Source organism: Granulicella mallensis (genome assembly GCF_014203225.1).
In the GTDB taxonomy this organism is placed as follows: domain Bacteria; phylum Acidobacteriota; class Terriglobia; order Terriglobales; family Acidobacteriaceae; genus Granulicella; species Granulicella mallensis_A.
The window spans coordinates 57,135-100,794 of record NZ_JACHIO010000024.1; the positions used below are offsets into that span (position 1 = coordinate 57,135).

The following is a 43,660-nucleotide window of genomic DNA, read 5'->3' on the forward strand; positions in this document are numbered from 1 at the left end:
CGTTAGTTAGGCGCTGCCCAACGTGATTGTCCATCTTGCGCTGTGGGACATTGCGGACAGGGTTCACCTTCACCCTTGAGCGTTGCAGCGCGCGGCGATAGACGCCTGAGAACGTGGACTTGATACGGTTGACCGTACCAGGGGCAAGATCTCGTTTGCGCTGAATATCAATAAGCCAATCGTCTATCTGGGCCGTTTGCAATGTTGACGCGGGATGTGAACCAAACGCTGCGATGATCTCTCTGATGACACGCGGAGGATTGATCTGATCTTTGAACTCAGTCGGGTTGGCCTTGACGTGTGTCAGATAGTCATCAGCCAACTCTTCTACGGTGACGCCAGCCGCATGACGATCCTCTTCAGCGAAGGTGAGGACCGGCTTCTTTGCGGTGACAGGCAACACGCCTTCACCTGTCCGCAGGATCATCCGAGCTTTATCGATGTAGGCCACGGCGGCATCACGATCAGTACCGAAAGACTTCCGCACCCAATTCGGCTTCCCTGTCGCTGTTGTGCCATTGAGGTAGCGGGCGCACCACTTCCCACTTCCTAGCGGCCTCTCGTATACACCGGGCATCTTCTTGGGTTTGCGGCCTCTTGGCATCGTGATTGCCTCCGAGGTCAGTATCCCATCTTGTGCTACTTTTGTGCTACTTTTTCCCGGTAATTCGTGCCGCTCGGTGCGGTCCGTGCAGCCGGATGCAAGCTCAAAACCATCGTTTATCTTATTTATTTTGTTATGTTTATGCGTTTACGTGCAGTTCAGTTCAGCGAGATTCAGGAACATGGAGAATCGCACTCCTAACGCGAAGGTCGCAGGTTGGACTCCTGCCCGGGCCACCACATATCCTCAATATCCATGCGTGTTTTACGACACTCCCCAAAAGCTATCAAAGCCTCCAAAACCAGCTTGTGCTACTTTTGCACCCTGTACTTTGCTGCACACAATACCATCCATAAACAGAAAAGCCCACCCTGCTGTCAGGATGGGGCGCGTGTTGAATGAGCATGATTGATTCAGCTTGTATGAGAGCGAGCCGGATAAGGATGATGTGAGTTCAATGCTTCAGCTTTGCGTATTGCTCACCGGTCTGTTCGAGCTTGACGCCGCCTTCGCCATTCTGAAGAGCAGAATCTAGAGCCTGCCGTGCAGCGAGATCTAAACGAGTGGGAGTACGGGAGATCATGTCCCGAATTGTGTCGGCATGATCGAACCTTCTCTTCCGGCCAACCATCATCCAGTTGGGGTCAAGGAACTCAACATACCAATCACCGTGTTCATATTTGAACCTGAGCCAAACGGATTTAGGCCGGGCACATCTGGAACATTGCCGCTCACCACCGGGCCAGTCTCCGAGCGCAATCAAACTCATGCAAGAGGAGCACATTCGGCCTGACTCCCGCAGCGATGTCGTCGATGCCTGTTCGGCGCTCATTGCGGAATTCTACACGAAGAAAAAGCGAAGAGCGTGATAGCCTGAACAGTGGAGCCTTGGTACCGGGGAGGATGGGCGGCATGGCAAATGTTTACGACGCAGGCAGGTTACGGCTGACGGTCAAGGAGAAACTCGCCCTAATTATTAGCATTGCATTTGCACTCGGGTCGTTCGACTCACATGATGCGGTGCTTGTTGTTCCGTCGCTTTCTGTCGCGGCTATTGCTTTTGTCCTTCTGTGTATCTGGCATAAGGGAAATCCTTGGAATCGTTTGGCAACGGCCATCTTTTTTCTTGTAATTTTGGTTTTCGCCGGACGGAGGAGCCTACGGCATACCTCCCTGCCCGCACCAGCTATCAATACAGCCGCTCCTGCACCGCAACCTTTGTCAATCAATCAGAATGCAAACAACAGTGACTGCTCAAACATTGTGGCTGGCGGAGATGTTAATAATTGCACTTCTTCGGAGAGGGCTCATGTCAAAAATAAGCACTAGCATCATTCTCTTGCTCATTTGCATCTCTGGCTACGGCCAAACTCCACAGACATCCATTCAGCAAAAGTCCACGAATAGCTCATGCGCCGCTATCAATGCGGGCCGCGACGTATATTGTGTGTCACAAAAACCTCCAGAAACCATGAGTAGTCTTCGCAAGAAGACTGCCGCACTAGCTACGCAAATTTTGGCATTCTCTTACGCGCGAGAGGGTCAGCCTGGCGACGTGGACAATCAAGCACTGGCCCAGGGTATTTTGGTCAGCATAAATCGCAATCCTGCTTCCGGGCAGGCATTCATATCTAACGTTAATCATTGGAACGCTGAAACCAGAGACATGTTTCTAAAAGACTATTGGCCCCAGGTCACAGCACTGACGGGAGAATTGGCTGCGGCGGGTTTCGACGTAACACCTGTGTCGCGCGGAGCAGCAGCGAATGATCCTCGCACAATAGGCTTGATGCTAAGTGTAGTTTCCGCTCGTATTGGCAAGAAACCTCCTTATTCGAGAACCTTGACGAAGGACGAAGCCAACGCCATCCTGCGAGGGTTAGGCAAAGGCGCGAATATAGAAATCTATGCAAAGAAGGACGATCCTAACTCTTTGCTAATCGCTGGGACTCTCGCAGCAGAAGCAAACCACCTAGGACTGCTACATGACATTACAGTACGCCCCCTTGAGGACAAGCAGCCCGCGTTGACCGGGATTCAGTTGGTAGTTCCATCTGCTGATCTGGAGTTCAACTTTCAGAGCGTTTATCTGACGCTCAAAGAATGTGAACTGGAAACCACCATCACTACACGAGAGACAAAACCTTACCGAGTATTCCTTGCGATTGAAGTGTGGCCAGCAACTCAAGCAGAGATTCCTCAAGATGGTATGCCATCGATGATTGTGAATACCGGTCCGCAGGTCACATCGCAATAAGCTCGCGGCTAGATCGTGACCCCACGAGTTGCTATGACACAGCAAAAGGGCAGCACTCCTCCATATCGGTTCGGAACAGTCTCCTTAAACGGAAAACGCCCGGTCCTCATGAGAGGTTGCCGGGCATTCTTGCTTGTGTCGCGGTTGGTGATGGATTAATCAAAGCTGGCTAGGTGCCCTATAGACGTAAGCCTCACCTGGCTTCACGACCTCTTCCTTCGTTGGAGCCTGTTCATCGGTGGACTTCTCTTCTGTGGGCTTCTCTGCGGTGGGTTCCTTTGCAATTTCCTCGGAAATAACTGTCGGCATATCATTTCTCCTTATAGGTTGAGAGATTGATGACTTTCTGTGCTTGTTGAAAATGTGCCGCAGACACAGAGGCAGGAAAGCGAATTCAACTGCACTGATATTCAGGTGTGGTGTTCGGAAAGATGGCCCGGAGGGATACACGGGAATCATGCACCCAAATTTTGTACCACATCCGGCTTTCAGGCGTCCAAGAGAACAGAACAAAAGGCCAGCCTGTTATGGACTGGCCTCTATTTAGCTTTAGAAATCAGAATTAGATCGCGACTCCACGCATCGCCATTATTTAGTAGACCAGTCATACAAATTAGCTCCTGCACCCGTCACAGGCTGTTTTGCATAAGCGTAATGCTGTGCGAAACGTGCCCATAGAGGACCTTCCACATACATGCCGCCCCAGATGGTTGGGTGGGTTCCGTCAATTGTGTAGGTCTGTTGGGTGTTCACATTACCAACTGAAACACCCGCAGGTAATGTCGCCATGAAGGGGCTGAACTGCCCGGTAGCATGTTCATTCAGCACAGGCACACCGTAGTCATTTGCAACCTGGGCTTCCAACGCATTCCAAGCGTTCATGATGACCAAATCCTATACCTCGCACGCATGAACCAAAGTTGATTCTTCCCTATTCGCTGCTTCGACCTCATTCTGGCATAGGCTCCCAAATCTATCTATGAGAGGCAGAGATCATGAATTTCCATGAGTTCGCAAAAAAGGCTCCTGCAAAGAAAGCAGCAAAGAAAGCAGTGAAGAAGACTCCAGCAAAGAAGGCCGCTACGAAGAAAGCTCCCGCGAAGACGGCTGCGAAGAAGACCGTCAAGAAAGCTCCAGCAAAGAAGAGCGCTGCAAAGAAGTCCCCTGCAAAATCACGCATGTACATCGGCTCCTACGCTGCCAAGCCCGCAAAAAAAGCCGCAGCAAAGAAGAAGACCGTGACAAGAGCGACGGTTACCGGTACTGGCACTCTTACTGGCCCTGTGACTTTGGCAAAGAAGAAGGCCGTCAAGAAAGCACCGACAAAGAAAACGGCAAAGAAGTCTCCCTTTAAGGTGCGCTCTTCAGTTGCTTTGACGGCGTATTAAGCCGTCTCCATTCGCACTACAGGCAAGCAAATGCCCGGCAACCCATCACGAGAGCCGGGCTTTTCTACGTCTTAGGCAGCTTCACTTGTTAGCCAACCTCGAACACAACAAAGGCCAGCACTCCTACATATCAATTAGGAGCAATCTCCGTAAACGGAAAACGCCCGGTCCTCATGTGAGGTTGCCGGGCGCGTGTACCTGTTAGAACTCGCCCACCTGTCCCTCCTTCAAACCCTTGGGCCCGTCTTCGTCAAAAGCACTGCTATGAAGTGCTGGGTTCAACTTCTCGGGAGCCTTTTCCTCAGTGAACTTCTCTGCGTCGGCCACCATGCTCAAAGGTATCGCATGGAAGTCCTCACCTGTCTCTAGTGGCGCTTCCTCTGTGCGAGCCTGTTCATCGGTAGACTTCTCTTCTGTGGGCTTCTCGGCAAAGAATACATTCTCGGATATGACGGTGCTCATATCATTTCTCCTTGTATGTTGTGAAACGGATGACATTCTGTGCCATTGAATTGTGCGGCAGACACAGAGGCAGGAAAGCGAGTTCGACTGCGCTGATATTCAGGTGTGGTGTTCTGAAAGATGGCCCGACAGGGTGCATGGAGCACCTGACTTTTGTAGCACATCCGCGTTTCGGGAGTCCAAGGGGTCACAGCACGAGCTACTTCGCTCATCTCATCCTGCCTGACGACCATTGACGCGCCAGAATAACGAGCGCATGCTGATTGGGCAGTTGCCTTATCGAGCACATGTTCCGCCAATCGCGCTCTAATCATTTCAATAACGACAAGGAGAACATCATGGCAAACGACAGCAGTAACGAATCCGATGGTGCGGCGAAAGTCAATTCAGAAAACCCTTCAGACAAACACAAGGGGCCAGTCATAGACGCCAGATAAACATGTCTCTTCAGACAAACACAAGGGGCCGGTCACAGACCCAGGTAAATATTAAGCTCATGAGCATACCCGAAAACAACAAAAGGCCAGCCCATTACGGGCTGGCCTTTATAACTTTCGTGAGTAGGTTACAGCCACTGCTGAATGAAGTTCGCTTCGGCAGGGGCATATACCTTCTGGAAATTGAAATCATTAAGGTGAATGAAATCTCCTCGCGTGTAGGTCGCATTTGTAAGGGATGAGTTCCCACTCACGTTGAAGAGGTATAGGTAGGTTGCGCATTAGATACGTGACCCTACGTATAACCGTGACCCTTTTCAACTGAATGTTATCTTGAGCACCTTCTCTTCCTATTGAGCCCGGTTATAGTTTAGTTACATATGATTGCCAGAGCCAGGCTACGCTGAATGAGTCATTAATCCAGTCATCGCGTATGGAGCTTATTTTGCAGCCAACGTCGGACTAAAACAATCAAACAGTTCCTCATCGAATAGGTTATGGATGAAATACCTACATAGAGTGATCGCCTAACAGGCGGATGTATTGAAGGAGCTATTTCCCCGGAGGCGCAGGCACCATCACGGCACTGGGATCAATCTTAGGAATGCCAAAATGCCCGCTCAGATGCACGAGATCGAGCGGCCGCAGCGCGCCTGAAACTTCAATCAAATTCATCTCGCGCTGTCCGCGCACCAGCACGGTCACATCGTCGATCTCACCACTGCGAAAGTGCAGCCACAGATCGGTGATCGGCGCATGAGGCGAAGCAGACTCGCGCGGTGGCGCATTCTGGTTGACCAAGTGCTTCCAACCCGCAGCGTTATAAACCGCTACGAGTGCGGACATGCTTTCGGGGAGGTAGAACGCCGGCTCATGGTAGTGGAAGTTCTCCACTGTAATACTGTTCAGCGCGGCGAAGGCGCGTTTCCCCTCTGAGCCATCATCGATGTAGCCCTCTGCGACCTGGAGCATGTTGTGATCGAAGGTAAACGCAGTATGGTTTGCCGGCTGCGAACACAGGCTACGCAGAGCTTCAACCGCCCCTTGCGGCTGCTGGGCATGGGCTCTTGCGCAAAGCGCAGCCAGTAAAAGAAGAGAGGATAAACGCAGTTTCATCGCGACCTCGTTAACCTGATAGACCGGTATTCTCGGCAAAAGGTTTACTTTACGGCATCGAATACACTGCTGGGAACCGCTTAGGGCGTGAGATAAAACCTGGACCGCCAGTCTTCCAGGAGACTGCTATCGCCTATGGAAATCAAAGCCCGATGGAGGTCAGCATCACTGCAACTGCTGTTCTCCAGCGCTGCAGCTCTGCCCTGTCGCCGACCTTCAACTGCTGGGCCGCTTCCGCCAGGGTGATTCTTTTGCTATAGAGCTCGTCCGTGACTCTATCGGCCAGGTCCGGCAGGAAGAGGCTCTTGCCGTTCTGCTGCTGGATGCTCTCATGAACGGGGCTCTTCTCGTAGAGCTCGAACTTCCGCTCTTCACCGAAGTATCCATTCTTGACGACATGGGTCACCCCATCCGGCATCAGCTCCATATACTCTTTCAGCAACTCCAGGCTATCGCGTTGCCGATTGATCACCCACAGTGTCACCAGGGGGCGTCCCAACTCCTTCAGAGAGTCGCGCAGGATCGCTCCATGTGCACGAACACCCATATTGTTGCGCGCGGGCGTATTGACCACGATTGCCTTGAAGGGTTGCGCGTCGCAGATGTTTACGAGCTGGATCCAGCCTTCAACGTCGTCCAGGTCCACACCTTCGCTCTCGACGGTGCTGCCGTAAGAGCTCCATACGTCAGGATTGCTCTTGTCCGACTCAATCAGCTTCAGAAATGTATGCTGCGTGGTGAAGTAGTCGAGCACTGCCATCGAGGTGATGGATTTGCCGACCCCGCCTTTACTGCCGCTGATAAATACGATCGGAGCGTTCATGAGTCTTCCGATTATAGGAAGCCGGAGGAAATCTAAGATGAAGGTTCTGTAAAGCGAGCAACCAAAATCATCCCCACATACTCCGGAGCCTGTCCGATCCCCTTCAGATGCGCCGCGTAGCCCATCGCCCCTGTCGAAAGAGCACCAGGCTGATGAGCACAATGACGGATTGCGCCACGACCACGGAGACGAAGACCCCATTGACGTGCATCCGAGTATGCATCGCCAGCCACCACGCCAGAGGAATCTCGACGATCCAGAAGCCGAAGAGATTGACGTAGGTAGGTGTGACCGTGTCCCCAGCTCCGTTGAATGCCTGCAGAAGCACCATGCCATAGGCATAGGCGATGTTCCCGCAACTGAAGATGCGCAAACTATTAACGGCTACGGCCGCTACCGCTGGGTCGCTCGTGAACAGGCCAATGATAAAGGGAGCAAAGACGATAAAGACGATGCCCACGGAACCGAGAAAGACCATGTTCCACAGGCCCGTTCTCCATACGGCGTTGCGGGCGCGGTCAGGATGTCCTGCACCAAGGTTCTGTCCCACGAGGGTAGCGGCAGCATTGCTCAATCCCCAGGAGGGCAGAATCGCGAAGATGACGATGCGAATGCCGATGGTGTATCCGGCCAGAGCGGGAGCGCCGAAGATACTCACAATGCGAACGAGGCCGATCCAACTGGCCTGGCTGATAAGAAATTGAAGAATGCCGGATAGCGAGACACGCACCAGACGCCAGAGAACGGTGCCCTGTAATCTCATGTGGCGCGAGAGGATCTGCAACCGTTCCGTTCCCTTGCCAAGCCGGTAGAACTGGTAAAGAACGCCGATACTCCGTCCGGTAAAGGTCGCGAGAGCGGCACCAGTAACTCCCATTCGGGGAACGGGCCCAAGGCCAAAGATAAGGCAGGGATCGAGGATCAGGTTGAGAATGTTCGAGACCCAAAGCAGACGCATGGCAATGGCGGCATCGCCCGCGCCACGGAAGATAGCGTTGTTCAGGAACAACATCAGCACGACGCCGGAGCCACCCAGCACGATCCGCGTGTAGTTCACTCCACTGGCGATAATGGCAGGCGACGCTCCCATCAGCCCAAGCAGATGGGGCGCGAAGAAGAAAAGCGGAACGCCAAGCACCAGGGAGGCAATGAACCCCAGGATCATCGCCTGAACCGCAGAGATGGCTGCACCGTCCGCATCCTTCTCACCGATGCGACGCGCGACCATGGCTGTGGTCGACATGCCAAGGCCCATCCCTACAGCAAAGACCAAGGTGAGAACCGACTCCGTCAAACCCACCGTGGCCGTGGCATCCGCACCCAGCCGGCTGACCCAGAAGACATCCACCACGGCAAAAAGCGATTCGAGCACCATCTCCAGCACCATGGGAATGGCGAGCAGAAGAATCGACCGGTTCAGGCTGCCCGTTGTGTAGTCCTGATGGCTGCCGCGTAGAGATTCTTTGACAGATTGCCAGAGGCTCGGAGAGATCTCCGGTTTGCTCGTTGTCTGCAATTGCATGCTGGTTATGATACTGCGGGGCCATGACATCCAATTCGCGGTCGCAGCGAATAGTCAACCTCATTCTGGCCCATAGATCTCGATAAGCCTCCATTCAACATGCCGATCTACTATTCTCATTTCGCATACGCCTCATACAAAGTATTCAGCACCCTCAATATGCAGAAGTTCATCTTAATGATCGCAACAACAATCTGCGACACAGGGAGCAGTTCTCAATGTCAATTCTCGGATTTACTAGCCGTTCCGCTGGCTTTCTTTTAGGAGTAGTCCTGATAGCGCAATCCCACCTTTGCGAAGCGAAGACGATTGCAGAGGGCCTCGTCATTGTGCCCGAGAACAAGTTGCCGCAACAGGCACAGCAACAGGGCCTGGCGATGGACCTTCACCTCGTGAATCCGGCCACGCTCTATCTGTACATCGAGCAAGACAACGGACGGCAGATTGCCATCTTCGATGTTTCAGACCCCGGAAGAATCAAGTTCAAAAAGCTGTCGGAAATTAATGCGCCTGCGGCCTTCGATTTCGTGCAGCCTGCCGGTCAATCGCTGGAGATGATTCGCTATCGCGATGGACGCGGAACGGCAATCATCGATCTGACCAAACCGAAAGAGCCTGTCCTCAAAGCCGTTGGAGCGGCGACAAACTCCTACTACATCGTCCCAGTAGAGGAGAACAAAGCCAACACCCAAAGTCCCTCTGTCCCTCAGGACTATGAAGTGATTGAGCCTTTAGCCTCGCATGCCATCGCGATCGTAAAAGGCGTCGTACAACAGCAGACGGACGAAGGCAACGGCACGACCTACCTGCTCGGAACACAGGGACTAACCGTCATACGAAATATCAGTGCTGAACGGAAGCTGGCAGCTACGGCTCCCCACTGGACAAACACCATCGATGATAAGTAGTGGAGATAGGTTGGGAGATTGAATCAATCTCACAAGATTACAAATCTGATTTTCTGAGCAGATAGATATCCATGATCCAACCGTTACGCTTTCTGGCTTCGGCGCGCGTTGCTTCGATCGTCTCGGCAAGCTCACCAAGCTTCCCGGAGAGCAGGATCTCGTTCTCGGTTCCGAGATAAGCTCCCCAATAAATATGGAGGTCGGGGTCCGTCAGGCTCTTGTAGGAGTTATTACCGTCCAGCATAACGACTACATTTTCAGTATTGTCTGGCAGACCAGTAGCCGCTAACTGACGGCCAGTTGTAACACACACCGATTCTCCAATACCGTTCAAGACGATCTTGTGGCGCGCGGCCAAAGCCTGGACGCTGGTAATTCCCGGGATCACCTCATAGTCAAATTGAACGTTGCCCCGCTTGAGGACTTGATCGATAACCCGCAGCGTACTGTCGTAGAGAGAAGGATCTCCCCATACCAGAATGCCGCCGCAGTCTTCCTCTCCCAGCTCTCGTTCGATCAGCCCTTCATAAATAAGAGCCCTCTCCAGGTGCCACGCCTCAACACGTGCAGAGTAGGGTGTTATCGATGAGTCACGCTCCGGATCTGTAACTTCAATCGCCCTGTACATTCCCTGTTCGATATAGCGATCGCAGATCTCTTTTCTTATACGCAGGAGATCGTCTTTGGCATCTCCTTTATTCAGGAAGAAAAACACGTCGACCAGATTCATCGTTCGGATCGCCTGCATGGTGACCTGTTCCGGATCACCCGCACCAACGCCAATGATGTAAAGCTTTCTCATCCTCAGCACTCCTCCGAATAGTTAGAAGCACCCGAAGCAGCAGGCATAAGACATTCCAGCCTTTCGATAGCCTCTTCGACTGTCCCGACGCACGGAACAGCGGGCTTGAGAGGCCGATTGATCATCACCACCGGAATCTTAAGGGAACGAGCGGCTTCAATCTTGGTGTAAGTTGCCGACCCGCCACTATTTTTCGAAACCAGATAATCGATGGAATACTTGCGCAGCAGATGCAGTTCATCCTCAAGCTCAAAGGGACCACGTTGCAGGATCACTTCGTGATAAGGCGGCAGACCTTCGCCAGGCATCTCAATGGCGCGGATCAGAAACCATGCGTCGCTGCACTCTGAGAACGCACCGACTTCCTGGCGTCCAATCGAAAGAAATACGCGAGCTTTCTTAGCCTCTACAAAGCTGGCCGCACTCTGAAAGTCGTCAACCTCATGCCATAGGTCTCCGTCGATCTTTCCCCAGGGTGGACGACGCAGAGCGATCAACGGTAATCCCGTGCGACTGCACGCGATTGCGGCGTTGTGGCTGATCTTCGCGGCAAAGGGGTGGGTCGCGTCGATCACCGCTTTAATCTCTTCCTTCACGAGATAAGAGGCGAGCGCATCAAGACCGCCGAAACCGCCGACCCTGACGAGACCTTGCGGAAGTTTAGGCTCGCCGACTCGACCGGCAAGCGACGAGATCACAGTGAAGTCTGTTCTCTCTGCAAGTCTGGCAGCAAGCTGCGCACCCTCTCCGGTTCCACCGAGGATCAATACGCGTGGCGGAGCGTCCTTCGACGTAATGTCGTGCAGCGTCTGCATTTCCTTCTCTCTTGAATCCCTACGCTTTTGCTTCCGGTTCCCTGTCTCTGGATGCGGAGTAAAGATAGCTTTCACCGAAGACAGATGGGCCGAGAGACTTGCCGACTAAGATCAGGGCATTCTTGTTGATCCCTGAGGCAGTAACGATCTCTTGAATCGTAGACAACGTCCCTCGCAGAATAGCCTGGTCCGGCCAACTGGCTCGATGCACCACCACGACGGGACAGTCCGCCCCATACAGTGGCAATAACTGCGAGGTCACCATCTCGAGATTCATGATCGAGAGATGGATGGCCATCGTTGCCCCGGTCTTGCCCAGCGTCGTGAGGTCTTCCCCAAGAGGCATGGGAGTAGATCGAGTCGAAGTCCGTGTCAGGATCAGGGTCTGTGCGATCTCGGGTAGTGTCAGTTCCTGACTCAGGGCAGCGGCAGCAGCGGCAAAGGAAGGAACGCCGGGAGTCACATCGTAGGGGATGCCGAGCTGAGTAAGGCGGCGGGTCTGCTCCGCCATCGTGCTCCAGATAGAAAGGTCACCCGAATGAATGCGCGCGACATCAAGACCTTCCTCATGCGCCGCAGCGATTACGGCAATAATCTCGTCAAGGTTCATCTCAGCAGAGTCGATGATGCGCGCGCCTTGCGGTGCATGAGCAAGCACTTCCTTCGGCACCAGAGAACCAGCATAGAGACACACCTGGGACTTCTGAATTAAGTCACGGCCTCGAAGGGTTAGTAGATCCGCCGCTCCTGGGCCAGCACCAATGAAATGCACGCTCATGCGATCACCGCCACGGCGCAGGTGCAGAAGCGTCCTGTCTGACGCGTTACAGTGAGCCGCGCTCTCGGGCCCAGCGCGGCTAAGGCTGCGGCCTCCGCAACACTGGAGGTGCCAACCGTTGCAGAGGCCAGAGAAGAAGGATTCGTGACGCCGGGAACCTGGGCGAGTCTATCTGCGGGAAATAACATAAGTCGTAATCCTAAGTTTGCTGCTACAGCTTCTCCGATCGTTGAACGGCGATCGAGCGTCGCGACAATCGAGTCAGGTGCGATCTCGACCGCACAACTCTTTACGAGTTGGAGAACATCCTCGACAGTCGCGCGAGAGGAGCAGCCAATCCCTATCGAAACATGCTGGCTCATGGTTTCACAACCGCCCACTGCGTAATAGGCATCAGGTGTCGCCAAACAAGAGTGCCACCGATTGGTTCAGCACGCGCGACAAGAATTCGTATCAATTCACCGCCGTGCGTCTTATGCAGGGCTGCAAGGCGCGCTTCACTTTCGATGGTTACGGCATTCGCAACCAATCGTCCACCGGAGACGAGTCTCTCCCAGCACTCTTCAAACAGGCGCTCTGCGGTGAGGCCGCCTCCGATAAAGATGGCATCCGGAGCAGCCAGGCCTTCGAAGCTGTCAGGCGCTGTCCCCATAACAACCTTCAAAGCTGGCACACCCAGACGCTGGACATTTGTCTGGATATTGCGCACTCGATCCTGTCGCGCTTCAAAGGCGATGCACGAGCAGGAAGGATGCGCCCGCATCCATTCAATGCCGATCGTCCCTGAACCTGCGCCAACGTCCCATAGCCGCTGTCCCGGCAAAGGAGCGAGCCGGGCGAGCGTAGCGGCACGAACCTCACGCTTCGTCAGTTGGCCATCGGTTGCGAAGGCCTCTTCGGGCAGGCCAGAGACTGGTGAGAAAGATGTAACTCCGGCATCGGCAACGCAAATAAATGCGATCAGATTTAGATCGTCACACCGCTCTGTCGACCATTCCTTTGCCAACGACTCACGATGATTCTCTGCAGCACCACCCAGGCTCTCAAAGACATTTAAGAAACTCGAACCATAGCCCTCACTCGTAAGCCACTGAGCAACTCTCTTTGGAGTAGCGCCGTCTTCGGAGTAAACCACGAGCCTCTGTCCAGGAGAAAGATGCCTATGAAGCTGCTCCATCGGGCGGCTTACCAGGGAGACAAGGGTCGTCTCCGCAGCCGGCCAACCCATTCGCGCGCAAGCCAGCGAGAACGCAGAGACTTGAGGAATCACGCGAAACTCTGACGGAGACAAGTCACGAGTCAGCGTCACACCAACCCCATAGAGCATCGGATCGCCGCTCGCGAGAACGACAACACTTCCCTGTCCACGATGCGTCGTAAGGATCTCCTGCACCGCAGAGGCCATAGGGGACGGCCATGCAACTCTCGCCGCAGCCCCCTCAGGCACATGCGCCAGATGACGAGCTCCGCCGAAGAGAATATCGGCAGACGCAATGGCCTGCTTCGCCTCTGCGTTAAGACCGTCCCAGCCATCCTCTCCGATGCCAACGATCGTCAGCCAGGGCTGTTTGTCCTCCGTCATCGCAACTCCATCTGCATAGGATTAAACCCCATAGCTCCGCGGAGTGTAGATCAGTTGCCTGCCGTTCGAGAGGGTGAACTGGCGAGTGGTCGACGAGCCAACCAGAACCAGCGTTTGCATATCAACCAATGAGGGATCGAGCCTTCCGAGATCGGTGAAAACAATCTTCTCGTCAGATCTGCCAACGCTGCGGGCAAGCACAACGGGCGTTTCGGGTGCTCTGTATTGTGCGAGGATCGTCTGCGCCTCCGCCAACTGCCATGTGCGCTCGGACGAAATAGGGTTGTAGAGAGCCAGCGCAAAGTCAGCGGAAGCAGCGGCGTGCAGTCGTTTCACAATCACCTCCCAAGGTTTCAGGCGATCGGAGAGCGAAAGCACGCAGAAGTCATGCCCTAAAGGAGCCCCTACCCTCGAAGCCGCGGCCTGCATCGCCGACAGGCCGGGAACAACATGGATATCGAGCGAGCGCCATGCCTCTGGCCCCTGCTCCACGGATTCCAACACAGCCGAAGCCATCGCAAAGATGCCGGGATCACCGGACGAAACCACACACACCCGGCGTCCTGACTCCGCCATCGACAGCGCGTGACGCGCCCGTTCTGCCTCGACCTTATTGTCCGAGCCATAGCGGCGCTGACCAGGCTTTACGGGAACGCGATCGAGATAGGTCTTATAGCCAACAACATCCGTCGCATCGTCCAGTGCCTGCTGAGCCTCCGGAGTGATCCAGCTGGCCGCACCGGGCCCAAGTCCTACTACCGTGATCCGGCCCAGATCATTCGCAGCGATATCCTTCACGCACCCACTTAAATCCGGAATTAAAATCAGCGAGAAGTAAGCAACATTCAACGGATCAACATCGCTCAACTTCAGGATGCGTTCATTGGGCATCGTTGCGCGCTCGATAAAGAGAGCCTTATCGGCAAGCCCTGCCCGGACAAGCGCTCGCTCTACCTTTGCGAAGTTGCGACCTAGTTTAATAATGGCAAAAGAACTAGAGGGATTCAGCCGCGATGCCAACTCATCCTCAGAGAGGGTCGCCGGAAGCACAACCAGCTCGGAGTCTCTCCTCACCAGAGGCGTTCCAAATCTCGCAGCCGCGGCCATGATGGAGGGAACGCCCGGAATGACCTCCGTCACAAAGCGGTGTGCCAGCCTGTCGTGAAGGTACATGTACGACCCATAAAAGAACGGGTCTCCCTCGCAGAGAATCGCCACATCCCGGCCCTGTTCGAGATGGATAGCAATCTCCTTCGCCATCGCGTCGTAAAAGTCAGAGATCGCGCCTTCATAGCCGCCGGGATGATCGGTCAGCTCCGTAGTGATCGGATACAGCATCGGCAGCTCAATCTGCCCGTGTACCAGCTCGTGGCTAACGATGGAGCGAGCATTGCTCTGGCCGTGCTTCGCACTGGGATAGGCAATCACCTGCGCCTGTCTCACAAGCCGCAGAGCCTTGAGCGTTACCAGCTCAGGATCGCCCGGCCCCAGTCCCACACCGAATAATCGTCCTGCTTTCTGCGTCTCGATCATTCGGCCTCACTTGCAAGTGCGTTGACAGCAGCAGCCGCGATGGCGCTGCCACCACGACGTCCCTGAATGGTGATGTAAGGAAGATTCAACGGGCTGGTCATAAGAGCCGCCTTCGACTCCGCCGCGCCGACAAATCCTACCGGAACTCCAATAATCAGCGCCGGGCGGGGTGCGTTCTCCTCCAGCATCTCCAGCAGACGGAACAACGCCGTTGGGGCATTCCCGATCACTACAACCGAACCCTCCAGCTTGTCGCGCCATAGCTCCAGTGCAGCGGCACTGCGCGTGGTCTCAAGCTTCTTCGCCAGCTCCACCGTCTGAGGATCGCCCAACGTACAAAGCACCTCATTGTCCTTTGGCAATCTCGACCGGGTTACGCCATTGGCCACCATGTTCGCGTCGCAGAGGATCGTCGCTCCGGCGCGCAGGGCCTCCATGCCGGCCTCTGTAGCGTCAGGGGAGGCCGCGACATATTGCGGAAGGTCCGTCATGCCGCAGGCGTGGATCATCCGCACCACAACACGAGCAAGGTCTTTCGGAAAGGCAGACAGGTCTGCCTCAGCCCGAATAATGGCGAAAGACTCCCGATAGATTGCACCGGCGTCTTTCGTATAAGTCATCTTCATGAATCAACCTCAGCAGCAAAATCTTTATCTTTGTGGCAGGCAACGATCGCTTCCATCGCAGCAGCAGGAGAAGAGTGCGAAGCAACAGCGACTCCGTGAAGTTTCAGGCTGTAGCCCGACTCGTTGGCTTCCATCTCCGCCGTCGCGCCGTTGCGCATCGCACAACGCTTCTCGCATCCGGAGATGTTCACGGTCCATCCCGGCTTGATCTCGCGGCCCGCGAGTTGACGCGCCAGCGACGCCGCCACAGCTCGCACATCGCCTAAGGAAGCGTCGCAGCCATGAATTCCAGCGCAGGCAGAGAGGCCCCGGTACCCATCTTTTCCATCAAGCGATAGCCCCGCCTCAGCAAGCTGCGCGCTCACCTCACGTACAGCCTGTTCCGGTATCGCACCCAGGACGATGCCGCGCCAGGGGGCAAGTCTCAGACTGCTCTCATAGTCCTTTGAGATCGCGGAGATCAGCCGTGCCTGCCCTGCCTGTAACCGGCCCAGAGGAACCGACGGGATGACGCTGGCCAGCCCGGCATGCCTCGTTTGGCTGATACCAACCGGCGTCTCGACCTCAACTGCAAAATCATGCGGCAGGGTGCAGGGAGTTAAAAATTCAGAAAGACCTTCCATCATGGTTGCAGTAGCACCGGGTACAGCGATGATTCTTCTCCCTCGAACAGGTATCTCGAACTGCCTGGCAATCCGCAGTGAGATTCGTGCAGCCTCAAGCATACAGTCAACCGCCCGGGCAGATGTCACACTCATGTCTGAGGGTTCACCGCCAACCGAAAGCTGAAAAAAGACCTCATCCCCGGCCCTTACTGCACGCAGGGCAAGATCGTCCGTCTCGCGGCTGAACCATCTGCCACCTCCGTCAAAGGCCATGCTGAACTTGGGATGCAATTCCGCAAACGCCGAATCCGCCGTGAGGCGATCATCCAGCTCACGCACCAGCGGCACAGTATCCAGCAACTCCTGGCTGTCCAAACCGGCAAAAGGGCTCGCAATGATATTGCGAACGCGATCATGTTCGCGCGAAGGAAGGAGGTCAACCGCGATGAGGCCCTCTACTACTTTGGCGAGATCCTGGGGTTGAATCGCGCGAAGCTGCAGGTTGGCGCGCGAAGTGATCTCTATTTGGCCGTCCCCCAACGTCGCAGAGAGCTCCGCGATAGCGCCCAGCTGGCCTGGCTGAATCAGCCCACCAGGGACTCGGATGCGCAGGAGCAAACCGTCTTTCGCAGGAACGGCGTGAAGAATTCCCGGGCAAAATTTGTCGCCAACTCGCATCTGCTCTGTCCCTGACCGAAGAGACGCTGAGGGCCGATACAACAGCCACCTCTTCCGCGTCTGATATAGATTGTCTCAGTACGGACCTTGCTCTTCAAAACACCGTATCCATCCATGCCAGCACACAGCCGCATACACATAGGGGAAAACCAGGTGTCGCACTCCACAGAACCGAACCGGCGAGAGTTCCTTCAAGGCTCTCTGGCGCTTGCAGGAACCCTCCTTACTTCTTCCCGGCAAGGCGAAGCGGAGACACCCTCAAAGCCCGCAAAGCAGCCAAACCTCATCTTTTTCTTCGGCGAAGGCCAGCGAGCCGATGCCCTTTCGTTAGCCGGAAACCCGATCCTCAAGACACCCCACCATGACCGCCTTGGACGGGAGGGTATGCGTTTTACCAATGCCTTCTGCACCAATGCCCTCTGCGCTCCCGCACGCGCCGTGGCGATGACCGGCATGTACAGCAAGTCGACAGGAGCCTATGCCAACGAGGATGCGGGAACGCCTCTGCCGGAAGACATCCCCCTGTTTACCGACATCCTGCGCGCCGCCGGATACGAGGTCGGCATCGTCGGCAAAACGCACCTCCGCAATGGCGCGGAAGACCGTTATTGGGACTACTACTTCGGCCACAATGCGCCCTCGAACAACTACTACAACCCCACCTACAAGGAAGGCCGCAAGGGAAAGATAGGCCCGGAGAAGCGATACAAGAATGTCTGGGCTGACGACCTCGCCGTCCAGCGTGGGCTGAAGTGGCTGGACGAGGACCGCGGCGACAAGCCATTCTGCCTGCTGGTCTGGTTCATGGCCCCGCATGCGCCGTTCTATCGACCCAGGCGGTATCTCGATCTATACCGCGATACCGTCATCCCTAAACCTGCAACCTTCGACGATGACCTGAAGGATTATCCCGGCAAGGCCCGTTGCTTTGCAGCCGCGGAAAACAAGATCGGGACCACGGTCATGGTCGATACTCCAAGGTCCCTCGAGGAGATTACCAAGGATTACTATGCGGCTCTTGTGGGCGTGGACGATCTGATCGGTGAAGTCCTCGCCTATCTTGAGCGCCGCAAACTGCTCGACGATACGGCCATCCTGCATGGTTCCGACCATGGCTACTTTCTCGGGGAGTGGCGGCTCTTCGACAAGCGCCTGATGCACGAACCTTCCATCCGCGTGCCCCTGATGATTCGCTACCCCAGGCGCATCAAGGCAGGCACCGTTCGAGATGAGATGGTGCTGGACACCGACCTCGCTCCGACGCTACTCGATCTGGCAGGGATCGAAAAGCCAGCAAACATGCAGGGAAAGAGTGTACTGCCCCTGGCTGAAAAGGCGGACCCAGCCTTCCGCACAGAGTGGTATTACGAATACTTCGAGTGGCCGAACCCCGAAGTCACGCCTCCCTGCCGCGGCGTGCGGACGGAGCGCTACAAGCTCATCCACTACACCAGGGACCCGCAGGAATACGAGATGTACGACCTGCAGAACGACCCGAACGAAGTAAACAACCTCTACGGTCAACCTCAATACCAGGATCTGCAAAAGGAGCTCTGGGAGAGACTCGAACGCCTGAGCGCAGCCGTGCCTGCGAGACGGAAGCACTGATATCCATAACTGGGTTCAACGATTCCGCACAGGTTGCAGCCACGATTCCGGGCATTATCCTACCGGCGCAGGACATGCCTTCGAAGATTCTGAATTGGCCGCTCCATGCCATAGAGGCTTAGGGTGCAAACAAGCAGCGTAGCGACAACGACAAAAGAGGATCTGCAAAAAAACTGTAACCAGTTATAAGAAGGAGGACCCATATAGCGATCGAAAAGATACAGAAAGAAGCCGTGATACATATACAGGCTATAGCTGATAGACCCAAGAAACAGAAGCGGAGCCGAGCGCAACCATCGAAACAACCGTGTCCCAGGGTGATAAAGAATATAGCGAATCACACGGTAAACAAGATAGTTTGTTGTTAGAAGAATGAATGCAGTCTTCTTCCCTCCGCCATCGCCTGCAAGAATGTAGATTTCGTAGATCAGCGCAAGCGCTAAGCACGATCTGGAATGAAATACCTTCAAAAAACGACATACAAAGGGAGTAAGGCCTTCCCCCTCTGTCATCCACTCGCACGCGAGTAAGGCCCCCATCGCCAGGCCGTCAAATCTGTACCAGGTAACCCTGAGCATGGCATGGCCGGCAATGAACAGCATGTATGTTCTCAGACCTGCCGAAAGCACCATGAGAGCGATACAGCTTCGGTAGATATTGGGGATGGCGAATCGGCGAATGACCTGTGGCCAAAGAAGATAGAATTGCTCCTCAATCGATAAGGTCCAGGCGGGGCCGGTATTGGCAACATGAAACTTTTCATCGAAGTTCACAATGAACGCAAGAGCAAGAATGACATAGCCGTGGCTGCCTGGAATCAACAACCACATCACGAGCAGGTGAACGAGATACACCGGCTGAATTCTAAGCACACGTTTCCAGTAGAAATTCCAGAAGAAGGCAGGCTCTTCTTTATCTTTGAGCAATAACGAGGTAATAAGAAAGCCCGAGAGAACGAAAAAGATATCGACGCCAAAGGTTCCGAGGGATGAAAAGCGCATGGCAATTCTCCACGAAAGAGTCTGCGTTACCGATGCCGCATTCTCCCTTGCCGTGTTAAAGAGATGAAATATAAGGACAATGCTTGCCGCTATGCCGCGCAACCCATCCAGCTCATTGACATGCCCCAGGCTCTTCTTCATCTACACTCCAACACGAGTCGTGCCCCCCAAGCGATATAGCTGTTCCAACTAACATCAACGCACCCGTAGCACGCCTTATTCGCTTGAGCACAAAGAGTGAATACAGGCCTCGATGAGGCCCACGATATGCCCTGCGGTTACGAGAGAGTCACCGGTAATAGTCGGAGAATACAGGAACAGACGCGATCCCGCGTATCGCTGTATCGTGGTCGGGCTGCCCGCTAGTCTAATTTTCGGTGGGCATCTCCACATGATCCACGACGAGAACTTCCACCGGCCCTTTACGCGGCTCCAGCTTTAGCCCGAGTTGCTCCTGAATCGCCGTAAAAATCGACGGTGGAGGATCGGCAATCGGTGCTCCGTTCAACCTGGCGGGCCCTTGGTCCGGGGTCCACTGTAACGTCACATCGAACCGCCCAGGGACACCTGTTTTATCTTCAACGGGCCTCCCTAAAACTTTCGCCAACTCTCGTGCCAGGCCGTCCGTAGTCAGTCCCTGGGCCGTGAATCTGCCATACGAACCGTTGATCAGCAGTCCATTCGACTGCGTTGCCACCAGCTTTACACCGCTCTTCGTCACCACCAGGGCATAGATCGGCAGTTCTCTGGTCTCCTTGTGGCACTTCAGATGGAATCGATCTGCCAGCAAGGCTTGAAGCAACAGCCTCTTTTGCGTCCTTCGCCCCTCTTCATCCAGCAGGTTCAACTGCGTATCGAAAGTGCTATCCACCTTTGCCTCAATGTCGAACATCGCCGAATTGACCGGCTCAGACACGCCGAAGATCTGACTCTCCGGCAAACCATAAGCCTGCTGAAGTAGCGCTTTCATGGGGACATTGGCCGTTCGAAAGTTTCCGCTGGTGGAAGAACTATAAATATGCGACCTGCCGTCGACAGACGCCTTGTTCAGCTTCACCGAGGCCACATCGAAGGTTGGCCCGGTACTGTTTTGGGCTCTCGCAACCGATGCAAGCACCCCGATGGCTATCCCTAGCGCAACGCGGAATAGCAGCCTTCGCCACAACTTTCGCTCCATCTGCATGGGAGTATCTCTCCTGCGACTTCTTACTCTGTGACCTTTGCGTTGTAGGACGCTTGCAGAAGCAGATCAGAAGCAGCAAATCTTTCCAAATCGCCAACCGGAGATCGCTCTTGAACCGGACCTAAGTTCCTCTACTTGAAGGCTTTCCCCAACTTCGGAACTCCTTCATTCCATTACGCAAAATGGTACCCCATTCTCCTCTCCACGCTGCCTGCCCATAGCAAACTGGTAAACTAAAGATCGATTATGCCCGCTATTCACCGTAGAAAAACCGTCACCGTCAATGTAGGCGGCATCCGTGTCGGCTCCGAAGCTCCCGTTGTTGTCCAGTCGATGACCAACACCGACACCGCCGACATCGAGAGCACCGTCCAGCAGGTCGCTGCCCTGGCCCGTGCCGGCTCCGAACTCGTCCGCATCACGGTCAACAACGATGAAGCGGCAAAGGCCGTTCCCTACATCGTCGAAGGCATTCAGAAAAAAGGCTGGAACACGCCCATCGTCGGCGACTTCCACTACAACGGCCACCTGCTGCTGCGGAAGTATCCCGACTGCGCCAAGGCGCTCTCCAAGTACAGAATCAACCCCGGCAACGTCTCCATCGGCCGCAAGGACGACGACAACTTCCGCACCATGGTGGAAGCCGCCGTCGAGTACCAGAAGCCCGTGCGCATCGGCGTCAACTGGGGCTCGCTCGACCAGGCGCTGCTCACCCGCATGATGGACGACAACTCGAAGTCCGTCGAGCCCAGGGACGCACGCGACGTGATGATGGAGGCGATGGTCGTCTCCGCGCTCGACAACGCCGCCGCCGCCGAACGCTACGGCTTGCGTCGCGATCAGATCATCCTTTCAGCCAAGGTCTCCGGCGTGCGCGACCTCGTCGACGTCTACACTGAGCTGGCCTCGCGCTGCGACTACACGCTGCACCTCGGCCTGACCGAAGCGGGCATGGGCATGAAGGGCGTTGTCGCCAGCACCGCCGGCCTCGCTCCCCTGCTGCTTGCAGGCATCGGCGATACCATTCGCGTCTCCCTGACGCCTACACCCGGCGGCGACCGCTCGGAAGAGGTTCGCTGCGCCCAGCAGATCCTGCAGTCGCTTTCGATCCGCAGCTTCATGCCGCAGGTCACCAGCTGCCCCGGCTGCGGCCGCACCACGAGCACCTACTTCCAGGAGCTCGCCGAGCGCATCCAGAACTATCTTGTCGAATCCATGCCCGAGTGGAAGAAGCAGTACCCCGGCGTCGAGGAGCTGAAGCTCGCCGTCATGGGCTGTATCGTCAACGGCCCCGGCGAGTCCAAACACGCGAACATCGGCATCTCACTGCCTGGCACGTTTGAGGAGCCCAAGGCCCCGGTCTACGTCGATGGCAAGCTCTTCACCACGCTCAAGGGCGACCGCATCGTGGAAGAGTTCCAGGTCATCCTCGACGAGTACGTCCAGAAGCGCTACGGACATCAGCTCGTCGAAGTCTAAAGCGAGAAACGAAAGGGGGGACGGCCTAGGCCTTCCCCCCTTTTTATTTGCGGAGAAGTAGTTGCCGCAGCGCGAAGCGCCAACCGTGATGCTTTAGCATCGCGGGACGGAGGGAGCCGTAGCCTTCAGGCTACGGAATCAAAGGCAGGCAAGAATCGGGCTTTAGCCCCGGGCCTTTTGTTCGCAGCCGAAAGAAGGCCCGGGCCTAAAGGCCACATCATTCCTAAGCCTCTATTTCCGTAGCCTAAAGGCTACGGCTCCCTCCGTCGCCCTGATGCTGAAGCATCAGGGAACGCGCTTCGCGCTGTCATAAATAGCCCACAATTTTTCAACGAACAAAAGCTCTCCAACTAGCTCTTACTCCGCCACTGAAATGGGCTATTAAAACGGCGCAGTTCACGCAACGGATAGAGCGTCCCCCTCCAGATAATGCCTCGATTCACCCACGTCAGTACCATCGAGCGCAGCATACCGTACATAAAGATGAGCGCGCCCAACGGATACAGCCACCCATAGCGCGCATCGACATCACTGATCGTGCTCAACTCGCGATACGTCACCGCAACGCAGCCAAGCACCAACAGTGCAGGCAGCAGCGTCACCCACCAGACCAGCCCGGCAATCGGCACCAGGCAGAAGAGAACAATCCACAAGCAGGCAGCCAGCAGCAGAAACGGCCGGAAGTTAAAGGCGGAGAAGAGATTCTTCGTCATGGCGCGCACAATCCCGCCCATGCCCTTCGCCCAGTGCACCAGCACCATTCCCGGAGCGAAGGCGACGCGCTGTGGCAATCCTGCAGCCTTGATACGCCTCCCCAGAATGACATCTTCCAGCACCGTCAACCGCTGAGGCTCCAGCCCGCCAATCGACTCTAAGGCATCACGCCGCACAAGATTGAACGATCCTACCCCGATGATGTCCTTCTGCGCTTTGGGATCGGCAATGCGCCACGGACGCGAGGCCCAGAGGCCGAGCATCTGGATGAACCCTAGCACGATTCCCTCTCCGCGCGAACGCACCTGAGCTGTGGGCATCACCACCAGATGTGCGGCCTGCGACCGCTCGGCATAGGCCAGGGCCCGGCGCAGGATCGATGGCGAAAACAGCACATCTGCATCCGTAAACAGCAGGTACTCGGAGTCGCTGCTCTGCGTCGCCACCTGCATGGCAAAAGTCTTGCCCAACCAGCCCTCCTTCAACGCAGTAATGTGAAGGGCCGTCAACCGGTCCGGGCGCCGAGCGGCATACTCATCCATAATCGTGCCCGTCGCGTCGACCGACCGGTCGTCAACGGCCATAATCCGCAGGTACGGATAGTCCTGTGCCAGCAGCGTATCGAGCGTTGCAGCGATATTGTCTGCCTCGTCGCGCGCCGTAACGACGACAATCAGGCCGGGTGTGCCAGCAGGCGAAACATTCCAGTCGAGCCAGCTCAGGTCCGGCACCAGAGAAAGATTCTGGATTAATGCGGTCGTTCTGATACACCAGGGGAGGGCAATACCCCAGGCGGAAAGTGCGATCACATCCCGCCAGATTCTATCGATCATGCGGCTGCAGGAGCCTCGAGGGTGTGTTTCAATCGCGGCGCAAACTGCGCTCCGATAAAGAAGATAATCGCCGCCAGCACAAAGGTGATCAACGTGACTCCAAGCCCCAGACGCAGGTTCGAGTGGTCGCTGACGATACCGATGATCTTTGGCGAAAACGCATCCCCAAAGACATGGATCGCGAACAATTGCCCCGCCATAGCGGAGGCCCTCAGATTCGCAGGCACGGCATTCAACGTTGCGGCATTGACAGGTCCCGTGCCCAGGAAGACGAGAAAGACAGCCACACCCAGCGCGGGCAGGGTCATGCTCTTCGGCCCGAAGAAGCATAGCACCGCAGGCGGCACCGCGAGCAGCGCACTCAGCGCCGGAACCAGGTACAAGGCCTTATCGCTCTTCTTCGACCACCACTGCGCGAGCACGCCGCCGCAAACCGTACCGCCCAATCCGCAGACCACCGTGATGCCGCCCATGACGGTTCCGGCACGATCCTGCGAGAAGCCGTTGATGCGTTGCAGAAACGACACCATCCACCACGAGATGCCACCCAGCGAGAACGTCACAGCCGCGTACCCCAGGATCGAGCAGAGATACGCCTTGTTCGTCAGCAGCGACAGCACCGAAGCCTTATCCGCAACGGCCTTATCCTGCCCGCTGCCGGTACGCTGGGGCTCTTTCATAAAGAACAGGATCAACAGCGCGATCAGCGCTCCCGGCACGGCAGAGGCGATAAACGCCATACGCCATCCGTGGCTGTGCCCGATCATGCCGCCCGTCAGGAACCCCAACGCCGCTCCCACAGGGATCGCAACGTTGAAGATCGTCAGCACCGTATTTCGTCTGTCTTCGGCATAGAAGTCTGCCAGCAGCGCCGGAGCAAAGATTCCGAAGCTCGCCTCAACGACACCCAGCGCCGCGTGTCGGATATTCAGCGACAGATACCCGTGCACGCTTGCCGTGAAAAAATTCATCGCGCTGATTCCCAGCGCTGCAATCACGATCATCGGCTTGCGCGGAAACCTGTCGCCCAGCCATCCCGTAATCGGCGACGACAGCACATAGGCTACAAAGAACCACAGCGTCAGAGAGCCGATCTGGTCATCGGAGAGACGAAACTCTCCCTTTACCTGCTCCTGCACCGCCGGCAAAATGTAGCGGTCAAGATAGTTGACGAAGTTCATCCCCGTCAGCAGAACAAGCGCTACAGTTGCCCCCGCGATGGCGCTGCGGTTGGACTTCATTCCTGGGGTCGGAGCTGTGGTCATGATGAGGCGAGGATACTACGATCTCTCTTCCGTACGCGGATAGCGTGCCGTCACCACGGTAGAAATCCCGCCACGTGGCCGGAAATCACCCTTGATCTCGCACCATACCGGATCGGTCGCCTTCACTACGTCATCCAGCACCTGGTTGGCGATGTTCTCCTGAAAGATCCCCAGGTTGCGATACGTAAACAGATACTCCTTCAGGCTCTTCAGCTCGAGGCACTTCTCGCGCGGCATGTAGCGGATGGTCAGCACGCCGAAGTCAGGCAGGCCGGTCTTCGGGCAGACCGAGGTGAACTCTGGGTCGTCGATCAGGATCTCGTACGCGCGGAACTGATTGCGCCAGGTTTCGATCTCTGGAAACTTCGTGTCGAGACCCGCCTTGGCGTGGTCGTCGGTGTAGCCGGTAGTGTAGGTCTTCTCGTCCATCTCTCTATTTTCTCCCAAACTTGCCTCTCGCCGCTCGGATCTCATACCTGGACGCAACAAATCCGCGCAACAAACTACGCCACGCCGCCTGCTGTTCCCTGTCTACTGCCCCTAGTTTTTTCGTCCCAGCGTCGGGCGGTCGTCGGTGGAGCTCGTCCCCGTCGGCGTTGCATTGGGGTCGTTGTTGGTCGAGCCGGTGCGACGCAGCGTAGGCTTGTTGCCGCCCTTCTTGTCGTTGATGCCGCGCTTGTTCTGGATGCGCGCCAGCCGCGCCTTCACCTGGTCGAACTCCGAGGTCGTCACAAGATAATCGGGACGTGCAGGCAGGATCGTCGCAATCTCGTTTTCGACGGCGGCTATACGATCCGGCGTCGCAGGATGGTCGCTGAAAGCCTTCGAGAGCGCACCGGGCTTGTGCTTTTCCAACGCATCCAGCTTCTCGAAGATCGACACCATGCCCTGGGGGTCATATCCGGCCTTGTACATGTACTGGATGCCGAGAAAATCGGCCTCCCCCTCAAACTGCCGAGAAAACTGCAGAAAGGTCAGCGGAACGGCAAGTTGCGCAGCCTCGTAGATCCCGTAACCGGTCCAGGTTCCCTGCGTGAAGATCATCAGCGGCACAGAACCTATCTGCATGTAGTTCATCCGGGTCATCTCCCGGGCAGCGTGGTGCGCGGCTACGTGCGAGATCTCATGAGCCATCACCCCGGCAAGCTCATCTTCTGAGTCGCACGCCAGAATCAGCCCCGAGTTCACATAGAAGAAGCCGCCCGGCAGCGCCATCGCATTGATCTCATCGGTATCCAGAACCTTGATCGTGAACGGGACCTTGGAGTCGGAGTTCTTCACCAGGTTCTGCCCTACACGGTTCACATACTCCACCACGACGGGGTCCGTCACCAGGTGCGATGCCTTCTCGATCTCCATCGAAAACTGCTTGCCGTTCGAGATCTCCCAATTCGTCGAGTACCAGTTCCCCATGCCTCGGCCACCGATGTTCCGCGTTCCCACCGCGCTTACGTCCTCTTCAGTTCCCTTGTGGATGTTGGGATCGAGCTGCTCTCCCGGCGAAGGAATGGGATCGGCTTTCTTCGCTGTAGTATCGGCAGGTTTCGCCGCTGTCCCCTTTTCGCCGGACTTGTCCGTAGACTGCGCGGGGGCAGACTGCGTAGATGCAGGAGGATCAGCCTTGGCATCGGCCGGTTTATCGGGCGACTGCGCCGCAGGAGTCTGGCTGGCTGGAGCTGGGGTCTGGCTCTGGGCTGGAGGCGCAGTTGGGGTCGCAGGTGCTGGAGCAGCAGGCTGTTGCGCCAGAACGATTGCCGGTAACACTGCAAGAAGAGCGGCGAAAGTAAGGTTACGCATGAGGAGCTCCAGCGAGCGCCGGTCCTTGCCGTTCAGGCACGGCTCCGCTTTCCCATTAAACGCCGAAAAATGAAGTTATGTACAGACGGGGAGAACTTATCACCAGGTGTTGTAGCTTGTTCCATCGCTGGCCAGCGACTGAGCCCCTGAGTGCACATCGTCCAATCCACCCTGGGTCTCGTTGATATCCGTCAAGGTGTCAGACTGGCCTGTGATCCACGTATCGTTGCGGCCGGTAATAGGGTCGACCGGAACGGATTTCAGGTAACCCGCCTGCACCAGGTCGTCGAGCGCCTGTGGCGCCTTCTCTTTATCGACGGTATAGCTGTCGATTGCCGTCCGCATGGTGTGCAGGTCCTCTTTCAGGACTGCTTCCTTTGCCTTGGTAATCGACTTGAGATAGCTCGGGATCGCGATGGCGGCCAGCAAGCCAATGATCGTCATGACGATCATCAACTCGATGAGCGTAAAGCCTCTCTCGCGGGTAGTCTTACGTGCACGAATTGGGCTGAGCTCTACCATGTGTTGTACTTGGTCCCATCCAGCGCGGTGTCCGTGCTCTTGCTGTGAACATCGAAGACATTCTGTCCGCCGAAACTGTCGGAATCGGCATCGTCCTGGTTCGACCGCATCCCCCAGTCCGCATTCTTTGTCATGGGGTCAATCGGAATCGCCCGCAGGAAGCGCATCTTCTTCGTCTGTACCTCGACCCCATCCACCAGGGTCTGAAGATCGGGGGGATAGTTGATCGAGTCGGCCTTGGTCTGAATCAGGCCTTTATCCGCCACGTCCTTATAACGGTCGATCGCGTCGCGCATCGCCCAGAGATCGCGTCGCAGTTCACGCTCCTTGGCACGCTTGACCTGAAACCTGGCGACAGGAATCGCTGCTGTTGCAAGGATCGCTAACATCGCCACGACGATGATGAGTTCCATCAGCGTCAGCCCGGCTTCACCGGAGCGAAGCGGTTTTCGTCTCAATCCGGTTGCCATCGTTGGACTTCCGAAATCAATTCGAGCCATATTCTTCGCTCCTTTCCTGCTTAACCGCTATTCTCGTCTTACTTCACATGCACGACAGATTGAGAGCCTATCGTCGGAATGGTGTTCTGCTTGCTATCCTTCGCGCCGGTTCTCACCAGGGCCAGCGTCGCATCGCCCGGCGCCAGAGCCTTGAAGGTCAGCGTGCAGAGAGTACCCTGCCCATTGACACCCGTAGCGTTCGGAGGACGTGAAGCCGAAATCGTCACCGCGCCATTGCCCTCATCGCGATGCACCAGGGCAACCGCCTGATGATCGCGGCTCAACAGGTCTCCTGCGTCCACGTCCACCAGGGAGAGCAGATGCGGATCGAACTGCATCTGCAGAGGAACACTGAACAGGTCATGCGCATTGGCAGCCGTCACGCTCACCGTGAAGGTTGATCCCACAGCCTGATTTCCAGCCGGAGAGACGACAGAGAGATTGATCGGGGTCGCCGACGTACTCGCAGCCGCGCCAGCGGCGGTACTCTGATTGATGGTCGGCGGCAAAGGTTTGTTTGCCTGCTCCCTCAGCTGCGCAACCATTGCCTGGGCAGCCTGCGCCGCCGAAGTCGACTGGCCTGAAGCTGTTCCGGCACCGTTCTGAACCGCGGACTGGGCAGCCAACGCTGCTTCAACCTTCGCCGGATCGCGGCGAATCAGATCGATCGACTGCCCTGAACCGGTATAGATCGCACGCGTATTCTCGTCGGTCAGAATGGACTCACGGACGATATGAGGAATGATCAGGAAGACGATCTCATCCGACTGCTGAACCTTGTCCTGGCTGCTGAAAAAATACTTGAAAAACGGGAGCTCTCCCAGCCCGGGAGTTCCATTGATCGTCTTCGTATCTTCCTGCTGCAACAGACCTGCCAGGATCGAAGGTTCGCCGTCCTTCAGCTGAATCACCTGTTCCGCGACGCGCTGGGTAATGATCGGCTCCGTGACACCCGAGATCGTCACATTACCATTCGACGCTGAGATTTCGACCTTCATCTTCAGCGAAACCTCGTGGTCATAATGCACGGTAGGCGTAATGTCGATGTTCACACCGACGTCCAGGTATGTGAACTGCGTCTGCACACCGATATTGGCAAGGCCTGTCGAAACGCCCGAGTTGTACGAACCCGTGGCGACCGGGATCTTTTCACCGATCTTTAGGGTCGAGTGCTGGCCGTCGGTTGCACGGATGCGCGGATTTTGCAGGATTCGAGTATCCAAATCCGATAGCAACGCATTTACCGTTCCGCCGGAGAGCGAAACAGCAAAGTTCGTAGCATTCAAATTGCCCAGGGAATTCAGAGTGAGGCTAGAAGCGGTAGTTGTAGTCGCCGCTCCCGATCCATTCGTCGAGGCAGTGCCGGTGGAACTGGAGTTGTTTGTGATGTTCTGATTAGTAAACTGCGGCGTCAGGCCGAAGCTGGTGGGCAGTGTGATGCCCAGATCGCGTTCCTTCTGCCGGCTCACTTCGAGCACGGCCACGTCGACCACGACCTCCGCACGCGTGCGATCAAGATCGTTAATCAGCTTCTCCGCCAGAATGAGTTCGGAAGGGGTCGCGCGCAGGATCAAGGCGTTCTGGCTGGCGACCAGGTAGATCTTCAGGGCCGGGTCGAGCAGGTTACGCAACGCAACCAGGATTTCGTTGGCATCGTTCTGCTGGGAGACATTGGTCAGATAAAAGGTCTGGACGGCAAGATCATCCAGGTCGGTACGCTTGGTGCGATTGTTCTGCGCAACAAAGATCGTATTGGAGGTGACCGGCTTCCAGAAGGTCCCCGAAAGTGTCCCAACGATACGAAGCGCGTCGTAGAGCGACACGCTGGTAAGGTCCACGGGAATGCTCTTGGAGACGTAGTCAGGGTCGAAGATTACATTCAAGCCGGCAGCCTTGCCGATGGCCTGGTAGATCGCCTTCGTATCCTGCACCATGTGCAAAGTAACGGGGTCATCCGATACAGGCTGCAGGGTTACCGGCTCCCCCAGCGAGGCGATGTCGCGCATCGTCTGTTTCTGGCGCGGAGTCTGCTCCATTCCTACCGGAGGGATCACCTGCCCCTGCGGACCGGTCTTCGGAGCCTCTCCCTTGGATGATTTTTCGGTAAAGTCCAGCTCCTGCGATGCCGCCTGATTGCCTGGGTCGATCTGCAGGGCCCGCGCAAACTCATTGATGGCCCCGCCGAAATCGCCGGACTGACGCAGCACACGGCCACGGTCGACGTGTTCATTCGCCGCCTGGAACCGCAACCGCTCGTAGTGCGTCTTGTAGCGCAGGTCCTGGGGCTTCTTCAGATGCGCCTGCCGGTAGGCTTCGAACGCCGCGTCGTAGTCCTCGCGCGCCTCGGCATTCGCGCCGCGCTTATCCCACGAGCTTGCTGACTGGGCATGTGCCGATGCGGAGAAAACTCCCGCAAAACCACAGACGAGCAACAGCGCAAAGCTGCCGCGAACGATGTGTTGACTGTAGTGAGACATGGCGATGCGCCGACCGATCCTGCGTAACTGCATGCGTGGAACCCGCTCCAGGTGGCCTCGGACGCTGGGCTCGAAGACCTGGGGCAGCAACAGCCTTGAAGCATTGAAAACAGGCTTCGCGGCGAGCTTTGGTGCGGTCTCGAGCGGTTGGTCGGGCTGGTTCGATAATACCATTCGTATCACTGGGTTCTCCGCCATAGGGTACAGTGTTGCGCCTGCCGTCCGCGGGTGGCTCAGGCCTCCTCGCAGCAGCAGAACGTATTGCATGCCATATGCCTGCAAGTTCTTCGACGCAGGAGACGGCAGGAAGTTTAGATCCAAGACCTAAATTAGACATTTAATTACTGTCTAACGCACTTTCATCTGTTTCTAACAAACTCTCAGCCGGCATTCATCTGCTAGCATCGAATATCCAAGGCTCTACAGAAGCCATGAGGCGATCACGGTTCGATCCTGTTCCGGCCGTTTCAGCAGCTCTTATGAAGTCTTGGACGTACCAATGCCCCGTTCGCTATCCAACCCGACCGTTTCTGCCGTGCAAAAACCAGCCGTCAAGCCCAAAGACCGCGATCCGGTTGCCGCGGGCCAGCGCGACGCTGCGTTTAATCGCTCGGCCAGCTTCAATTACTTCCTCTCCGACCGCGTCGAGGCCGGGGTCGCCCTGCGCGGCACCGAGGTCAAGTCCATCCGCGAAGGTAAGGCGAACCTCAAAGACGCTTACGGCCTGCTCAAGGATGGCGAGTGCTTCCTCCTGAACGCGCATATCGGCCCGTTCTCGCACGGCAACAACATGAACCACGAGTCGCTCCGTACCCGAAAACTGCTGCTGCACAAGCGCGAGATCGAAAAGCTCGAAACCGCGACCAAGCAGAAGGGCTACACGCTCATCCCGGTGAAGCTGTACTTCAAGAACGGCCGCGTTAAGTGCGAATTGGCGCTCGCCAAGGGTAAGCAGGACTGGGACAAGCGCGCCACCGAGCGCGCCCGCGAAGGCGACAAGGAAGCCAAAGCCGCCATCGCAAGAAGCCAGCGTCGCTAAATCTCAAGTAGCATTTACCTGTGACCACAAAGCTGCTCTTCCAGGACCCTGCCGCCTTCGCCTCCCCCCTCCTTACCGTCTTCGCCGTGGACACCGCCACCGGCAAGGATGAGCCTGCAGCCCCCGCCTTGCTCACCGCCTCCGAAGCCCTGGCCAAGGCCGCCGCGCCCTGGCTCGCGTCGGGTGAGTTCAAAGCCACGCTCGGCGAAACCCTGCTCCTGCACAGCCCCTCGGGCTTGAAAGCTGAGCGGCTGCTCATCGTCGGCCTCGGCAAGGCGAAGGCTCTCTCCGTTCACGAAGTCCGCAAGGGCGCAGGCGTCGCTGTCCGTTTCGCCAAGCCGCGCGGCCTTCGCGAACTCTCTATCGTGTTCCCCGAAGATAAAGCGCTGCCCGGCAGCCTGACCGCGCGCACCCTGGCTGAGGGCGCCCTGGTCGCCGACTTCGACATCGACATCTACCGCAGCGACCGCAAGGACCAGAGCGTCGACATGGTCACAGTTCTGCACGTCGAGACCAACGAAAGATCTTTGGCAGAGATGCAGACCGGCTTCGCCGAAGGCATCATCCTCGGCGAGTCGCAGAACTTCGCCCGCACGCTGGTCAACGAGCCGGGCAACATCCTCACACCCACCGAACTCGGCAAGCGCACCGCTGCCATGTGCGCGGAGTTCGGCCTGCAGTGTGAGGTCCACTCGATCGACAAGATCCTCGAGCTCAAGATGGGCGCCTTCGCCGCGGTCACGCAGGGCTCGGTCGAGCCTCCCGCCCTGATCGTCATGCGCTACGAGCCCGCAACTCCCCCCGCCGCCGACACCCCTGTGATCGGCCTCGTCGGCAAGGGCATCACCTTCGACACCGGCGGCATCTCCATCAAGCCCGCCGAAAACATGGACAAGATGAAGTACGACATGGCGGGCGCCGCCGCGATGATCGGGGCCATGCGCGCCATCGCACAGCTCATGCCCAACGTTCGAGTGGTCTCCGTCGTCTGCTCCTGCGAGAACATGCCCGACGGCAAGGCCTTCAAACCTGGCGACGTCATCACCGCCATGTCCGGCAAGACCATCGAGATTCTCAACACCGACGCTGAAGGCCGCCTCGTACTCGCCGATGGTCTGCACTACGCGCAGCAGCTTGGCGCGACGCGGCTCATCAACGCCGCAACCCTTACCGGAGCGATCGGAGTCGCGCTCGGCCTGCTCAACGCCGGCCTCTTCTCCAACGACGACGCCACCGTCGAGCAGTTCACCAACGCCCTGCCGATCTCCGGTGAGAAGTTCTGGCGCATGCCCTGCACCGACGACTATCGCGAACAGATCCGGAGCCAGATCGCCGACATCATGAACACCGGCGGCTCCCGCTACGGAGGAGCCACCACCGCTGCCATGTTCCTCAAGGAGTTCGTAGGCGAAACCCCATGGATCCACCTCGACATCGCAGGCACTGCCTGGATCGACGAGGTAAAGCCGTGGCAGTCGAAGGGCCCCAGCGGCGTCGCCGTACGCAGCATCACGGAATGGGTTCGCAGCTACGCGAGTTAACGCACCACTGCCACCTCCTCATAGCTCAATCCCCTCATAGCTCTTAGCTCAACTAGACCCGCTTTTCCCGGCACTGAACTCCAGCCTGGAAAAGCGGTCTCCCAACCCCGCATAAACTAAACCCATGCGCCGAGCCGTCCTGCTCTACAACCCCGCCTCAGGACGCCGCCAAACCAAACATCTCATCAAACACATCGCCAGGGCTCTCCGCAACGAAGGCCTAGACCTCGAAACCATCCCCACGGAAGCTCCCGGCACGGCGGGCCGCCAGGCCTCAGAGGCCTGCACCGCAGGCACAGAGATCGTCTTCGCCTGCGGAGGCGACGGGACCATCCACGAAGTCCTCCAGGGCATGGCTTTCCAGCCACAAGCAGCTATGGGAGTCATCCCGTTAGGCACTGCCAATGCCCTCGCACGGCATCTTCAACTTTCGCTCGATCCCGTGCGAGCGGCCCTCCAACAACTCCATCATGAGCCGCGAGTCATCCCCATCGGACAGATTCGCTATCAGACGCTGCAAGGAGAACGCTCTCGCTACTTCCTTGTGATGGCCGGAGCCGGACCCGACGGCGCGCTGGTCTACAAGATGCTCGCCAGCGGCAAACACAGCCTCGGCCGCCTCAGCTACTACCTGCGCGCGGCACGCCTCTTCGCTGGCACTCGTTTCGGTCCGTTTGCTGTCCATGTCACGCCGCACAACAACGCCGCATCGATCCCCGCTGTCAGCGCTATGGCCGTTCGCGTCGGCGATCTGGGAGGCCTCTTTAGTCCGCTGGCTCGCGGCGCCTCACTCGAAGATCCTCACCTGCGGCTCACCCTTGCAGCGCCGCCTGCAAGCCTGTCCCTGCCGGCGTGGTTTGCCCTGAGCTGGAGCCGCCTGCATCGCTGGAACCCGCATGTCCGCACCCTGGAAGTTGAAAGCTTTGCCTGTGGCTCAGGAGCCCGCCCCGTACAGGTGCAGGCTGATGGCGAGTGGCTGGGGCACACACCGATGACCGTAAGCCTTCTACCGAACGCGCTGCGATTGCTCATGCCGCGAAAACTTTAGCTACGCGGCATACGGTCCAAACCGGGCTTTGACCTTGCCCTCTTCCACCGTATCGTCCAGCACGATCACCTCGTACTGATCGCCGCCGGGCAAAACCCGTACCACCACGTGTCCCTGCTGGCTCAACATCCTGTCCGAAAGGCGCGCGTCCGCCAGGGCTGCTGCGGGAACCATGCCCGTAGCCAGGACATCACGGTCTCCCGGATACAGGATCGGACTATAGAGCCGGTCGAGTACCTGCAGCGCGGGATGCGTGGCATGCCACGTCTGAATCACGTAGATGCGGGACCGCATGGCTCGCACGAACTCCGGGCCGGTCGCATCGTAGTAGCCATGATGATCGACAGCGGCGACGTTGACCGGGCCAGCAACCTTCGCCACGGCACTCTCTGCATCCATCCAGGGCTCGGTACCGAAGAGGGTATCGCAGGTAAGGTCCCCGCCAATGTAATAACTGAACGCTCCATAGCTGAACTTCAGCGCCATGGAACAGGCATTTTCAGTGGGGTACTCCTGAGGCTTGAGCGTGCTCAACGGCGGAAACAAGTGCTTCACGTCCTCGCCCTGACCAGTCCAGACATCTCCGTTTGCAGCCAGATTTCGTATGGCAAACGAGGCGCATTCCGCCGGAGCATGCTGCGATGCGATCTGCTGCAACGATCCCACCTGCAAACGCGCCACCTTGGTTCCGTGTTTCTCAGCGGCACGCGCAAAGCGAATGTAGTTCAACGTGGCGTCGTAGGTTGCGGGCGCGGGATAGTCATAGCTGGGATAGCCCCGATCGATAAGCTGCCGCACAGGAATTAGTTCAGCCACATCGGCAACCCCCGACAGCCGGTAGTCGCCCTTCGACGAGACCGGAGAGTCCGCCGTGATCTCTCCCATGTGGTCACCGTGAAAGTGGGTGAGGACGAAGTAGTCCAGTTCCCTTTTAGGCGCCGTCCGCAGATGATGCAGCGCGTATCGCCCGATCCATTCGCCGGGCCGGCGCGAAGCATCGGGACGCGCAGGCCCCAGGGCATCCGTCGGGCCTTTCGTCGCTCCTGCATCGACCATGATCGACGTCCCGTCCGGACAGATGGCCAGCACCGAATTGCCGCGTCCGGTCGAGATATGGTGGATATCCAGAAAGCCGCGCTGCCACGGCTCCATAGGAACGGCAGGAACGGTGGTACAATGTGCCTGCTGGGAAGCAAGGAGAGCAAAACTTGCTGCGGAACCCCAGAGAAAGTGACGTCTGCTGATGCCTTCTGCCATGATGTGCTCCGCTTAAATTTACCCTTGCTACATGGCCGAAGGAACGGTGATTCCCAGCCAGCCAAGCACGCGCACGAGTTCCCTGCGCGCCACCGCGGCTGTTGCCAGCAGCAGTGTCTTACGGGCCTCATCTGTCTCCGTCAGGATATGGTGACGGTGATAGAAGTTGTTGAACTGCTGCGCAAGCTGGAACGCGTATCGCGCCAGCATCGCCGGTTCGGCAGCGGCAATCGCCTGCTCCAGGACAAGCGACAGGCGAGAGGCCGTAAGCCAGACCTCCCATACGCTTGTTCCTTCGTCTCCTGTGAACATCGCAGCAAGGTCCAGCGATGCAACCTTCGACAGAGCTTCCTCTGCCGACACACCTGCCTTGCGGAAGATGTTTGCCGCGCGCACCGCGGCATACTGGGCGTACGGTCCCGTCTCTCCATCGAAGCTCAGGGCGTCATGGAAGTCGAAGGCGATTACGGTGTTGCGTGTGAAGCGCAAGGTAAAGAAGCGCAGTGCTCCCACGCCGATTGCCTTGGCGATCTCCGCACGCTCTATCTCGTCCAACTCCGGATGACGAGCATCCACTTCGGTCCGCGCTGCGGCGATCATACGGTCGATCAGATCGTCGGCCTTTACGCCGAAGCCCTTGCGTCCGCTTACCTCGATGAACGAGCGCGCCTGGTCTTCCTCGCTCAGCACATAGCCGAGTTCGGCCGCGCAGCGTGGCGTAAGCGCGACCATCGCGTAGTTCAGGTGCGTATAGCGGTCGGATTCAGCTTCATAGCCCATGCCGCGCAGGGCTTCTTTTACCTGTGTCTGCGGATCGTCCTGCCGCGAGTCGATCACGTTATAAATTGCGTCCGCATGGCCGAAGCTGGGGTGCGGCTGCTCGCCGTGCATCGTCGAGATCCAGCAGGTATGCGTGGCGTACTCATGGAACTTCGCGTAGCCGAAGTCCTTGCCCAGCAACCCGAACTTCCAGAGGTGGTAAGCAATATCCTTGCCGACGTAGGTCACGGTCCCATTGGAGCGGATGATGATCTTCGCGTCTAAATCCGGTCCGCTCTGGGCAGCATCAGGCCCCTCTAACGTAGCCTCAACGCCTGCCCGGCGCATCACCCAGCAGCCCTTGTTCTTGCCTTCGGTCTCGAGGTAGAGCACGCCCTTTTCGACCATCAACTGCCGGGCCGTCTCCCAGAACTGCAGGTGCAGAATCTCGCTCTCGCGCGGCAGGAAATCGTATTCGATACCAAGCCGCTCCATCGTCTGCAGATGACGCCGCAAGACTCCGGTCGAGATCAGCTCTGCGATCTCCGCCGTGTCGTTTCCGCCAGCCTCGATCTTATGCAGCGTATCCAGGCGAAGCTGCTTTCGCGCCACGGCCTGCGCCGAATCGGAATCATACCACTGCGACACCGCCGCATAGAGGTCCCAGCACACATAGTCCAGCCGCTGGTTCGTCTCCAGCAGCTCGGTCAACCACTCACGCACGGCGTCGAGCGTCATGCCCTTCACCGCAGTCACCGCAACGACGATGTCCGCAACCTGCACGCCGGTGTTGTCGATGTAGTTCTGCACGCCGATCTCATAGCCCGGCTTGAACTCATCCGGCTTGAGCATGCGCGCAAAGCTGTCGCCGAGGATCGCGTTGCGCAGGTGCCCGACATGCGCCGCCTTGTTCGGATTGATGCTCGTGTGTTCCACCAGGCGAAATCCAGCGCCGCCAACACTGGCGTGCTCATCGGCAGCGATGCGCTGCGCCGTAGCTGCGCGGTCGAGCTTCAGGTTCAGATAGCCCGCGCCTGCGATCTCCACGGAAGCCACCCCCGGAAGCTCCGCCAGCGCCGACTGCAGCTCCTGCGCAATCGCACGCGGAGCCTTCTTCAGACGCTTGGCAAGCTCAAACGCAACCGGCAATGCCATCTCACCAAACTCGATCTTCGGCGGCAGCTCAATAACAAGGTTCGTCAGCTCGACGCCATACTTCTCGGCGAGCAGCGATTGAATGCGAACTTGAATAGCTTGTTGCAGTGTGCGATACATTCTGTTTCCTGTTCTCTGTTTCCTGCTTTTACGGCAGCGATTCCGGAAGTGTTTCTATCTCTTCGAGCAGCGGCTTGTGGCGGCCACTGTGGATGCGATGGGCGAGGAACAGTCCTCCCCCCACCGCGGTAATACTTACCAGCAGCCAGGCATGGATCAGCAGCCCGAAGATACCGGCCGGCGCCAGATTCGCTCCAGCAGGCATGTGCTTGATCAAAGCGTCCTTGCAGGCCCATTCAAACGGACCAATACCGCCGGGCGAACTGGGAATCAAAAAGGAGAGATTCGCCTGCGCCACAGCCTGCCAGGGGCCGGCCCAATCCGTTTGCAGCCCTACCAGTTTAGCGGCTGAAACATATAACAACCCTTCAAAGAACCAGGCGATGAAGCTGTAACCCACCAGTCCCAGGGTGCCAAGCACACCGATCTGGCGGATGCAGTCCAGGGCCAACAGCAGCCAGTGCTCCAACTTCGCCAGCTTCTCATTCTTTGTCCGGGCAAAGAGCCGCTTGACCGGCTGCTCCAGCACCTGGGCGCCAAACACCAGCACCAGGAGCCCCACCGTCGACACGACGATTCCAATCTCCGCCGCTACGAGCAGGTGCTGCGAAACCCCGGCGCCAAAGTGCATGGTGACCACAAACAGGATCGCCAGCGTAAAGATATCCAGCAGCTTTTCGAGAATCACCGTGCTGAGAATGATCGACGGCGTCGCATTCAGGTCGCCCGCATAGGTAAAGATGCGCATGACGTCGCCGATGCGCAGCGGCAGGATGTTATTGGCGGCAAGCGAGGTCATGAAGACACGGGCACAGGCCGAAAAGCGTGCTCCAACGCTGCGCAGCATGCGCCACCAGCGGTAGCAGCGTACCGTGTACCCCGCCACGCTGAACAGAATGACCCCGACGATCCAGACTGGAGCTTCAAGGCGAATGCTCTTGAAGTCCGCCAGCTTAAACCCTTTGAACGTGAACCAGAGGAAAAACGCGCTGATCAGAAGGCCCGGCAATGTCTTCAGCAAATTCAGCCGGCGCTCGCGCGTCACAGTCGCGCTCCATTGAGCCGCGATACCGCGACCCTGTCTCTGCATGGATTTAAATGATTCATAGACACTTCTTCCATTGTAGCGTCCGGGAGATTCGTATCTCCGGGTAATCGCAGGAGCTTAGGAGACCGTCTTATCCAAAATAGACGCTTCTTCTCATCTTTTTTCTGTCATTTCCTAACGATGCCCGCGATAAAACAAGCCACTTCTCATCTCTTCTCGGATACCCTAACGAAGGTGCAAACCATGCGCACGAGGACAGATTGACCGAAGCACGCTCAGGGCCTACATCGAACATCTGGAGTCGACGAACCTGGGCCGCACTGCTCTTCGGATTGTCGCTGCTGACGGTGCTCGTTCACGGCTATCACCCGCTCGCCGAGGACGGCGGCCTCTACGTCGCAGGCGTGGAGTACACGCTCAACCACGCACTCTTTCCGTACTACACCGGCTTCGTTCGCGAACACCTGGGCTACTCGCTCTTCGCGCCCATGGTTGCGGCTATCGTGCAGCTCACGCATCTTTCGCTTGCGTGGGTACTTCTCTTCGTCGATCTTTTTAGCGTGTGGCTGACGCTCTTCGCCGCGCGCCAGCTCCTGCGGCGTTGCATTGCAAGCGAACCGGCACAACTGGCCGGCATCGCGCTGCTCGGTGCCTGGTGGACGATGCCTGTCGCCAGCACGGCCCTCCTGCTGATGGACCCCTACGTCACAGCGCGCAGCCTCTCCACCCCTCTCTCGATTCTGGCCATAGCTTTTGCACTGGACGACTGGCCGCCCGCCCGGTGGCTCGCTTCGTCACTGCGCTGGTGTGGGCTTTTCCTGGCCATCGCGGCAGCGCTGCATCCTCTCATGGCGACCTATGCCCTGGCGTTTGTCATCGTCGTTCGGGCATCGAGACTGCGCAGACGCGCCCTCGCCTGGGCAGTTCTGGCAGCAGCTGCCACCGTCGTCGCAGCAGCAGTGCAAGCGTTTGCCCCGCCGGAATCCCCCGCACTTCTGGAGGCGATTCTCACTCGCTCCTACTGGTTTCTCTCCCAGTGGCAATGGTATGAACTGTTCGGCCTCGCCGGCCCGCTTATCGTTCTGGCTGCGATTCTTCGCTGGCGCAACAACAAACTGAGTTCATCCGCCCACGTGCTCTGCCAGACGTGTTTCGTTCTGGGCATGGTGGCAACGTTTAACGTTCTGCTCTTCGCCCATGAGAGTGCTTCCGTGCATCTTCTGGCGAAGCTGCAATTGCTGCGTATCTATCTGCTCATTTACGCGGTCATGATCATGCTGCTCGGCGCAAGCTTCTGGCAGCTCAGCAGCGATGCGGGCAAGCGAGTACCCTCCCTGCAATCGACACTGCGTTTTCTGTCCGTCGCCCTCATCCTTTCGATGGCGGCGGTGATGTTCTTCGTTCAGCGGCAGGACTTTCCCGCATCGACCCATGTGGAACTGCCATGGCGAGCAGATCGAAATACCAACCCCTGGGTTCAGGCTTTCTTCTGGATCAGACAAAACACACCGCAGGACGCACTCTTCGCGCTCGATGCCCGCTACATCAATACCGAAGGCGAAGACGCGCAGACCTTCCGCGCGATTGCTCTGCGCAGCGCGATTCCTGACTTCTCAAAGGATGGCGGAGAGGCTTCCATTACGCCATCTCTCGCGCTCCTATGGCAACAAGGGGCCAGGGCTCAGAAGGATCTCAGCGGACAGAACGACACAGTGCGCGATCCACGGCTACGAGCTCTGAGCGCAACGTGGATGGTGCTTCATTCCGCCGCAGTCACAGTTCACCCCTGCCCCTATGACAACGGAACGGTCAAGGTCTGCCGGCTTACGAATGCCCGTTAGAAACGGGTCGTGTTCTTCTACGGGACGCGTTCCTTTTATCTAGAGGATTAGAGGAGCAAAAACCGAGAGAATACGTTTGGTCAGTTCTGAGATCGGCGTTTATGAGGACTCATTTCCTTTCGTGCAACACGCCAGGCATCGACTCCGCTCTACGACTGTTTCGCAGCAGCATACGATCCCGGAGGTTCACGGAACGGTTCTACGGCGATGCGTTCGTAACGCACCCCCAGCACTGTCAGGCTTTCTTTGCCGCCCGGTGCTTCGAGAACGACGCTGTCCCCCTCAGCCGACCGCATTAATGCGCGACCCAGAGGCGACACCCAACTGACATGGTTGCGGTCGAGGTCGACCTCGTCGACGCCGACGATGCTCACCTCTCGCTCCACTCCCGCGGCATTGGCATAGAGCACCGTTGCACCGAAATACACTTTCGTCGCCCGCAGGCCCGATCTCGGAGCTTCCGGATCCACCACTTCGGCAGCTTCCATCCGCTTGGAGAGATGGCGAATCCGCCCATCGATCTGCCGCAGCCGGCGCTTGGCGTACTGATAGTCGGCATTTTCACTGCGATCGCCATTGCTGGCAGCCCACGCTACGACAACCGCCACAGCCGGGCGGTCTTTGTTGAGCAAAAACTGGTGCTCTTCTTTCAGGCGCTCAAGTCCACCGGGTGTGATGTAGTTCTTGACATGCAACGCCGGCGAGTCATCTTGCGGTCTTCTGGTAGAGCCTTTACGCATTCCGTATTATTTCACCGCAAAATCCAGCAAGTTTCTTCCGATGACAACGGATGACGGCCACTGTGAGAGATCGGAAACGGGCACCACTCATGACACGGCTTCATCGCGACATGAAGGATCGCGTTGTCTCCGGGAAGGGCGTTTATCGGGAGTCATTTGGTCGAGTGCAACCTGGAACGCTCACAAGGACAATCGGTCCAAGAGCTCTTCTTCTCCTGAGAGAAGCCGGGAAGGTCGTACGATACCTGAGCCTAATCCAAAGGATTCGCAGATGCTGATAACGCTATTCGTGAAGACCGAGTCTGCGTAAGGAGAAATGTGGATAGCCTTCACCAATGCTTTCACGTCGACTGGGAGCCTGATGGGTTCCGGCTTCCAGAAGGATACGTCGGATGCTGCACGGGGGGATGGCGCAACTTTTGAGATGAAGGCGCGAATCTCATGCTCATGTTGATACGAAAGACGTTTCAGAAGAGGAGCGAGATGGCCTTCGACTACGCAGTCTTGAGGTTTGAGCGAAGTGTCAAAAAAGTCTAGGTATTTCACGGGGTAAATGTGAATCACGTTCGAGGAATCTCGGTTTTCAATCGATTCCTTCAATCCATCAAATGTGGTTTCAATTGCTACGGCTTTGCCGTTTTCAGCGTAAATGCGCCACATTGCTTCGGATTCACTTTCGTTGTAATGCCAGCAATTCACCACCGTGGTCTTGACAATTGCTGGAAGAAAGCGACGAAGGTGTGAGCGGAGTTCTTCAAGGCTGGACTGGAGTTTGGCGCGCTCTTCATCGGTAAGGGGGTATCCCTGCCGGCTTCTGTGCTCAGCAAGGAGTTGATGTGATGCCTCGGTGTCCTCAACCATCTTGCGATGTATGGAGGCCTGGGCATCAAAAGCTACCGATGGAAGGAAGCCTTCAAACGGATCTGTCTTTGTGAAATACGCAAGAGGGCTAAAGAACAGTTCACCTGTCGAAAACAAATCTACGAGCTTATCTAACGAAACATATCGCCATAATCTGGAAGTCCCTGCGATTTGAGTGGAAGCTTTCACTGTTGTCAAGATGGCTCAACCTCTCCCTCTGTCACATCGATCTCATATTATCCTTTTCCATGTGCTTCTAACCGGGTAGGGATTAGTCTTCATAAGAGATGGTCCGCCGCTGTAAGTCTCCGCTAAGGCGGAGGATGGTAGCAGCGGTTTCAAAGGAGGATCATCGACATGCAGATTCGTTCGGTAGGCATTGACCTTGGCAAGACGACTTTTCACCTTGTTGCACTGGGAGCATCGGGCAAGGTACTGGTGAAGAAGAAGTTCACGCAGAAGCAGCTGCTGGTGTTCACGGCGAACATGGAGACTTCGCTGATTGGTCTCGAAGCCTGTTCCGGAGCGCATTTTCTCGGACGAGCGTTGAGGCAGCAAGGCCATGATGTGCGGCTGATTGCAGCGCAGTTCGTGAAGCCATTTGTGAAGTCCAACAAGAACGACTTCGTTGACGCGGAGGCCATCGCCGAGGCCGTCGAACGCAAGAACATGCGTTTCGTTCCGATCAAGACCGACGACCAGCTCGACCTGCAGGCGATGCATCGGATTCGTGACCGGCTGGTCTCGCGGCGCACTGCGGTCATCAACCAGATACGCGCGTTTCTCCTGGAGCGTGGCATGGTCTTTGCTCAGAAGCCTGCCAAGTTGAAGGCTGCTATGGCTGACGTTCTCGAGAACGCGGAAAACGCACTGACGCCGATGATGCGCAACATGATTGGCATTTTGTGGGACGAGTGGAAGACGGTCGAGCATCAGATCGACGAACTGACCGACAGACTCGAACAGATCGCTGCCAGTGATGCAGGTTGCTGCCGCATCCGGCAGATCCCAGGCATCGGTCCTATCGTCGCGACGGCCATCGTTGCTGCCATCGGCAACGGCGCTGCGTTCCGCAAGGGCCGAGACTTCGCAGCCTGGCTCGGCCTCGTCCCACGGCAGTATTCGACCGGTGGCAAGACCAGACTGCTGGGCATCAGCAAGCGCGGCAACATCTACTTGCGTAAGATCCTGATCCACGGCGCACGCGCTGCCGCCATGCGCATAAAACGAGATCGTTTCGCGATCGGAGGATGGATGAACGCGCTGGAAGCGCGAGCGCCGCGCAACGTACTGGTCGTGGCCATGGCCAACAAGCTCGCCCGTATCGCATGGGCCGTGCTCTCCACCGGAAAAGACTATCGGCCTGGAGTGATCGTGGCCGCGGCATGAGATAGAGCGGAAAAGACGCCTGCGGCTTGGAAGCGCCACGCGCTCCCACTTTCCCGCTCTACGACTACGACGACTTTTCCCACCAAGGTCTGCACAGGAACAGTAAGGACGAAAGAACAGTCAAAAACGGCGTCTCTGAAACCTGTTTCCGATAATGGTCTTCAACGACCGCTCGGCTTGTTAGGACAGATACGCAGCGGAACTCATCCGGCCAGGAGCACATGACTCCACCAAAGGCCGAATACATTGCCGCAGACTTGTCTCTCGAACAAACTAATCCTTGCAGTCGCGCGGCGGACCATACATTATCGCCAGCGACCGCCAAATGAAGAAAGTGGATTTCTCGAGAAATAAGATTTAACCCTGGCACATGCGAAGAAACAGGGACAGGATACTGTAGTGAACCCCTGTCATCGGTCCCTGCCTAACACCGCAGGGGATCTTCCGCGTCTTAGGGCGTGTTCACGCTATCTGAGCGCTTCGACGATGAGTGCGAAGTGGAGGAAGCCGATAAAGAGTACGTCCAGTTTCTCGAAGCGGGAGAAGA

Annotated in this window: 41 protein-coding genes (1 of these 41 running past the window's edge); 11 read left to right on the forward strand and 30 right to left on the reverse strand. The window is 57.0% G+C overall.

Annotated features, from left to right (window positions below; translation table 11 throughout):
- Both HDF15_RS21905 and HDF15_RS21910 read right to left on the reverse strand, forming a co-directional pair.
- On the reverse strand, positions 1–604 hold the 5' portion of the coding sequence (locus HDF15_RS21905; RefSeq protein WP_184259489.1) for a tyrosine-type recombinase/integrase. The gene continues 551 nt to the left of window position 1, outside the view; 604 of the gene's 1,155 nt are visible here — the first part of the coding sequence; it begins with the start codon at positions 602–604; the stop codon falls past the left edge of the window.
- Positions 605–1,058: 454 nt separating this feature from the next.
- A complete protein-coding gene (locus HDF15_RS21910; protein WP_184259491.1) occupies positions 1,059–1,436 on the reverse strand; it encodes a hypothetical protein in 378 nt (125 codons plus the stop codon).
- A gap of 80 nt (positions 1,437–1,516) precedes the next feature.
- On the opposite strand from HDF15_RS21910, the gene HDF15_RS21915 reads away from it, so the two are divergent.
- Both HDF15_RS21915 and HDF15_RS21920 read left to right on the forward strand, forming a co-directional pair.
- Positions 1,517–1,933, forward strand: coding sequence for a hypothetical protein (locus HDF15_RS21915; protein WP_184259493.1), 417 nt, complete (start codon positions 1,517–1,519; stop codon positions 1,931–1,933).
- Entirely contained in the window at positions 1,914–2,861 is a 948-nt protein-coding gene (locus HDF15_RS21920; RefSeq protein ID WP_184259495.1) for a hypothetical protein, read from the forward strand. Before HDF15_RS21915 ends, HDF15_RS21920 begins: the two co-directional genes overlap by 20 nt.
- Before the next feature lie 159 nt (positions 2,862–3,020).
- On the opposite strand, the gene HDF15_RS21925 is transcribed toward HDF15_RS21920, so the two are convergent.
- Entirely contained in the window at positions 3,021–3,170 is a 150-nt protein-coding gene (locus tag HDF15_RS21925; RefSeq protein WP_184259497.1) for a hypothetical protein, read from the reverse strand.
- A 279-nt stretch (positions 3,171–3,449) separates the two neighbouring features.
- A complete protein-coding gene (locus tag HDF15_RS21930; RefSeq protein ID WP_184259499.1) occupies positions 3,450–3,743 on the reverse strand; it encodes a hypothetical protein in 294 nt (97 codons plus the stop codon).
- A 113-nt stretch (positions 3,744–3,856) separates the two neighbouring features.
- Between HDF15_RS21930 and HDF15_RS21935 the strand changes: the two genes are divergently transcribed.
- Positions 3,857–4,249, forward strand: coding sequence for a hypothetical protein (locus HDF15_RS21935; protein ID WP_184259501.1), 393 nt, complete (start codon positions 3,857–3,859; stop codon positions 4,247–4,249).
- A gap of 201 nt (positions 4,250–4,450) precedes the next feature.
- On the opposite strand, the gene HDF15_RS21940 is transcribed toward HDF15_RS21935, so the two are convergent.
- The 4 genes from HDF15_RS21940 to HDF15_RS21955 form a co-directional block, all read right to left on the reverse strand.
- Positions 4,451–4,711: a hypothetical protein gene (locus HDF15_RS21940; protein WP_184259503.1), complete on the reverse strand. Its 261-nt coding sequence runs from the start codon at positions 4,709–4,711 to the stop codon at positions 4,451–4,453.
- A 989-nt stretch (positions 4,712–5,700) separates the two neighbouring features.
- Complete coding sequence (locus tag HDF15_RS21945; RefSeq protein WP_184259505.1) at positions 5,701–6,264, reverse strand: hypothetical protein; 564 nt, start codon at positions 6,262–6,264, stop codon at positions 5,701–5,703.
- 142 nt (positions 6,265–6,406) lie between these two features.
- Positions 6,407–7,087 carry a protein mobD gene (locus HDF15_RS21950; RefSeq protein ID WP_184259507.1) on the reverse strand — a complete coding sequence of 227 codons (681 nt, stop codon included), beginning with the start codon at positions 7,085–7,087 and terminating at the stop codon, positions 6,407–6,409.
- A 103-nt stretch (positions 7,088–7,190) separates the two neighbouring features.
- Positions 7,191–8,609 (reverse strand): MATE family efflux transporter, encoded by a 1,419-nt coding sequence (locus tag HDF15_RS21955; RefSeq protein WP_184259509.1) that lies wholly within the window; start codon positions 8,607–8,609, stop codon positions 7,191–7,193.
- 218 nt (positions 8,610–8,827) lie between these two features.
- Between HDF15_RS21955 and HDF15_RS21960 the strand changes: the two genes are divergently transcribed.
- A complete protein-coding gene (locus HDF15_RS21960; RefSeq protein WP_184259511.1) occupies positions 8,828–9,517 on the forward strand; it encodes a hypothetical protein in 690 nt (229 codons plus the stop codon).
- A 37-nt stretch (positions 9,518–9,554) separates the two neighbouring features.
- On the opposite strand, the gene cobF is transcribed toward HDF15_RS21960, so the two are convergent.
- Genes cobF through cobG form a run of 8 tightly spaced genes read right to left on the reverse strand, consistent with a single transcriptional unit; the run spans position 9,555 to position 16,936 of the window.
- A complete protein-coding gene (cobF, locus tag HDF15_RS21965) occupies positions 9,555–10,319 on the reverse strand; it encodes a precorrin-6A synthase (deacetylating) (RefSeq protein WP_184259513.1) in 765 nt (254 codons plus the stop codon).
- Positions 10,320–10,321: 2 nt separating this feature from the next.
- Entirely contained in the window at positions 10,322–11,134 is an 813-nt protein-coding gene (locus HDF15_RS21970) for a cobalt-precorrin-6A reductase (protein WP_184259515.1), read from the reverse strand.
- Positions 11,135–11,153: 19 nt separating this feature from the next.
- Entirely contained in the window at positions 11,154–11,912 is a 759-nt protein-coding gene (gene cobM / locus HDF15_RS21975) for a precorrin-4 C(11)-methyltransferase (protein ID WP_184259517.1), read from the reverse strand.
- Complete coding sequence (locus HDF15_RS21980; protein WP_044176425.1) at positions 11,909–12,274, reverse strand: cobalamin biosynthesis protein; 366 nt, start codon at positions 12,272–12,274, stop codon at positions 11,909–11,911. Before HDF15_RS21980 ends, cobM begins: the two co-directional genes overlap by 4 nt.
- Positions 12,271–13,494: a precorrin-6y C5,15-methyltransferase (decarboxylating) subunit CbiE gene (gene cbiE / locus HDF15_RS21985; RefSeq protein WP_184259519.1), complete on the reverse strand. Its 1,224-nt coding sequence runs from the start codon at positions 13,492–13,494 to the stop codon at positions 12,271–12,273. The genes HDF15_RS21980 and cbiE overlap by 4 nt, the downstream gene beginning before the upstream one ends.
- A 21-nt stretch (positions 13,495–13,515) precedes the next feature.
- Positions 13,516–15,027, reverse strand: coding sequence for a precorrin-2 C(20)-methyltransferase (locus HDF15_RS21990; protein WP_184259521.1), 1,512 nt, complete (start codon positions 15,025–15,027; stop codon positions 13,516–13,518).
- Positions 15,024–15,653 (reverse strand): precorrin-8X methylmutase, encoded by a 630-nt coding sequence (locus HDF15_RS21995; protein WP_221314565.1) that lies wholly within the window; start codon positions 15,651–15,653, stop codon positions 15,024–15,026. Before HDF15_RS21995 ends, HDF15_RS21990 begins: the two co-directional genes overlap by 4 nt.
- Complete coding sequence (cobG, locus tag HDF15_RS22000) at positions 15,650–16,936, reverse strand: precorrin-3B synthase (RefSeq protein ID WP_184259523.1); 1,287 nt, start codon at positions 16,934–16,936, stop codon at positions 15,650–15,652. Before cobG ends, HDF15_RS21995 begins: the two co-directional genes overlap by 4 nt.
- Positions 16,937–17,089: 153 nt before the next feature.
- Here cobG and HDF15_RS22005 point away from each other — a divergent pair, with 153 nt between their 5' ends.
- Complete coding sequence (locus HDF15_RS22005) at positions 17,090–18,544, forward strand: sulfatase (RefSeq protein WP_184259525.1); 1,455 nt, start codon at positions 17,090–17,092, stop codon at positions 18,542–18,544.
- Between the two features lie 59 nt (positions 18,545–18,603).
- On the opposite strand, the gene HDF15_RS22010 is transcribed toward HDF15_RS22005, so the two are convergent.
- The gene (locus HDF15_RS22010) at positions 18,604–19,686 is read right to left on the reverse strand and encodes an acyltransferase (protein ID WP_184259527.1); all 1,083 of its coding nucleotides are present in this window, start codon (positions 19,684–19,686) and stop codon (positions 18,604–18,606) included.
- Between the two features lie 226 nt (positions 19,687–19,912).
- Complete coding sequence (locus HDF15_RS22015) at positions 19,913–20,728, reverse strand: TIGR03435 family protein (protein WP_184259529.1); 816 nt, start codon at positions 20,726–20,728, stop codon at positions 19,913–19,915.
- Positions 20,729–20,974: 246 nt separating this feature from the next.
- Between HDF15_RS22015 and ispG the strand changes: the two genes are divergently transcribed.
- Positions 20,975–22,207: a flavodoxin-dependent (E)-4-hydroxy-3-methylbut-2-enyl-diphosphate synthase gene (ispG, locus tag HDF15_RS22020; RefSeq protein ID WP_184259531.1), complete on the forward strand. Its 1,233-nt coding sequence runs from the start codon at positions 20,975–20,977 to the stop codon at positions 22,205–22,207.
- A gap of 350 nt (positions 22,208–22,557) precedes the next feature.
- Here ispG and HDF15_RS22025 read toward each other — a convergent pair whose 3' ends face one another.
- From HDF15_RS22025 to HDF15_RS22055, 7 genes are all read right to left on the reverse strand, one after another.
- Positions 22,558–23,754 (reverse strand): glycosyltransferase family 2 protein, encoded by a 1,197-nt coding sequence (locus tag HDF15_RS22025; RefSeq protein WP_184259533.1) that lies wholly within the window; start codon positions 23,752–23,754, stop codon positions 22,558–22,560.
- Entirely contained in the window at positions 23,751–25,019 is a 1,269-nt protein-coding gene (locus HDF15_RS22030) for an MFS transporter (RefSeq protein ID WP_184259535.1), read from the reverse strand. The genes HDF15_RS22025 and HDF15_RS22030 overlap by 4 nt, the downstream gene beginning before the upstream one ends.
- Before the next feature lie 15 nt (positions 25,020–25,034).
- Entirely contained in the window at positions 25,035–25,448 is a 414-nt protein-coding gene (gene queF, locus HDF15_RS22035) for a preQ(1) synthase (protein ID WP_184259537.1), read from the reverse strand.
- Positions 25,449–25,559: 111 nt separating this feature from the next.
- On the reverse strand, positions 25,560–26,816 hold the full coding sequence (locus HDF15_RS22040) for a M48 family metallopeptidase (protein WP_184259539.1): 1,257 nt from the start codon (positions 26,814–26,816) through the stop codon (positions 25,560–25,562).
- A 99-nt stretch (positions 26,817–26,915) separates the two neighbouring features.
- Complete coding sequence (locus HDF15_RS22045; RefSeq protein WP_184259541.1) at positions 26,916–27,338, reverse strand: type II secretion system protein; 423 nt, start codon at positions 27,336–27,338, stop codon at positions 26,916–26,918.
- Positions 27,332–27,838, reverse strand: a complete 507-nt coding sequence (locus HDF15_RS22050) for a type II secretion system protein (RefSeq protein WP_260331258.1) — start codon at positions 27,836–27,838, stop codon at positions 27,332–27,334. Before HDF15_RS22050 ends, HDF15_RS22045 begins: the two co-directional genes overlap by 7 nt.
- Positions 27,839–27,876: 38 nt before the next feature.
- Positions 27,877–30,489, reverse strand: a complete 2,613-nt coding sequence (locus HDF15_RS22055) for a cohesin domain-containing protein (RefSeq protein WP_311733177.1) — start codon at positions 30,487–30,489, stop codon at positions 27,877–27,879.
- Between the two features lie 325 nt (positions 30,490–30,814).
- Here HDF15_RS22055 and smpB point away from each other — a divergent pair, with 325 nt between their 5' ends.
- The 3 genes from smpB (at position 30,815) to HDF15_RS22070 (ending at position 33,943) form a co-directional block, all read left to right on the forward strand.
- Positions 30,815–31,354 carry an SsrA-binding protein SmpB gene (gene smpB, locus HDF15_RS22060; protein WP_184259545.1) on the forward strand — a complete coding sequence of 180 codons (540 nt, stop codon included), beginning with the start codon at positions 30,815–30,817 and terminating at the stop codon, positions 31,352–31,354.
- A gap of 20 nt (positions 31,355–31,374) precedes the next feature.
- Positions 31,375–32,895: a leucyl aminopeptidase gene (locus HDF15_RS22065; RefSeq protein ID WP_184259547.1), complete on the forward strand. Its 1,521-nt coding sequence runs from the start codon at positions 31,375–31,377 to the stop codon at positions 32,893–32,895.
- Between the two features lie 124 nt (positions 32,896–33,019).
- Positions 33,020–33,943 (forward strand): diacylglycerol kinase family protein, encoded by a 924-nt coding sequence (locus HDF15_RS22070; RefSeq protein ID WP_184259549.1) that lies wholly within the window; start codon positions 33,020–33,022, stop codon positions 33,941–33,943.
- Here HDF15_RS22070 and HDF15_RS22075 read toward each other — a convergent pair whose 3' ends face one another.
- Genes HDF15_RS22075 through HDF15_RS22085 form a run of 3 tightly spaced genes read right to left on the reverse strand, consistent with a single transcriptional unit; the run spans position 33,944 to position 38,324 of the window.
- Positions 33,944–35,200, reverse strand: a complete 1,257-nt coding sequence (locus HDF15_RS22075; protein ID WP_184259550.1) for a ComEC/Rec2 family competence protein — start codon at positions 35,198–35,200, stop codon at positions 33,944–33,946. It abuts the gene before it with no gap.
- 27 nt (positions 35,201–35,227) lie between these two features.
- Positions 35,228–37,234 carry an arginine--tRNA ligase gene (locus HDF15_RS22080; RefSeq protein WP_184259552.1) on the reverse strand — a complete coding sequence of 669 codons (2,007 nt, stop codon included), beginning with the start codon at positions 37,232–37,234 and terminating at the stop codon, positions 35,228–35,230.
- Positions 37,235–37,262: 28 nt separating this feature from the next.
- On the reverse strand, positions 37,263–38,324 hold the full coding sequence (locus HDF15_RS22085) for a lysylphosphatidylglycerol synthase transmembrane domain-containing protein (protein ID WP_184259554.1): 1,062 nt from the start codon (positions 38,322–38,324) through the stop codon (positions 37,263–37,265).
- A gap of 218 nt (positions 38,325–38,542) precedes the next feature.
- Here HDF15_RS22085 and HDF15_RS22090 point away from each other — a divergent pair, with 218 nt between their 5' ends.
- Positions 38,543–40,123, forward strand: coding sequence for a hypothetical protein (locus HDF15_RS22090; RefSeq protein WP_184259556.1), 1,581 nt, complete (start codon positions 38,543–38,545; stop codon positions 40,121–40,123).
- A 149-nt stretch (positions 40,124–40,272) separates the two neighbouring features.
- Here the strand turns inward: HDF15_RS22090 and greB are convergent, their stop codons facing one another.
- The gene (gene greB / locus HDF15_RS22095) at positions 40,273–40,863 is read right to left on the reverse strand and encodes a transcription elongation factor GreB (protein ID WP_184259558.1); all 591 of its coding nucleotides are present in this window, start codon (positions 40,861–40,863) and stop codon (positions 40,273–40,275) included.
- A 180-nt stretch (positions 40,864–41,043) separates the two neighbouring features.
- A complete protein-coding gene (locus HDF15_RS22100) occupies positions 41,044–41,922 on the reverse strand; it encodes a DUF2971 domain-containing protein (protein ID WP_184259560.1) in 879 nt (292 codons plus the stop codon).
- 159 nt (positions 41,923–42,081) lie between these two features.
- On the opposite strand from HDF15_RS22100, the gene HDF15_RS22105 reads away from it, so the two are divergent.
- A complete protein-coding gene (locus HDF15_RS22105) occupies positions 42,082–43,113 on the forward strand; it encodes an IS110 family transposase (RefSeq protein ID WP_050060509.1) in 1,032 nt (343 codons plus the stop codon).
- The last annotated feature ends 547 nt before the right edge of the window (positions 43,114–43,660 follow it).

Excerpts from the sequence above, each read along its gene's own strand:
- HDF15_RS22010 (WP_184259527.1), bottom strand. The coding sequence starts at position 19,686 with ATGAAGAAGAGCCTGGGGCATGTCAATGAGCTGGATGGGTTGCGCGGC.
- HDF15_RS22050 (WP_260331258.1), bottom strand. The coding sequence starts at position 27,838 with ATGGCTCGAATTGATTTCGGAAGTCCAACGATGGCAACCGGATTGAGA.
- HDF15_RS21995 (WP_221314565.1), bottom strand. The coding sequence starts at position 15,653 with ATGAAGATGACTTATACGAAAGACGCCGGTGCAATCTATCGGGAGTCT.
- HDF15_RS21935 (WP_184259501.1), top strand. The coding sequence starts at position 3,857 with ATGAATTTCCATGAGTTCGCAAAAAAGGCTCCTGCAAAGAAAGCAGCA.
- HDF15_RS21915 (WP_184259493.1), top strand. The coding sequence starts at position 1,517 with ATGGCAAATGTTTACGACGCAGGCAGGTTACGGCTGACGGTCAAGGAG.
- HDF15_RS21960 (WP_184259511.1), top strand. The coding sequence starts at position 8,828 with ATGTCAATTCTCGGATTTACTAGCCGTTCCGCTGGCTTTCTTTTAGGA.
- HDF15_RS22025 (WP_184259533.1), bottom strand. The coding sequence starts at position 23,754 with ATGATCGATAGAATCTGGCGGGATGTGATCGCACTTTCCGCCTGGGGT.
- HDF15_RS21925 (WP_184259497.1), bottom strand. The coding sequence starts at position 3,170 with ATGCCGACAGTTATTTCCGAGGAAATTGCAAAGGAACCCACCGCAGAG.
- HDF15_RS22055 (WP_311733177.1), bottom strand. The coding sequence starts at position 30,489 with ATGGTATTATCGAACCAGCCCGACCAACCGCTCGAGACCGCACCAAAG.
- HDF15_RS21940 (WP_184259503.1), bottom strand. The coding sequence starts at position 4,711 with ATGAGCACCGTCATATCCGAGAATGTATTCTTTGCCGAGAAGCCCACA.
- greB (WP_184259558.1), bottom strand. The coding sequence starts at position 40,863 with ATGCGTAAAGGCTCTACCAGAAGACCGCAAGATGACTCGCCGGCGTTG.
- cbiE (WP_184259519.1), bottom strand. The coding sequence starts at position 13,494 with ATGACGGAGGACAAACAGCCCTGGCTGACGATCGTTGGCATCGGAGAG.
- queF (WP_184259537.1), bottom strand. The coding sequence starts at position 25,448 with ATGGACGAGAAGACCTACACTACCGGCTACACCGACGACCACGCCAAG.
- HDF15_RS22030 (WP_184259535.1), bottom strand. The coding sequence starts at position 25,019 with ATGACCACAGCTCCGACCCCAGGAATGAAGTCCAACCGCAGCGCCATC.
- cobG (WP_184259523.1), bottom strand. The coding sequence starts at position 16,936 with ATGCGAGTTGGCGACAAATTTTGCCCGGGAATTCTTCACGCCGTTCCT.
- HDF15_RS21990 (WP_184259521.1), bottom strand. The coding sequence starts at position 15,027 with ATGATCGAGACGCAGAAAGCAGGACGATTATTCGGTGTGGGACTGGGG.
- HDF15_RS22040 (WP_184259539.1), bottom strand. The coding sequence starts at position 26,816 with ATGCGTAACCTTACTTTCGCCGCTCTTCTTGCAGTGTTACCGGCAATC.
- HDF15_RS22015 (WP_184259529.1), bottom strand. The coding sequence starts at position 20,728 with ATGCAGATGGAGCGAAAGTTGTGGCGAAGGCTGCTATTCCGCGTTGCG.
- HDF15_RS22045 (WP_184259541.1), bottom strand. The coding sequence starts at position 27,338 with ATGGTAGAGCTCAGCCCAATTCGTGCACGTAAGACTACCCGCGAGAGA.
- HDF15_RS21950 (WP_184259507.1), bottom strand. The coding sequence starts at position 7,087 with ATGAACGCTCCGATCGTATTTATCAGCGGCAGTAAAGGCGGGGTCGGC.
- HDF15_RS21920 (WP_184259495.1), top strand. The coding sequence starts at position 1,914 with ATGTCAAAAATAAGCACTAGCATCATTCTCTTGCTCATTTGCATCTCT.
- HDF15_RS22080 (WP_184259552.1), bottom strand. The coding sequence starts at position 37,234 with ATGTATCGCACACTGCAACAAGCTATTCAAGTTCGCATTCAATCGCTG.
- HDF15_RS21945 (WP_184259505.1), bottom strand. The coding sequence starts at position 6,264 with ATGAAACTGCGTTTATCCTCTCTTCTTTTACTGGCTGCGCTTTGCGCA.
- HDF15_RS21980 (WP_044176425.1), bottom strand. The coding sequence starts at position 12,274 with ATGAGCCAGCATGTTTCGATAGGGATTGGCTGCTCCTCTCGCGCGACT.
- HDF15_RS22085 (WP_184259554.1), bottom strand. The coding sequence starts at position 38,324 with ATGCAGAGACAGGGTCGCGGTATCGCGGCTCAATGGAGCGCGACTGTG.
- ispG (WP_184259531.1), top strand. The coding sequence starts at position 20,975 with ATGCCCGCTATTCACCGTAGAAAAACCGTCACCGTCAATGTAGGCGGC.
- HDF15_RS22070 (WP_184259549.1), top strand. The coding sequence starts at position 33,020 with ATGCGCCGAGCCGTCCTGCTCTACAACCCCGCCTCAGGACGCCGCCAA.
- HDF15_RS21930 (WP_184259499.1), bottom strand. The coding sequence starts at position 3,743 with ATGAACGCTTGGAATGCGTTGGAAGCCCAGGTTGCAAATGACTACGGT.
- cobF (WP_184259513.1), bottom strand. The coding sequence starts at position 10,319 with ATGAGAAAGCTTTACATCATTGGCGTTGGTGCGGGTGATCCGGAACAG.
- smpB (WP_184259545.1), top strand. The coding sequence starts at position 30,815 with ATGCCCCGTTCGCTATCCAACCCGACCGTTTCTGCCGTGCAAAAACCA.
- HDF15_RS21955 (WP_184259509.1), bottom strand. The coding sequence starts at position 8,609 with ATGCAATTGCAGACAACGAGCAAACCGGAGATCTCTCCGAGCCTCTGG.
- HDF15_RS22075 (WP_184259550.1), bottom strand. The coding sequence starts at position 35,200 with ATGGCAGAAGGCATCAGCAGACGTCACTTTCTCTGGGGTTCCGCAGCA.
- cobM (WP_184259517.1), bottom strand. The coding sequence starts at position 11,912 with ATGAGCGTGCATTTCATTGGTGCTGGCCCAGGAGCGGCGGATCTACTA.
- HDF15_RS21910 (WP_184259491.1), bottom strand. The coding sequence starts at position 1,436 with ATGAGCGCCGAACAGGCATCGACGACATCGCTGCGGGAGTCAGGCCGA.
- HDF15_RS22105 (WP_050060509.1), top strand. The coding sequence starts at position 42,082 with ATGCAGATTCGTTCGGTAGGCATTGACCTTGGCAAGACGACTTTTCAC.
- HDF15_RS21970 (WP_184259515.1), bottom strand. The coding sequence starts at position 11,134 with ATGCAGACGCTGCACGACATTACGTCGAAGGACGCTCCGCCACGCGTA.